This window comes from Nostoc sp. CmiVER01 (assembly GCF_034531135.2).
GTDB lineage: Bacteria > Cyanobacteriota > Cyanobacteriia > Cyanobacteriales > Nostocaceae > Nostoc.
Genome location: NZ_JAVRBU020000006.1, coordinates 115,344 through 173,014, shown reverse-complemented (window position 1 = coordinate 173,014; position 57,671 = coordinate 115,344). Strand labels below are relative to the sequence as shown.

General features: G+C 41.5%; 49 protein-coding genes (2 of these 49 cut by a window edge). 29 read left to right on the top strand and 20 right to left on the bottom strand.

The annotated features are described in order from the left end of the window. Both holA and RMZ43_RS11490 read left to right on the top strand, forming a co-directional pair. Window positions 1-407, top strand: partial view of a DNA polymerase III subunit delta gene (holA, locus tag RMZ43_RS11495; protein ID WP_322646583.1) — the final stretch only. 583 nt of this gene lie to the left of the window's left edge; 407 of the gene's 990 nt are visible here — the last part of the coding sequence; the start codon falls outside the window, past its left edge; its stop codon occupies window positions 405-407. Between the two features lie 109 nt (window positions 408-516). Continuing rightward, window positions 517-999 carry a DUF4168 domain-containing protein gene (locus RMZ43_RS11490; RefSeq protein ID WP_322646582.1) on the top strand — a complete coding sequence of 161 codons (483 nt, stop codon included), beginning with the start codon at window positions 517-519 and terminating at the stop codon, window positions 997-999. A 508-nt stretch (window positions 1,000-1,507) separates the two neighbouring features. Here the strand turns inward: RMZ43_RS11490 and RMZ43_RS11485 are convergent. From RMZ43_RS11485 to RMZ43_RS11450, 8 genes are all read right to left on the bottom strand, one after another. Beyond that, on the bottom strand, window positions 1,508-2,119 hold the full coding sequence (locus RMZ43_RS11485) for a helix-turn-helix transcriptional regulator (RefSeq protein WP_322646581.1): 612 nt from the start codon (window positions 2,117-2,119) through the stop codon (window positions 1,508-1,510). 588 nt (window positions 2,120-2,707) lie between these two features. Next, window positions 2,708-7,021 carry a PAS domain S-box protein gene (locus RMZ43_RS11480; RefSeq protein ID WP_322656213.1) on the bottom strand — a complete coding sequence of 1,438 codons (4,314 nt, stop codon included), beginning with the start codon at window positions 7,019-7,021 and terminating at the stop codon, window positions 2,708-2,710. Window positions 7,022-7,208: 187 nt separating this feature from the next. Then, entirely contained in the window at window positions 7,209-9,596 is a 2,388-nt protein-coding gene (locus RMZ43_RS11475; protein WP_322656212.1) for a glycoside hydrolase family 31 protein, read from the bottom strand. A 342-nt stretch (window positions 9,597-9,938) separates the two neighbouring features. Beyond that, window positions 9,939-10,694, bottom strand: a complete 756-nt coding sequence (locus tag RMZ43_RS11470; RefSeq protein WP_322656211.1) for an alpha/beta fold hydrolase — start codon at window positions 10,692-10,694, stop codon at window positions 9,939-9,941. Between the two features lie 247 nt (window positions 10,695-10,941). Beyond that, window positions 10,942-11,277, bottom strand: coding sequence for a hypothetical protein (locus tag RMZ43_RS11465; protein ID WP_322646577.1), 336 nt, complete (start codon window positions 11,275-11,277; stop codon window positions 10,942-10,944). Then, window positions 11,277-11,636, bottom strand: a complete 360-nt coding sequence (locus RMZ43_RS11460; protein WP_322656210.1) for a hypothetical protein — start codon at window positions 11,634-11,636, stop codon at window positions 11,277-11,279. The genes RMZ43_RS11465 and RMZ43_RS11460 overlap by 1 nt, the downstream gene beginning before the upstream one ends. Before the next feature lie 3 nt (window positions 11,637-11,639). Continuing rightward, on the bottom strand, window positions 11,640-12,854 hold the full coding sequence (locus RMZ43_RS11455) for an NRAMP family divalent metal transporter (protein WP_322656209.1): 1,215 nt from the start codon (window positions 12,852-12,854) through the stop codon (window positions 11,640-11,642). Beyond that, a complete protein-coding gene (locus tag RMZ43_RS11450; RefSeq protein WP_322656208.1) occupies window positions 12,851-13,300 on the bottom strand; it encodes a hypothetical protein in 450 nt (149 codons plus the stop codon). The genes RMZ43_RS11455 and RMZ43_RS11450 overlap by 4 nt, the downstream gene beginning before the upstream one ends. A gap of 484 nt (window positions 13,301-13,784) precedes the next feature. On the opposite strand from RMZ43_RS11450, the gene RMZ43_RS11445 reads away from it, so the two are divergent. From RMZ43_RS11445 to RMZ43_RS11430, 4 genes are all read left to right on the top strand, one after another. Beyond that, window positions 13,785-15,314 (top strand): FAD-dependent oxidoreductase, encoded by a 1,530-nt coding sequence (locus RMZ43_RS11445; protein WP_322656207.1) that lies wholly within the window; start codon window positions 13,785-13,787, stop codon window positions 15,312-15,314. An 882-nt stretch (window positions 15,315-16,196) separates the two neighbouring features. Then, window positions 16,197-17,027 (top strand): phytoene/squalene synthase family protein, encoded by an 831-nt coding sequence (locus RMZ43_RS11440; protein WP_322646572.1) that lies wholly within the window; start codon window positions 16,197-16,199, stop codon window positions 17,025-17,027. A 684-nt stretch (window positions 17,028-17,711) separates the two neighbouring features. Then, window positions 17,712-19,310, top strand: coding sequence for a serine/threonine-protein kinase (locus tag RMZ43_RS11435; RefSeq protein WP_322646571.1), 1,599 nt, complete (start codon window positions 17,712-17,714; stop codon window positions 19,308-19,310). Between the two features lie 883 nt (window positions 19,311-20,193). Next, entirely contained in the window at window positions 20,194-20,916 is a 723-nt protein-coding gene (locus tag RMZ43_RS11430) for an FHA domain-containing protein (RefSeq protein WP_322656206.1), read from the top strand. Window positions 20,917-21,181: 265 nt separating this feature from the next. On the opposite strand, the gene recA is transcribed toward RMZ43_RS11430, so the two are convergent. Next, the gene (gene recA / locus RMZ43_RS11425; RefSeq protein ID WP_322656205.1) at window positions 21,182-22,261 is read right to left on the bottom strand and encodes a recombinase RecA; all 1,080 of its coding nucleotides are present in this window, start codon (window positions 22,259-22,261) and stop codon (window positions 21,182-21,184) included. Window positions 22,262-22,765: 504 nt separating this feature from the next. Here recA and RMZ43_RS11420 point away from each other — a divergent pair. From RMZ43_RS11420 to RMZ43_RS11385, 8 genes are all read left to right on the top strand, one after another. After that, complete coding sequence (locus tag RMZ43_RS11420; RefSeq protein WP_322656204.1) at window positions 22,766-23,299, top strand: hypothetical protein; 534 nt, start codon at window positions 22,766-22,768, stop codon at window positions 23,297-23,299. Window positions 23,300-23,311: 12 nt separating this feature from the next. After that, a complete protein-coding gene (locus RMZ43_RS11415; protein WP_322656203.1) occupies window positions 23,312-23,752 on the top strand; it encodes a hypothetical protein in 441 nt (146 codons plus the stop codon). Between the two features lie 8 nt (window positions 23,753-23,760). Continuing rightward, complete coding sequence (locus RMZ43_RS11410; protein WP_322656202.1) at window positions 23,761-24,213, top strand: HNH endonuclease; 453 nt, start codon at window positions 23,761-23,763, stop codon at window positions 24,211-24,213. A gap of 124 nt (window positions 24,214-24,337) precedes the next feature. Further along, on the top strand, window positions 24,338-24,631 hold the full coding sequence (locus tag RMZ43_RS11405) for a type II toxin-antitoxin system Phd/YefM family antitoxin (protein ID WP_322656201.1): 294 nt from the start codon (window positions 24,338-24,340) through the stop codon (window positions 24,629-24,631). Further along, window positions 24,618-24,878, top strand: coding sequence for a type II toxin-antitoxin system RelE family toxin (locus tag RMZ43_RS11400; RefSeq protein WP_322646565.1), 261 nt, complete (start codon window positions 24,618-24,620; stop codon window positions 24,876-24,878). Before RMZ43_RS11405 ends, RMZ43_RS11400 begins: the two co-directional genes overlap by 14 nt. 218 nt (window positions 24,879-25,096) lie before the next feature. Beyond that, complete coding sequence (gene xseA / locus RMZ43_RS11395) at window positions 25,097-26,380, top strand: exodeoxyribonuclease VII large subunit (RefSeq protein ID WP_322656200.1); 1,284 nt, start codon at window positions 25,097-25,099, stop codon at window positions 26,378-26,380. Window positions 26,381-26,412: 32 nt separating this feature from the next. Next, window positions 26,413-26,640: an exodeoxyribonuclease VII small subunit gene (xseB, locus tag RMZ43_RS11390; protein ID WP_322646563.1), complete on the top strand. Its 228-nt coding sequence runs from the start codon at window positions 26,413-26,415 to the stop codon at window positions 26,638-26,640. A gap of 263 nt (window positions 26,641-26,903) precedes the next feature. Continuing rightward, window positions 26,904-27,125 (top strand): hypothetical protein, encoded by a 222-nt coding sequence (locus RMZ43_RS11385; RefSeq protein WP_322656199.1) that lies wholly within the window; start codon window positions 26,904-26,906, stop codon window positions 27,123-27,125. A gap of 234 nt (window positions 27,126-27,359) precedes the next feature. On the opposite strand, the gene RMZ43_RS11380 is transcribed toward RMZ43_RS11385, so the two are convergent. Further along, window positions 27,360-28,370: a chemotaxis protein CheB gene (locus RMZ43_RS11380; RefSeq protein ID WP_322646562.1), complete on the bottom strand. Its 1,011-nt coding sequence runs from the start codon at window positions 28,368-28,370 to the stop codon at window positions 27,360-27,362. A gap of 311 nt (window positions 28,371-28,681) precedes the next feature. Here RMZ43_RS11380 and RMZ43_RS11375 point away from each other — a divergent pair, with 311 nt between their 5' ends. From RMZ43_RS11375 to bioF, 4 genes are all read left to right on the top strand, one after another. Beyond that, complete coding sequence (locus tag RMZ43_RS11375) at window positions 28,682-32,809, top strand: PAS domain-containing protein (protein ID WP_322656198.1); 4,128 nt, start codon at window positions 28,682-28,684, stop codon at window positions 32,807-32,809. Window positions 32,810-33,701: 892 nt separating this feature from the next. After that, window positions 33,702-34,460, top strand: coding sequence for a sucrose-phosphate phosphatase (locus RMZ43_RS11370; RefSeq protein WP_322646560.1), 759 nt, complete (start codon window positions 33,702-33,704; stop codon window positions 34,458-34,460). Continuing rightward, the gene (gene ruvA / locus RMZ43_RS11365) at window positions 34,460-35,092 is read left to right on the top strand and encodes a Holliday junction branch migration protein RuvA (RefSeq protein ID WP_109007998.1); all 633 of its coding nucleotides are present in this window, start codon (window positions 34,460-34,462) and stop codon (window positions 35,090-35,092) included. Before RMZ43_RS11370 ends, ruvA begins: the two co-directional genes overlap by 1 nt. Window positions 35,093-35,142: 50 nt before the next feature. After that, complete coding sequence (gene bioF / locus RMZ43_RS11360; RefSeq protein ID WP_322656197.1) at window positions 35,143-36,312, top strand: 8-amino-7-oxononanoate synthase; 1,170 nt, start codon at window positions 35,143-35,145, stop codon at window positions 36,310-36,312. Window positions 36,313-36,391: 79 nt separating this feature from the next. Here the strand turns inward: bioF and RMZ43_RS11355 are convergent, their stop codons facing one another. Together RMZ43_RS11355 and RMZ43_RS11350 are read right to left on the bottom strand one after the other, a co-directional pair. After that, window positions 36,392-37,030, bottom strand: coding sequence for a histidine phosphatase family protein (locus tag RMZ43_RS11355; protein WP_322646557.1), 639 nt, complete (start codon window positions 37,028-37,030; stop codon window positions 36,392-36,394). Between the two features lie 380 nt (window positions 37,031-37,410). Then, complete coding sequence (locus tag RMZ43_RS11350; RefSeq protein WP_322646556.1) at window positions 37,411-37,929, bottom strand: hypothetical protein; 519 nt, start codon at window positions 37,927-37,929, stop codon at window positions 37,411-37,413. Between the two features lie 242 nt (window positions 37,930-38,171). Here RMZ43_RS11350 and nfi point away from each other — a divergent pair, with 242 nt between their 5' ends. The 3 genes from nfi to RMZ43_RS11335 all read left to right on the top strand — a co-directional run bounded on the left by nfi (window position 38,172) and on the right by RMZ43_RS11335 (window position 41,523). Beyond that, the gene (nfi, locus tag RMZ43_RS11345; protein ID WP_322656196.1) at window positions 38,172-38,837 is read left to right on the top strand and encodes a deoxyribonuclease V; all 666 of its coding nucleotides are present in this window, start codon (window positions 38,172-38,174) and stop codon (window positions 38,835-38,837) included. A gap of 107 nt (window positions 38,838-38,944) precedes the next feature. Further along, window positions 38,945-39,493: an FHA domain-containing protein gene (locus tag RMZ43_RS11340; RefSeq protein WP_322656195.1), complete on the top strand. Its 549-nt coding sequence runs from the start codon at window positions 38,945-38,947 to the stop codon at window positions 39,491-39,493. A 74-nt stretch (window positions 39,494-39,567) separates the two neighbouring features. Further along, on the top strand, window positions 39,568-41,523 hold the full coding sequence (locus RMZ43_RS11335; protein ID WP_322646553.1) for an FHA domain-containing protein: 1,956 nt from the start codon (window positions 39,568-39,570) through the stop codon (window positions 41,521-41,523). Between the two features lie 2 nt (window positions 41,524-41,525). Here the strand turns inward: RMZ43_RS11335 and RMZ43_RS11330 are convergent, their stop codons facing one another. Both RMZ43_RS11330 and RMZ43_RS11325 read right to left on the bottom strand, forming a co-directional pair. After that, window positions 41,526-41,783, bottom strand: coding sequence for a hypothetical protein (locus tag RMZ43_RS11330; protein ID WP_322656194.1), 258 nt, complete (start codon window positions 41,781-41,783; stop codon window positions 41,526-41,528). Between the two features lie 206 nt (window positions 41,784-41,989). Beyond that, window positions 41,990-42,250, bottom strand: a complete 261-nt coding sequence (locus RMZ43_RS11325) for a hypothetical protein (protein ID WP_322656193.1) — start codon at window positions 42,248-42,250, stop codon at window positions 41,990-41,992. A gap of 134 nt (window positions 42,251-42,384) precedes the next feature. On the opposite strand from RMZ43_RS11325, the gene RMZ43_RS11320 reads away from it, so the two are divergent. Then, window positions 42,385-44,775 carry a tetratricopeptide repeat protein gene (locus RMZ43_RS11320; RefSeq protein ID WP_322656192.1) on the top strand — a complete coding sequence of 797 codons (2,391 nt, stop codon included), beginning with the start codon at window positions 42,385-42,387 and terminating at the stop codon, window positions 44,773-44,775. A 241-nt stretch (window positions 44,776-45,016) separates the two neighbouring features. On the opposite strand, the gene RMZ43_RS11315 is transcribed toward RMZ43_RS11320, so the two are convergent. Beyond that, a complete protein-coding gene (locus RMZ43_RS11315) occupies window positions 45,017-45,961 on the bottom strand; it encodes a hypothetical protein (protein ID WP_322656191.1) in 945 nt (314 codons plus the stop codon). 573 nt (window positions 45,962-46,534) lie between these two features. On the opposite strand from RMZ43_RS11315, the gene RMZ43_RS11310 reads away from it, so the two are divergent. After that, on the top strand, window positions 46,535-48,322 hold the full coding sequence (locus RMZ43_RS11310) for an FAD-dependent oxidoreductase (protein WP_322656190.1): 1,788 nt from the start codon (window positions 46,535-46,537) through the stop codon (window positions 48,320-48,322). 143 nt (window positions 48,323-48,465) lie between these two features. Next, window positions 48,466-48,627 carry a heterocyst-inhibiting protein PatX gene (patX, locus tag RMZ43_RS11305; protein ID WP_428850720.1) on the top strand — a complete coding sequence of 54 codons (162 nt, stop codon included), beginning with the start codon at window positions 48,466-48,468 and terminating at the stop codon, window positions 48,625-48,627. Window positions 48,628-49,451: 824 nt separating this feature from the next. On the opposite strand, the gene RMZ43_RS11300 is transcribed toward patX, so the two are convergent. Continuing rightward, window positions 49,452-50,507, bottom strand: coding sequence for a class I SAM-dependent methyltransferase (locus tag RMZ43_RS11300; RefSeq protein WP_322646546.1), 1,056 nt, complete (start codon window positions 50,505-50,507; stop codon window positions 49,452-49,454). A gap of 284 nt (window positions 50,508-50,791) precedes the next feature. Here RMZ43_RS11300 and RMZ43_RS11295 point away from each other — a divergent pair, with 284 nt between their 5' ends. After that, window positions 50,792-50,992, top strand: coding sequence for a hypothetical protein (locus RMZ43_RS11295; protein ID WP_100899525.1), 201 nt, complete (start codon window positions 50,792-50,794; stop codon window positions 50,990-50,992). Between the two features lie 117 nt (window positions 50,993-51,109). Here the strand turns inward: RMZ43_RS11295 and glnA are convergent, their stop codons facing one another. Beyond that, complete coding sequence (gene glnA / locus RMZ43_RS11290; protein ID WP_322646545.1) at window positions 51,110-52,534, bottom strand: type I glutamate--ammonia ligase; 1,425 nt, start codon at window positions 52,532-52,534, stop codon at window positions 51,110-51,112. Window positions 52,535-52,891: 357 nt separating this feature from the next. On the opposite strand from glnA, the gene apcB reads away from it, so the two are divergent. Continuing rightward, a complete protein-coding gene (gene apcB, locus RMZ43_RS11285) occupies window positions 52,892-53,401 on the top strand; it encodes an allophycocyanin subunit beta (RefSeq protein ID WP_322646544.1) in 510 nt (169 codons plus the stop codon). A gap of 562 nt (window positions 53,402-53,963) precedes the next feature. Here the strand turns inward: apcB and RMZ43_RS11280 are convergent. The 3 genes from RMZ43_RS11280 to RMZ43_RS11270 all read right to left on the bottom strand — a co-directional run bounded on the left by RMZ43_RS11280 (window position 53,964) and on the right by RMZ43_RS11270 (window position 56,316). Beyond that, on the bottom strand, window positions 53,964-54,398 hold the full coding sequence (locus RMZ43_RS11280) for a putative quinol monooxygenase (RefSeq protein ID WP_322646543.1): 435 nt from the start codon (window positions 54,396-54,398) through the stop codon (window positions 53,964-53,966). 161 nt (window positions 54,399-54,559) lie between these two features. Further along, window positions 54,560-55,300: a carboxymuconolactone decarboxylase family protein gene (locus RMZ43_RS11275; protein WP_322656189.1), complete on the bottom strand. Its 741-nt coding sequence runs from the start codon at window positions 55,298-55,300 to the stop codon at window positions 54,560-54,562. A gap of 29 nt (window positions 55,301-55,329) precedes the next feature. After that, the gene (locus tag RMZ43_RS11270; protein WP_322656188.1) at window positions 55,330-56,316 is read right to left on the bottom strand and encodes an aldo/keto reductase; all 987 of its coding nucleotides are present in this window, start codon (window positions 56,314-56,316) and stop codon (window positions 55,330-55,332) included. A gap of 576 nt (window positions 56,317-56,892) precedes the next feature. On the opposite strand from RMZ43_RS11270, the gene RMZ43_RS11265 reads away from it, so the two are divergent. The 3 genes from RMZ43_RS11265 to RMZ43_RS11255 all read left to right on the top strand — a co-directional run. Continuing rightward, window positions 56,893-56,964, top strand: a complete 72-nt coding sequence (locus RMZ43_RS11265) for an element excision factor XisI family protein (RefSeq protein ID WP_416212041.1) — start codon at window positions 56,893-56,895, stop codon at window positions 56,962-56,964. A 140-nt stretch (window positions 56,965-57,104) separates the two neighbouring features. Beyond that, complete coding sequence (locus RMZ43_RS11260; protein ID WP_322656242.1) at window positions 57,105-57,539, top strand: DUF29 family protein; 435 nt, start codon at window positions 57,105-57,107, stop codon at window positions 57,537-57,539. Next, window positions 57,540-57,671, top strand: the beginning of a protein-coding gene (locus tag RMZ43_RS11255) for a TlyA family RNA methyltransferase (RefSeq protein ID WP_322656187.1). The gene runs 687 nt beyond the window's last position; only the first 132 of its 819 coding nucleotides appear in the window; the start codon lies at window positions 57,540-57,542; the stop codon falls past the right edge of the window. It begins immediately after the preceding gene.

Sequence of the window (57,671 nt, the reverse complement as noted above, 5' to 3'; positions counted from 1 at the left end):
AGTTAGTAAGAAATACTACTCAAAATAGCTTACAATTAGCAGCAGCAATCAGAACAGGAGATACACCTAAAGCTTTGACCACACTGGCAGATTTGAGTAATGCTTCCGAGCCGGGATTACGGATAGTAGCCACACTGATTGGACAATTTCGCACATGGCTGTGGGTGAAGATTATGATAGAAAGTGGGGAGCGCAATCAACAAGCGATCGCTCAAGCTGCTGATATCGGTAATCCCAAACGGATCTACTTCTTACAGCAAGAAATCAGGCTGCTTTCTGTGCAACAGTTAATTTCTTGCTTACCCCTACTATTGGAATTAGAAGTGAGTCTTAAGCAAGGAGCATCAGAAATAACAACACTCCAGACTAAAGTCATCGAACTTTGTCAAGTATGCCGAGGAAATTGACAATCAAATATAAAAGCTTGATATGTTGAGCAGTTGCTGGAACTTCCAACTCCGAAAATAATTCAACATTCTTATAATATCCCTGATGTAGTTTCGTGTCACACACTATATGAATAAAATTTCTGATTTATTTTCTCGATCTAGCCGAAAGCGAATCCTTTCCCAATCATTCTTTTTCGGCGCGATCGCTACTTTGGGTGTAATTTCCAATGCTTTTTCATTTAGTTCAAAAGCTTATGGCCAAACTCCAACACCAATAGTTAATAATACTCAAATCGATAGCTACGCTAAAGCTGTGCTAGCAATGGAGCCAGCACGTCAAAGTGCTTTTGAAGAAATTAAAAAACTTATTGGTAACGGAGAAATTCCCCAAATTGTTTGTAACGATTCTAATAGCATAAATGGTCTTCCAAAGAAGGCTCAAGATATTGCAGTGAATTACTGTAACTATGCTCAAAAAGTTGTCGAAGAGAAGGGTTTGAGATTTGAGCAGTTTAACAAAATAACTATAGAACTACAAAATAATGATGTCTTAAAACGGCAGGTTTACAATACCTTATTACGCCTGCAAAAAAGTCCTGATTCTCCATAGTTAGAAGTTTCATAAAAATTCAAAAAAGACACGTTAAAACTAACTAACCTTGCATAAAAGTGAAAGCTAATATGGTTTTAACACAAAAATCTATGAACATTAATTCATAAAACACTTGTTTGTGAATATTAATTTAATTGCTAATCATCTATTGCATTTTACAAATGAATTTTTATCAAAAAAGAATAAAACCATGAATTCTGAACAAAAAAACGTCTGAATTCAGGAATTTAATATCCCCACTAAACCTACATCTGTTTCAGTTAAGCAAGGCGCAACCTATTAAAATTTTTGGCGCTAATCCAAGCGTATTGTATCAGGACTTACGCAAAATAATGGAAAAACGAACCGCAAAGGCGCAAAGGACACAAAAAAATGAGAGTTTTAGAGAGTTATTGCGTAAGTCGTATGTATCTTTAGGGATCTTCAATTAGTAGCTTTTTTAAATTCTCCACTTATTGAAGAAGAATTCTTGCTTGCAAAATTCTTTTTCAATAAAGTGATACATTCAATCATAAGACATATTTGCTTGGCGTTTGGTGTAAATATTTTTCATGTGCTTCTTCACGGTATTTATAGTGATATAAAGCTTAGTAGCAATTTCTTTGTAGCTGTAGTTGCTTCTATAGAGAAGCCAAATTTCAGCTTCTCGCGGCGTCAAATCAAATTTTTTAACTTCAGTGAGTGCTACATTTTTTACAGATTCATATTGATTTTCTATAGTCACCAATAAACAAGGCACTTCAAACCCCTCTAAATCTAGCAGCCTCACCCTAATACGAAAAATATTCGACTTATCAAGTACAATTTCATCCGACAGAATTACAAGTTTATCAGAAAACAAATACCGACTATTGAATAATGATTCACAAAAATTCCAAATGACTGGTGGTACAAAATTTTGGTTGAAGTTACCTTGATTGAATTGACAGCAAAGGCGACGAGCCGATGCATTAGCATGAATTATTTCACCAGTTTGGCTTAAAATTAATATACCGTCTTCTAAGCCTTCAATTACTTCTTGCAAAAAATCAGCTCGCTTTGAGTCATATAAGTCAATTCTATCTAGCTTTTGTGTTTCAGTTACTGTTTTTACTAATGTTTTTGTTAGGGCGCTCATAGGAAAAATTATAATGTAGAAAATACTGCTAATTAGTAGTTATGGGTAGTTAAAACATGCACTCTCTATTTCTTGGATGATTCTCTGAATAAATTGGGTGAATCTTACAGACCAATCATGCTGATGGCAGCAACCCAAGTGTTGCAACTATTTTCTTGAAGTACTCAATTTGCAATTTATGTAGTTTATTTGTATTAAAGTATGTTACATACTTTACAATACAATTCTTAAATTGCCTATTTCGGAATTCGCTTCCAATAAGCTTTAAATAATCTTCCCCCGCTAGTGACCCCCTTGAGAATGGACTAAAGAAGAGCCAGTCTATTGAAGCCGCTTTTCCTAAATAGTTATCGTCCCAAAAGACAAAAATTTCTTAGACTGAAGTAAAAATATACATCTAATACCAATTCGCAATGGGCTTCGCCCCGCTACGCTAACGCAATCGCAATTCAACAACGCCAAATAATTTTTATATGCAGATATTGACCTTGGAATAAGATTGATATTTTGTATAAATTTTGATATTAGTAACAAAGAGAATGGGAGATGGGGTAAAATTTAGTCCCTATTCCCCATTCCTCATTTTCTCTAAGCTCGTCCCGCAAGTCTGGCAACTACTGTAGCTAACTCAGCTGCCTCAATAGGTTTAGGCAAATGTAGCTGATAACCTTCTTGTATAGCTCGCATCCGATCCTCTGCTCTGGTATAGGCTGTTAATGCTGCGGCGGGAATATTTCCCCCTAGTTCTGGTGATTGCGATCGCACTTTGCGGATCAAAGAATAACCATCCTCATCGGGCATACCAATGTCGCTAACTAAAACATCTGGTTTCCACTGTGTAATTACCTGCAATGCTTCTGCAACTGATGCTACAGCTTGAACTTCGGCTTGGTACTGTTCGAGGATTGTGGTGATGAAATCACGGCTATCGACTTGATCATCTACAACTAGCACGCGTACACCAAGGAGCGAGAGAGGGATAGAGAGAGGTAAAGGGGCAATGGGGTAGAGGGGCGGACTCTTCAGAAGTGGTAGTTTGACTGTAAACGTCGTCCCTTGTCCTTTGCCTGGACTATTTGCGTAAACAGTACCGCCATGTAATTCTACCAAATTACGCGTGATCGCTAATCCTAGTCCCAATCCACCATAGGTTCTAGTGCTAGAACTATCAGCTTGACGAAAGCGATCAAAAATGTAAGGAAGAAAATCAAGGCTGATACCAATACCTGTGTCAATTATCTGAATCTGAGCGTATTTATCTGTTGTGTCTTGTTTTTCTTGACTAGTAACTACAGACAATTGCACCTCTACCCGTCCTCCTGTGGGTGTGAATTTGATGGCATTGGACAGTAGATTCCAAATTATTTGCTGTAAGCGCTCAACATCACCGGATACTAAGAATTGAGAATTTTCGCCCAACATGGTTTGGGATTGTGATTCTCTTGATTTTAAATTTTCGTGATTGATTCCTAGTTCCAAATCTGAATTTTGCGTTTCTTTTGAAGGAATAAGGGAAAATCTTAAATTGATTTCTTTGGATTGGGCGGCGAGGCTAACAGTCTCTAGGCTCGACTCAATTATTGGAACCAAATTACAAGTACTGACATTGAGACGTAATTTGCCTCGCATCATCCGTGATATATCCAGTAGGTCTTCAATTAGCTGGGTTTGTGCCTTCGCATTGCGTTCAATTGTCTCCGTAGCCCTAGCTATCAGGGTTTCACTAAGCTTACTTCGTTGCAGTAGTTGCGCCCAGCCAAGAATGGCATTGAGAGGCGATCGCAATTCGTGGGATAATATTCCCAGAAACTCATCCTTCATCCGGTTAGCCTCTTGCAACTGTTCAGTTTGTTGTTGCAAAGAAGCAATTAAACTAGCTCGTTCCATTGCGATCGCTATCTGGTCACATACTGCTTGCATCATTCCCTTTTGATTTTCGGTGAAGCTTAACCGAGTACGGCTGCCAAAAGAAAGAGTACCCAACAGCCGTCCTTGGGCGATCAATGGGTATGCATAATAAGCAGTAATCCCTAAAGAGCGAATCAATGCGGTTTGCGCCTCAGTGGATTGCTGCACATTCTCTACAGCTAGGGAATTGCGTTCTTGCGCTACAGTACCGCAAACCCCTTGATCTAATGGCAAGTACTCAATTTCCTTTGCTATCTCTGGAGAAATACCACTGTAAGACCCCAACCGCATTACCTGAGAGTTATCCTCAACCAAATAGTTCAAATAAACTTCTATTCCAATTTGCTCTCTTAGTTTTTGGTAGACGCTATCGATTAGTAGTACTGGTTCCTGGCTTGAGAGTAAATCGTTGGCTGTGTCAAATAGTAGCTTTAGTCTTTTGTAACCTAACGAGAGGGCTTTTTCTGCCTGCTTGAGGTTGCTTATCTCTTGGAACACCAAGATACAGGTAGCCGGATGACCGTGCATTGCTGGCAAAGTATCAGCAAATACCAATAGAGAGCGCACACCACCAGGGGTGTGCCAGTCTACTTCCAACCCATTCAAGCGTTCGCCAAGGGCAACCCGCACTCCTGGCATTTGTTCATTGGGGATGCGATCGCCAGCCGCATCTGTATAGTGGTAGACTGTATGATACTCTGCGGCTGGTACACCTTTGGGAAATTCACCCCCAGCTAATTCGTTAGCAGAACGATTGGCAAAAGTTACCCGCGCTGTTCCTGGTTCAATAAACAACAACGGTCTTGGCATCAGATTTAAGACATCCTCTAGCCATTTTTGCTGATTTAGAAGTGCTTCCTCTGCCTGCTTGCGCTGCGTAATATCTAAAAATGCACCAACGCTTCCTCTGGTTTTACCCTCTTCGTCAAACAAAGGTGCAACGTACTCCAATAGATTGACGATTTTTCCATTTTCATGGACAACATCGAGTTCACAACCTAGAACTTCAATACCATGAGTTGCGGAGTATTGCATTGGGAGTTCCTCTGCTGACAGTTTCCTTCCCTGGCAGTAGACTTTAAAGCTTGTCAGTTTTTCGTTCAAGGGAGCGCTGAGGGAAGCATTTGTGTCTGACGATATTCCCAACTGATTGGCAAAAGCAGGGTTAACCTTGATATTTTGGCATTCTGGATCTTCGGCAATCCCAATTCCAATCGGAATTACATCTAACAGAGTTTGTAACTCAGTAATGCGGCGCTGTAAATCCTTGTTTAGTTGTAAGATTTTTTCCTTAGCTACTTTTTGTTCGCTGATGTTGCGAGTCACAGTTGCTAAGGCAATTGGCTGACCTGTCTTCTTGTCTGTAACAGTGAAGATATTGTAATCAACTGGTATGGCTTGACCTGTTTGGAGATGGCAAAAGCAGAATTCTCCTTGCCAGCGTCCTTCTAATAGCACAGTCGGCAATATATATTGTTGAAAATAGGCTTTGTCTTTGGGCATGAAGTAATCTAATATTGCCTTTTGCCTGACTTCATCAAAACTGGAAAGCCCTACCAGCTTTTGGCCTGCATCATTTATGTAGAGTAATTGACCATCAAGAGTGCCGATGCCGATAAAGTCAGAGCTATTTTCTACCAGCGATACTAATTTTTGTTGTTCTGCTTCTGCTTGCTTGCGATCGCTCAAGTCGAGGATAAACGCTACCGACTCGTCGCGGTTTTCTCCTAGCAGCACGTAACCAACTAAAACGGGAATACGGCTACCATCCTTGCGAATATATTCTTTCTCGTAAGGCGTACAAATAGCGTTGGTATTTCCCTTGGCTTCGGCGACACCTCGCTCATCCAAGTATAAATACTCTGGTGGTGTGATATTGCTCCAACTTAACCTACCTTCTAACAAATCCTCCCGCGTGTAACCAATCATCCTCAAGAATTCGTCGTTTGCCTGTTGGATACCCCCATACACATCGCCAAACAGAATACCGATGACGTTAGAATCTACAAAACTTCCCAGTTTAGCTTCATAAGTTCTAAGTGCTTTTTGGGCAAGATCACGCTGATTGCTAAGGCGTTCAATAACCCTAGCACTTTGCCAAATCAAAATAGTAAAAATCACAATCAGGACGATCGCAAATACCGATATTGCAAAAGCCGGATCGTATTGTCCTGCCCGTTGACCTTCAACAATTAGCCATCCCAATATAGAAGGTACTGCGATCGCAGCAATTAATAAACGACGTGCAAGTAAGCCGCCATAACTATCACTTGTAACTACCCTCATTAGCCCCTGGTCTGACCGCGCCCACAGAACGCCCATACTTAATAAGCTGAACAACACCGCCGTGTGTAAAGCCATTGATGTTGTATAAGGGGCAAGTCCGTAGAGAACTTTCACTTTGTAGGCATAGCCCATCAGCGCTTGAAAGGAAATTAAAGTAGCTATCAGAGCTATAATCTGAGCATACCAATAACTGCGGTGGGTTTTTGGATGAATCAAAATCTCTAGGGCAACGCTAACCAGCATAAAGTTCAGTGCTGTGTTCGCCCCCATTCGCCCTGGATACAATGTCGCTATGCTAGTTGACAAATCACGAAACAGTAGCTCGTCAATACCGAGATTCCAGCCAAATAGATATTCACAAAGTGTAAGCGCAGCTATTGTAGTGACAGCTATTGCACAGACTCTAGAAATTAAAAGGGAACTATGAAAGGAATTTTCAATTGTTTTTTCCTCTCTGCTCCCCTGATTTGTTGCTTTTAAAAATAGCCACAACGATACACCACACAGCACAAAACAAAGCGCTGTATTTACTTTCATTGTGGCAGGACTACCAGGGAAGCCACGCTTAAGAACTTCAATGCCAAGACACCAACCAACTACTACCAAGCTGCCAACAAAAACAGCGATCGCACTTGCGACTTTAGGGACAAGTGAATTTGTAGTGATTTTAGATATATCTTGCAGCCGCAAGCGGTTAATATTTAACATTGATTGTTCTCTAACCGCATCTATTTAGCGTAGTAAACTTATCTATTTCTTACGGTTTAACTTTTTCTACCCCTTGTATTGTATGTTTGTCCTTGACTTGCTTTTCATCTATCTCTATGCATATTTTTTATTGCACAATTTAGAGTAGGAAATAATGGTGGTTTTTTAAACCACCTTTGCGAGTATTTCAAAATTGCAGAGTATGTCGCTTACCATCATCTTGGAAACGTTGCTCTCCAACCCCAACAAATTCTACAATTACTTCGCGTGGTGGAGGTGTCCATTCTCCCATTCTCGCTCCAATTTCAACTACTGTTTGGTTTGTCTGTGTAAACACGCTTATATCTGTTAGCGAAAAATTCTTATCTAAATACTCTTTTGTCTGTCCATCATCTTCAAATAGCTGATATTCGTTATTACCAGGCCAAATCCGTAATCGGATCTCATCGAGTGGCGCTTGATCAACGTATTGCTTGACAGGTTGCATGGGAATTATCGCACCACCACGGACATACAGTGGCATTCTTTCTAGTGGGGCATGAGCAAGAATGTGAATCGGGCCTTCGTAGCGATCGCCACTCCACCAATCATACCAAGTGCCAGCAGGTAAGTAGACAGCTCGATGTTCAACTCCAGGGCGGTAAATTGGTGCAGCCATCAGCGATGCACCTAGTAATACTTGATCGTAGAGGCTATAGGTTTTCAGATCGTTAGGGAAGTGGTACAATAATGGTCTTAAAATCGGTGCGCCTGTTGTTGCCGCTTCCCAGAAAAGACTATAAATATAGGGAAGTAATTGGTAACGTAGATTAATGTATTCTCGACAGATATTTTCAACGCGATCGCCAAATACCCAAGGTTCATGACGAGCAGTAGACATTGCCGAGTGACCGCGCATCAATGGATAAAGCATTCCTACCTGCATCCACCGAGCGAATAATTCAGCTGTGGCGTTACCAGCAAACCCGCCAATATCGCAACCCACAAAACCCACACCCGAAAGTCCCATATTGCAAAGCATCGGCAGAGACATTTCTAAATGCTCCCACAACGATTGGTTATCCCCCATCCACACAGAAGACCAGCGTTGCACACCAGCATAACCCGATCGCGTTAACACAAACGATCGCTCCGAACCTCGATGCCGTTCCAACCCTTCATAGCAAGCTTTAGCCATCATCAACCCATACAAGTTATGCACTTCCGTATGAGTAACAGACACAGAGATATTCTCCTTGTCCCCTTGTCCCCTTGTCCCCTTGTCCCCTTGTCCCTCATCACCCCCCTGCGGTGCATCTAGGGGAAACCAAATCTTTTCACCATCATCGCCGAAAGGGCGATCGTTTATGGCAGGTTCATTCATATCATTCCAAATGCCCGCCACACCAACATCAGTTAAGCTTTTGTGTAAATCAGCCCACCAGTTAGACACATCAGGACGCAAAAAGTCAGGAAAAACAGCTTTCTCAGGCCAAACGTAGCCGTGGAACAATGCACCATCAGCTTTCCGCACAAAATAGTCATTTTCTAAGCCTTGGTCAAAAACATGATAATTACCTTCTGGTTCATACTTCACACCAGGATCAATAATTGTGACTGTTTTGAAACCATCCTCTGCTAAATCACTAATGAGTTTTGCTGGATTAGAAAAGCGTTGAGGACTCCAAGTAAATACCCGATAACCCCGCATATAGTCGATATCCAAGTGAATAACATCACAGGGAATGCGACGCTGACGGAATTCTTGCGCTAGTTCCCGCACAACGGTTTCTGATTCATAACTCCAACGACATTGATGATAACCCAGCGCCCATTTCGGTGGTAATGGCATTCTCCCGGTTAATTGAGTGTAAGTCTCCAAGATTTGGGCAGGTTCGGGGCCATAGATAATGTAATAATCTAATTCACCGCCACGAGTTTCCATCTTCCAAATACCTGGCTGTTCAGCACCGATATCGAATTGACTCCAAAAAGTAGTGTTGAAAAAGATTCCATAGCCTAACTCTGGACGCAAAGCCATAAAAAATGGAATTGCTTGGTACATTTCATCAGTCAGTGCATCATAATCTAAGGCATCCGTTGTCCAGTTGGTTTTGACTTCGCTGAGTTTATCCAGAAAGCCTGTGCGTTCACCAAAACCATAGAAATGTTCATCGGCTGCAATTTCCTTCCATCCTGCAACTGTACCCATCCGCCAACCTATACCTATCTCTGCATCTTGGGCAAAAGGGCGATTAGCTTTGTCGAAACAGACGATGCGACACTTTTCTCGCTGGACACACACACGAATCTGTGCTGTTTCAATTTCTACCGTTGCTTCATTTTCTTGCACTGTAAAAGGTGTTGTTGCCCATTCTGCATCATCTGGCGTTACTGCCCAAGAACGCCGAGGCATAAATTCCCCAGTTGGTGCGAAACGCACGCGGAGTAAATTGGGCGCAAGTACGCTGATAGTAAGGCGTGAGTCGCCACAGTCAAAATTAATAATATTATTGTCGGAAGTTACAGCTTTTACATTGCTAAGAGTTGTCCAAGGTTGGTTAGTAGTGGGTAGTTTTCCGAAATATTGCGGCATATCAGTTATTTAGCAGGTAAACACTTGTCCGCATTCATGATTACAGAGATATTCACCATCAAACTCTTTCTTTCGCTAGAGGTTGGGTGAAAAATTAGCAGATATTTTTAGCAGCAGGAGTTCATCAACAGCCTCTGTAAGTTATCACAACCTAGCTCCGGTAAGGCGTTGTGTCTATTTACTATCTAATACTGGTGGAAACTCCTGATTGCAGGCTGGTTGTAGTTAATATTGGCTGCAACACAATGATAGTTGCTCTCTAGTCCTAGTCTACAAATACCGCAAATAACAGGTTTTAGCAATTAGTATTGCTGGTAGCTACATTATTTGTATGGTGTTGAATTACGATAAAAAATTAGTAATAATTTTTGCAATTTCTGCAACATGGCTATAAAGTAACCCATGTCCAGCTTCTTTAATAATTTTAAGTTTTGAACCAGAAATTTTGTTATTCAAAATATTACTATTGATAGGAGGAATGATCAAATCGCTATCTCCAGTCATAATTAAGGTAGGTGCTTGAATGCCTTGCAATAAATTGCATGTATCGTGGGCATGATGCGCCTGTAATTGCCTTATATAAGCATCTGATTGGCTGTGATAGGGTGAGGTTTTTGTGAAAAAACTTTCTATTTTTTTCCGGTTATTAGAGATAGCTAAGTATGATGCCGGAAAAAGAAGATCCAAAAAATCTCCTTGAATATTTGGATTAAAATTGCTACAATCGCCACCAGCCATTGTGCAGGTCAATATCAATTTATTTAATTTGGTAGGATGTCTCAAGGCAAACTGTTGAGCAATCATGCCACCCATACTATATCCTAAAATATGAGCTTGTGCTATTCCTAAAGCATTAAGCAATCCTGCTACATCATTTGCCATATCAGCAGTCGTGTAATTGTATGTTGACTGGCTTTTTGTTCTTCCAGAATCGCGGTTGTCAAACAGAATGACTTGGTAATGTTTTGCCAGCTCATCAGTGAACATATCTCCCCAGTCTAAAAGGCTGAAGCTGAAGCCCATAATCATGAGTAGCGGATAACCATTGCCTTTCATCTCGTAGTAGATGCTAATATCTCCAACTTGAATTTCTGGCATTTGAAGATTAAAAAAGATAAAGAATAGGAAAATATAATAATTAGCTTTTCAAATATTTTTGAAAGCTATTACATAGAAGATTTTAGTCAAATTAACCTCATGCTGAGTGGCAATTTTTTATTAATATAAAAAACTTAATATTACTAAATTTAATTAAAAGAGAGTGCAGGCAACCACAAATATTTAACACTTACAGCGTTTTACAATTCGTGTGACATCATATTTCCGCCTTATTCAAACCAAGTTACTATATATCCTGCGGCTTCTCGTCTAATGACTTTAATTCATCTAGGCTGCAACGCAAACGTGGGTTGTCAGGGTCAGTCAAATCTAACTTATCCCAAGGTACTGTATAACCACTGTAGATTTTATGCGCCCCTAGTAGACGCAAAATTCCTAACCCAATTGTCCAAGCAGATAACCGTTCTAACACCGCAGCATAACCGACAAGATATTCCTTAACAATCCATTCTTCACCTTGTTGTTCGGCGCGTACTTCCTCAATGCGTCCAACGGCTTTACCAGTTGAGTCTAATACTGGTTTACCCAGCAGCAATTCTAGATGAATTTCACGAGTTGCCATTATCCCCCTCCTGGAATTCGTGCGATGATGCGATCGCGCAGCCATTTTTCATACCCTAAAGCTGGTGTTGCTTCAGCTTCAACATCCACTTCAACATCAATACCAACATCCCGCACTTTTGACCACGGAATCCGAAATGGTTCACTTTGTTTAGCGCCCCATTTACTTGCAATTGCTGCTACCAAACGTGCCAAACGGGGATTTAGCCGTTTACTAAGAGTTGTCACACCTACTTCAATATAAGCAAGTCGTGGTGGTTCGCTATCGCGTAACTCCATCACAATGCCATCGACTTTACCCATCTTGCGTTGATTACGGTCAACTAATTGGTTATCAAGAACATCTCTGATAATATCCATTTTCTACCCTCCAATAATTTCTAATGGAATAGCAACGATCGCTAAAACAAATGTCAGCGCGATCGTAAAAATGACAACACTGTTACTAATCCATCCATTACGATACTTACCAACGTATAATTCATCATTCATCAAAACCAAAAAAGGTATGATTACAGGCGGCAAAATCACTGCTGTAATCGCCATTGAAAACAAAGTTAATTGCAACGGATCGATACCAAATACCATCAGTAATGAGGCGAGAAAGACAAACACGGAGTAAACTAAACTAAAACGTGCAGCATCTTTTGGTTTAAGATTTTCGCCCCAATTCCAACCAAAAGCTTGAGCTACAATATACGCTGTGTCGAGGCTTACCTCCAGTGCTGCACCAAAGCAAGCAATTCCTAAAGATGCAGCGAATAGCACAAAGCCCCAGTAACCAAAAGTTTCTGTCAACATTAGCGCCGCCTGTTCATAGCTATCAACCTGGATACCTTTGGGATTGAGTACCAGTGCTGCCACAATCAACACTCCCAGTGATACGATACTACCAAAGCCCATCCCCAAACTAGCGACGGCGCGATTCACACCGATATATCCTTCATCCCACTTATCTTCTACTGCACCAGATGAGTAGAAATAAAATAAGTACGGGCTAATCAATGCACCCAGGATGCCAACAGCAAGGTATAAATAATGTGCGGTGTCTTGTTGCGGCACGGTTGGTAACAAACCAGAACCAATTTTTGTTAAAGATGGATGCAACTTAAAAGTAGCAACAACAAAGACTAGTGTGATTAATCCAAAAAAAGAAATCCCGTTTTCAATTAATCCAAATGTCCCTTTCCAAAGTAGCAACCAAATTGCAAAGGCTACGGGTAAAGCAAACCACTGAAAACTAATGCCTGTTACTAATTGCAGGGCGATACAAACACCACCAATTTCGGCTGCTAAAACTAAAAAATCAACGACAATTTCTGCAACTAGTGGAATAATATAAAAGTTGAATCCAAATCGTTCTCGCACCGCCGCAGCTAATGTATGTTTGCTAACGGCTGCTAAACGTCCAGACATTTCCACCAGAAAAATTACACAAATTGTCCCTAAGACAATCGCCCAGATTAGTTGAAAGCTATAGGTAGATCCAGCTTCCGCAGCAGTAGCGATCGCACCTACATCTAGAAACCCACCAATACTGGTAACAATCCCAAGCGCGATTTCCAAAATTTTATTCATTGGTTTGCCCTGCTACTTTTCTTTAGCTTGTTTAGCGATCGTTCTTCTATTGCTAGTTCTCCAAGCTTTTGCTGTACCTCTAAACGATTTTTTTGTCCTACAGCCCTAGACATTGCTTCTGTTTTATTTGTTAACTGTATAACTTCACCTAATAGTACTGATTTATCATCCTGTGTTACATCTTTAGATAATTTTATTTTGTCTATTTTATCTTTTTCTTTTTGCAGTTCTTCTGTAGCTTTTTTCAATGTTTGTTCAGCATAATTATTTGGTATAACATTGCGTATCCAGGCATCACCAACCATATTTACTGTTGCTACCCAAGAAGATATATTTTGTGCTTCTTTGTCCATATCTTGTACGGAAGTTTTACCACTGCAAGAAGCTAACAATGTCAGTATTAATAAACAATTAATTACAGATTCTAATTTACCAGCCTCTGGCATTTATAGACTCTCCATAGCTAATACAAATACATTTTTTCTCGCCACCTCGGCAATAGTGTACATCTATCTAAAGAAATATTTTGTAAAATATTATTTCAAAATTTATTGTATTAACGGAAATCCACTTCAAAAAGGAGGATGTTACTTGCATCTATAGTAAATTATGACTGTTCTAAGGTCAAAGGTTTTATAAAATACTCTAAATCTTTTTGAGATATACAAATATTTAGCAATTCCATCCCCTACAAAGCATATGTTGATGTATATCATGATGCAGATACATTATTTACAATTAATAGTCTAGGCTTATACAATAAGAAGCTGGAATACACATCTTAGCTTGGTTGTAGGAAGGTTGAAAGACATACAAAGGCACAATCATAGAAGGAGAAATATTTTGATATTTCCCTTCTAGTTTCCCATTTTTCTTACCTTCATAACCTTCTTTCCAGCAGAATTAAGTTAGGCTTAAAACTCTAAAAATATGCAAAATGACTCTGGTAAAACTATTTCTATTTGGATGACAACGGCAGAAGTACCAGAGCAACCAGTGCTTACCGAAAATACTCATGCAGATGTGTGCGTTGTCGGTGCAGGGATAGCAGGGATGTCAACTGCCTATATGTTAACCCGCGCAGGTAAATCAGTAGTTGTGCTGGATGATGGCCCCATTGGTGGCGGTCAAACAGCAAGAACAACAGCACACGTATCGAATGTGCTAAGTTATCATTACTACGAACTGGAGCAAATGCACGGTAAAGAGGGTGCAAAACTGGTTGCTCAAAGTCATACAACAGCAATTAATACTATAGAGGCGATCGCTACCCAAGAAAATATTAACTGTGACTTTGAGCGACTTGACGGCTATCTTTTTCCGCCAGACTTGAAATCAATAGACGAGATTCAGCACGAGTTAGAAGCAACACACCGAGTTGGACTAACTAATGTTGAAATGGTGAAGAAAGCTCCGTTAACTGGCTTTGATACAGGAGTGTGTCTACGCTTTCCCCAACAAGGGCAATTTGATCCATTAAAATATCTAGCTGGACTTGCAGAAGCCATAGAACGGCGTGGGGGTAGAATTTATACGGGGACACACGTAGAAAAAATTCAAGGTGGTTTACCCGCTCATGTTGAGACAAGTAGTGGTAAAGTTGTCACAGCCGATGCTGTGGTAGTAGCAACTAACTCACCCATCAGTAGCTTAGCTACTATGCACTTCAAGCAGGCTCCATACATCACTTTTGTCATCGGTGCAAAAGTGCCTCGTGGTTCTGTTGCCAAAGCGCTTTATTGGGATACCCTTGACCCCTACCACTACGTAAGATTACAAAATATCGACGAAGAATATGATGTATTAATTGTTGGTGGCGAAGACCATAAAACCGGACAAGCTGACGATGCCGATGCTCGCTATGCCAGACTCCAAACGTGGACGCGAGAACGTTTCCCAATGGCACAGGAGATTTTATTTCGCTGGTCGGGACAGGTAATGAATTCTGATGATGGTATTGCCTACATTGGTAAAAACTCTTTTGATGAGGAAAACGTTTACATCGTTACTGGTGATACAGGCATAGGAATGACCCACGGTGCGATCGCGGGGATACTGTTAACTGACTTGATTTTAGGGCGAAATAATAGCTGGGCACAACTTTATGACCCATCGCGTGTGAGACTTGGTGGAGTCGGTGATTTTATCTCTGAGAATCTTAACGTTGCTGCCCAGTATTTAAAGTGGGTCACACCAGGCGATGTTGATTCCGTTGAAAAACTTGCTCCCGGTACAGGTGCAGTGGTACTACGTGGTTTGACAAAAGTCGCAGCTTACCGAGATGAAGATGGTACACTGCACGAACATTCGGCAATCTGTACTCACCTCAACTGTATCGTCGCTTGGAATTCCTCAGAAAAGACCTGGGATTGCCCATGTCACGGTTCGCGGTTTGATACGCAGGGAAAAGTAATCAACGGTCCAGCAATTAATGGGCTGACACCACTGGAAAACAAGTAAAAAGTGGAGAGTAAAGCTTTAATCTCACTCAAAAAAACGGCATTGCTGAATCATGGGATGATTTAGCCCAATTTTGAACGAATTTTCGTGTTTGCATAAATAATTTGCTTAACCAGAGTTACTACACTCTACCCCCCAATCTTCCTCCTCGCTTGCGGGGAAGGGGTTCTTCACGTTTAAAAAGTAATCAAGCGGACATGATACGAGAGGTCAAATATTCATAAATATTTTATTGAGTGGGCAAACAGCCCACTTTTTTATTGTCAATCTCGTAAATATACGGGAACTTCTTTTTCTTGGTTATGGTCACTTGATACCACCTTAAACAGCAAGCAGGTTCTCACTGTAATCCATCAAGCTTAGACGTAGCCCAACCCAGGTATCGCAAGTCCTTTATATCTAATGTAACTTACCCTGACTCTTCGACATACCATAGTTCGCATCTAAAGGTGCTTACATTTACTGCTATCTATTACCAGCTTCTCTTAAATTGTCTTTATATATACAATAATTATAATTTCTTAGTCAATTTAACGCAGACTTAAAATACTTTCAAATCTCGACATGGATGTTTCCTCATAGAAAAATTTTGCATTAATCAACCAAATATTAGCATAATTCTTTATATATCCACTAAAACTTTATGATAGCTATATCAAACGGCACATTAAAGATTTTTGCGACCAAAACCCTATATACTAAATTAGACTTTGATAAATTTGAGAGTTTTGTTAATTGCAACACCAAAAACTATTAATTTTTAGATGAAATACTAGCGTATCTTATAGTCTATAGTTTTTAAGGTTTAGTCAAAACTATATCCAGTATCATCAAAAAACTGCAAACTTCATGTGGTGCAAAAATCAATCGGGGAGTGAAAACATGAATTTACGTAGAGATGCATTGCAAATCCTCAAAGAAACTAGCCGAACTTTTTATATTCCAATTAGTGTTTTACCGCCAGGATTACAAGAAGCAGTAGCATCAGCATATTTGTGTATGCGTGCCATTGATGAAATAGAAGATCATCCCGAATTAGATAACGCTACTAAAGTAAAGCTGTTAAGAACGATTAGCTTGACATTACAGGCAGGGGTTGATGGCTTTGCGATAGATGCTTTCTTGGCAGGATTTAGTGGGTATGAGAATACCTTAGAAGAAGTCACAGTGAGGATTAGAGAATGGTCGATACTAGCACCAGAGACCATTGCGCCTCGAATTTGGGATGCCACTGCTGCAATGGCAGACCGGATGGCTTACTGGGCTGAAAGAAACTGGAAAATTTATACAGAATCTGATTTGGATCGTTATACCTTTGGGGTTGCAGGTGCAGTCGGATTGTTACTATCAGACTTATGGACTTGGTACGATGGAACACAAACTAACCGTACCCAGGCGATCGGGTTTGGTCGGGGTTTACAAGCAGTTAATATCCTGCGTAACCACACTGAAGATTTAGGGCGTGGGGTAGACTTTTTCCCAGAAGGTTGGAGTGCAGAAAATATGCAAGAGTATGCCCGGCGCAATCTAGTCTTGGCAGAAGCTTATACCAAAAACCTTCCTACTGGCCCAGCCTTAGATTTTTGCCAAATTCCCTTAACGCTGGCTAATGGCACTCTTGACGCCCTTGCTAGTGGTAAAGAGAAACTCAGTCGCAGTGATGTTTTTGCACTTCTCGAACAACTGATTAGTGTAAATATGAAAGCCAGCTAATAGTCTTTTAACGATTAATGGAGATGATTCTAAATTGCCTCCAAACTTGGGCATCCAAAATTCTACAGCGATTTTCTGTAAAGGAGTTAGTGTGGTCTTATATCAGGTTCGGTTAAACACTTATAATATCTGTAGGTTAACGAGCCACTGCCCCCTTGCGATTTCTCGACAACCAAAAAAACAGCGTTTTAAAAACATAGACCCGAACGCGAACAGCGTCTAGTAAAGAAGGGTTTTACGCAGGAGAGTAACCCAACATTTTATCCTTGTTGATGTTGGGTTTGACTACCCTATTCTTACGGGGATCTTGCTAAAACCCAACTAACCTACATTGATAAATTTTTTTATTATAAGTTATCACCCGAACTTGATATTTATCATCTCTTGGTGCTAGCCTCTCCCCTACCCGTTGTAGATATAGGTCAATAGCGCAGCATTAGCTCTGCGCTATTAGCCCAAGTCGCTACTTCGACTTCGCTCCAAAAATAATTTAGATACTATTTAACATTCTAAGTATAATAATTTTTTTAATTTGCAACTAATTTACGTAAAATTAGCTAAACTTTAAATAATCTTCAAAGCATTTCCAGCAAAAATTACCTGGCAAGAGTTGATTAATATCTAAATAATTGAAAGAGAGTATAACAACTCACCGTGATTCTTCGTGCAGCGAGTTGACAGTGCATGAGCTACTGCTTAAATCCTATCTGTCCCAATCCAGAAAATTTGGTATATAGCCAAAGGTGCCAGTCTTGTGGCTCGCAACTACTGTTGCGCGAGCGCTATCAGGTGATCAAACCATTAGGTCAAGGTGGCTTTGGAGCTACCTTCTTAGCCAACGATCAAGGCTTACCAGGAGAACCGAGTTGCGTAATCAAACAATTACGCCCATCAGGAAGCGCCCCACACGTTTTACAGATGGCTAGAGAACTCTTTGAACGAGAAGCCAAAACTTTAGGGAAGATTGGCAATCACCCACAAGTACCAAGACTGTTAGACTATTTTGAAAATCATGAACAATTCTATTTAGTTCAAGAATACATCAGTGGTAATACCTTACAGGAAGAGATCAAACTTAACGGCATCTTAAGCGAAACTGGAGTCAAGCAATTTTTGAGCGAAATTTTGCCACTATTGCAATACATCCACGATCAAAAGGTAATCCACCGTGATATTAAGCCAGCCAACTTAATTCGCCGTACTCAAGATGCCAGAATGGTACTCATCGACTTTGGTGCCGTCAAAAACCAAATCAGCCAAGGTGCAGTAAATCAATCAGGACAAACAGCATTAACTGCCTATGCCATTGGTACTCCTGGTTTTGCACCTCCAGAGCAAATGGCTATGCGTCCAGTCTACGCCAGTGATATCTATGCACTGGGGGTGACATGCATTTATCTACTGACTAACAAAACTCCTAAAGATTTAGATTACAATCCCAACACTGGCGAGATAATGTGGGAGCAACTTGTGCAAGTGAGTGACCACTTGGGCAATGTATTGCGAAAAATGTTGGAGGTGTCTGTACGTAATCGCTATCAATCAGCGACAGAAGTTCTCAGAGCATTGGAAATAGAACCATATTTAGAAAGTTTAGCAAAAGGTTTATTAATTAAATCAGATACTGGGTCTAAAGAGCGAACACACAACCATCTGGAAAATTCTGCTGTTTTATGTAACAACTCTTCTGCTGCTACTAGTACAGGAGTGGCACAGGTAGCGGCAGCAATTCGCGCTAGACGAGCCAAGGCAGAAGCAGCTGGAGCGCACCAAGGTTCTGGGATGGCCAAATCAACGACTTTTGTTAACAGCAACAGTAATAGTTTACAAGCTAAAACTTCTAAAGTTGAGCGTAAATTAAATACCCAAAGTTTATTAACTGCCTATCAGAAAGGAAGACGGGATTTTGCTCTACACAATTTAAATTTGCTGGATCTGCAAGGTGCTGACTTATCCCAAACAAATTTCCATTCCACTCAATTGCAAAAAACCAATCTCCAGGGAGCTAATCTTCACAATAGTGACTTTGGCAGAGCCAGTCTCACTCGAGCAAATCTCAAGGATGCTAATCTGAGCAAAGCATACCTTAACCATGCTGATTTAGAAGGGGCAGACCTGCGAGGCGCAGACCTCAGCAATGCTTGCCTTAGTAATGCCAACCTCCGAGGAGCTAATCTGTGTGGTGCTAATCTCACCAGTGCCAAAATTTCTGATGAGCAGCTTGCACTAGCAAAAACAAACTGGATGACCATCCGCCCCAATGGGAAACGAGGCTTGTTGTAAATTGAAAGTTTAAATTTGAGAGTTACTTGCTTACCCTGCCTCTCAGACTAGTACCGCAAGGCGGAAATAAACTTACTATTTTATTACAGCCAGAAACCCCAAAATTAAAATGTATGTGACTTTTGGCTTTTGGCTTTTGACTTCCACCTTGCGGTACTAGTTCCCTCTTTTTTAAGGGTGCTTAGGACAAGTCCTAAACTCAACTGTATTAGACATCTCCGAAAATGAATTGTTTTGATGTTGCCATGCAACGTCTCTACAAGGGTTTCAGGTAACGCATAATTTATTTCTGGAGTATCTATTGTTTTACAAAGCTGACAAGCCTTCTATTTTCTTATGAGCTTAGATAAATTAGCCCTTATTCTGATCAAGAAAACTCAGATTTATTCAGAACTGACCAAATAGATATGATATAACAATCCTATTTAACTTGGAAAAATTGCAACCCAACCCGCAGATCCCCGACATCGTAAAAGTTATCGGGGATCTTGTTGATCGCAAATAATTCAGGCTTATTATAGCTGGGTTGAACGATAGTCTAGTCATCGCTTTTGCAAATGTCAATAAATATCCTATTTTTCAGTAAGAATACGTAGATATTTGGCAATTTTTAATCAAATCTTTATAATTATTATCTATTACAAATAACAAATGATTATTTACAATAAATAATAAAGCATCATAATACTTTTTTTTAGATGTTTCCATGCTTTTCATGGCTAGAAACAACAGGGAATCTCGTTTTTAAAAATTGTAAAATCTAACGTTCTTAAGCCATTCAAGTTTTCAGATGGTAGCGGAAAGTTAAAAATTAATTATCCCTGGTCGTAGGCTGAAGCAGAATATTCACAACCGGAATCAGGTAATACAAGGTTTACGTATAATGACTGACTTTGCACAAACAGAAATAGAACGGAGATTAAGTTTATATCAGGTATTTCTTAAGTTGTATGAACACCATAGCGACCTTTTAGATGAAATTCTTCAGCTAGAAAACCTATCTCAACCGTCGTTGACAAGAGGGAAGGCATCTTACATACATGGTGTAGTGGATACTTCTGCTGTTTATTTGATGACTAATTTGTGTGACAATCAGACCCAAAGTTTACGGCAGCCACAGCAAATCTGGACAATAGGTCGTAATCGCAGCAGTGGTATTTGTATTGTTGATAGTTATATGTCTCGTCGCCACGCTGCTATTCAATATATTGATGATCAAGGCTTCTACTTTATAGACTTCAACAGTACTAATGGCTCATTTGTGAATGGCGATCGCGCTTTTGGGCGGATCAAGCTTAAAGATGGCGATCGCATCCGTCTAGGTAGTATGACTTTTGATTTTTTCATGAGTTCTACCTGCCGCGTGTTGCCAACTGTAGCAATGGAGTTATTGATGCAACTTATACATCGAAAAAGCAATAATCAAGTAGAAATACTCACTTATCTCTGTAACAGACCAAAACTTTTGACTGAAAAACCAGATGATAATTCAGGGATTTTCAGAAATCCTGGATTAGTTGAAAAGCTTGAAGATTCTTATGACAACTTTAGTTCAGAACAGAAATCAGAAATTTTAGACCGCTTTTTTAGCAGACAAATACCATAGAATCCCAGCTAAAAAATTGGAAATTATCGCAATTTTCAATTGAGTGAACTATACACAATTCGCAGGGGCACAATATAAAATTTTTGTGCCTCTTCTTTTAACTGATTCCAAGGACAAACGTTATAAAAATAAAATGATTGCTCATCATATAGTGGCAATCATTTTCTAAGGCTTGCTATAACTCATCAATACTTTAAAAAACGTGGGTTAGCTATCTATGTAACCCACTACATATTAAAGTTGCAGATAAATAAATCTGCATTCCTTATTCTTCTGGCTCTAAATCGACTTCATCGTCTTCATCGTCTTCACTAGCTTTAGCCACGGAGTTAGCAGAAACAACAGCGCCTTTATCTAGTTTTTCGCGCACCAGTTTTTTCATTTCGTCAGCAAATTCAGGCTTTTCTTCTAGATACTTAATGGCGTTGTCTCTTCCTTGGGAGATATTATCGCCATTGTAACTATACCAAGCTCCTTTGCGAACAATAATGCCAGTTTCTTCGGCTAGGTCAACAAGACAACCCAAGGTAGAAATACCTTTACCAAAAATAATGTCGAATTCAGCGATTCTGAAAGGCGGCGCTACTTTATTTTTAGCGACTTTGACTTTAACGCGATTACCAAATTCATCAGTACCTTTTTTCAAGGTTTGAATTCGGCGAATATCCAAGCGCACCGAAGCGTAAAATTTCAATGCGTTACCGCCTGTAGTCGTTTCTGGGCTACCGTAGGTAACACCGATTTTTTGCCGTAACTGGTTGATGAAAATTACTGTACAACCAGATTTACCGATATTGCCCGTAATTTTACGTAGGGCTTGGCTCATTAATCGCGCTTGCAGACCAACGTGCGCGTCACCCATATCGCCTTCAATTTCAGCACGGGGAACCAGTGCTGCTACTGAGTCAATGACTACAATATCAACCGCAGCAGAACGAACAAGCTGATCGACAATTTCCAAAGCTGATTCGCCTGTGTCAGGTTGGGAAATCAGCAAATTGTCAATATCTACACCCAATGCCGCAGCATAAGTAGGATCAAGGGCGTGTTCTGCATCAACAAAGGCAGCAATACCGCCATTTCTTTGCACTTCGGCGAGCGCATGTAGCGCTACTGTAGTCTTACCAGAACTTTCCGGGCCATAAATTTCAATTACCCGTCCCTTGGGTAAACCACCACCCAATGCTAAATCTAGAGTGAGCGCCCCACTGGAAATTGTCTCCACCCGCATCCGGGTAGCATCGCCCAGGCGCATGATTGCTCCTTTACCAAAGCTGCGCTCAATCTGGTTAAGCACCATAGTTAGCGCTTTTTGCTTGCCTGAAGTATCGGTGTTGATAGCCATTCCTGCGTCTAATGCCTCTTAATATATGGTTTTAAGGAGTGTTGCTCTGGGAGTTTGAGTAGAACAGATATACTATTTTAACCAGAAAATCCTGGAATAGGACTTCTCAAATCAAAAAAAGGGTGTAATAAGATCGTAACTCGATCGCTACCAGATTAGGGTAGTCTTGCACAATGATACCAACTTGCATTCAGAGATAGCTTTTTTTGACTGGGTAAGCAAGGGGTTTTCAACAAAAAATTATCTAAACAACTGAGCCTTATGCACTGTAAATAATGAGACTGCTTTGTTTTGGAGAGAGAAAACCTCTATCGTGGTGCGTAGGCGTAGCCCGTCGTAAACATCGCTCGTCAAATCCCAATCTAGCCACAACAAAAAACTAAGTAGTTTCCAGCATCGATAAATCTATTAAAGTTACTGCTATCCTTGAATCCAGCTTGTTGGCATGGAGATAATGTATTGATATCATAGTAACATAAATCACATAAACTATCTTCAGCAAACGTGAATAAATCACAGTCTATTAAGCTACTTGAAAGTGAGGGATGGACAAAAGCAGATGCTATGCGTGCTTTGGAAGTAATTGATTTTAGTACCAATCCTGATGAAATTACTATTCGCAGAGCTATTTCGCCTTTTGCTGGTTCTGAATTAATTAAGCGTCAGCGTCTTCAAGCTGCCCAAAAAGGTCTGGTAACGAAGAAAACTAAAGAGATTGAATTGAAAGAGCAGGAATATGCTGTCAAAATTGACCAAGTTAAAAAGTACCCAAAACAGGAAAGAGAAAAATACGAAGCTGAAATTAAAAGCTTGTCTCAGAAAAATAATATTTTAGAAGTTGAACTCAAAACAATATCTTCTCAAAATAAAATTTTAACTGAAGTTAATGAGCAACTAAAAAAAGACAATAAATCTCTAAAAAATTTAGTGGATCAAATTAGACTTAAACTAGCTGTAAATACTAAAGAAATTCTCAAATATGAAGATAGTGAAATTCGGAAAGCAGTAATTACTTTTTTCAAATGGACTTTAGGATAAAGCACTGAATATATGACTGAGCAAAAAGGTAAAAAAAATAATTTTAGAGGAATGATTTATCGGGTTGTTCAACTCGTTAACTCAAAGAACCGGAGCAAGCTTCATAAAAAAGACCAAACTTGGCTAAAACAAAATTTTTATAAAAATGTTGGTTGGGATAATGTTATTAAGCTTTATCAAAAAATAGAAGAGTTTATAGGTAACTATTATCTTGAGGAATTGACGCTTGAAGAATTATTTATAGAAGCTGATAGAATTGGCAATAAATATCTCACAAATCAAGAAATAAACGACTATAGCCAAAGCTTATATAAAGAAGTTAACGGAGTAGCAGAAGAAATAGATAAGCAGTTTCCTGAGACAGAAGTAGAATTTATTGATTTTAATAAAAATATTAATACTAAATATAAAAATAAGCCTAATCAAAAGACATATAAAACAGTAAAGATTTAACGAAAAATATGGTTAATATTGAAAATAAAGAACTTAAAAAGTTATTTGAACTTGCAGATATAATTGGCAACAAGCGATATCATCGGTTAACTCATGAAGATTTTGAAACTTATAGAAAATTCGATTATTGGCGCTATATTAATGGTGATTATGAGTGCGGTACAACTCAAGATAGTAAAGATTGGGTAAGAGAAAATTCCAATTGGTACTGTCCAATTTGTGGATCTCACTACTCTGATAAAGGTGGTAAGACGATAGATCACAAGCTACCTCGGTCACAGTATCCTTGGTTATCAATGGAATTCACGAATTTATGGGTTATTTGCCAGATTTGTAATAAAGAAAAGGGTGAAATGCATTGGTACAAATATGAACACTATATATTTGTTCACTATCCCAATGTTTATCTTGCTGTGAAAATGGCACGTCCTAGTCAGTTACTCCAGTCTTTGAAAGATTAAACCAAATAATGTAATCACTTAATTGCTTTAAGACGCACTGAAAAATCTAACATTCAATAATGACAGTGCATTATCTTAAGCCAAAATTGAGATGAGAAGAGTTATCTGCTAAAATATAGTCAAAATGTCTAAAATAGTCACAATTACTATGCAGACCTACACTCTAACTGATGCTCGCAACAAACACGGTGAGGTTTTTGACAAGGCTGCTACTGAGCCAGTTCTACTAACCAAGCAATCACGGCCTAGCCATGTGATTATTTCAGCAGAGAGCTACCAAAAATTAATTAATCGGTTGGAAGAATTAGAGGATATGGTTTTCGGTCAAGCTGCTGAAGTTGCTCTAAGTCAGTCCAAAATGATTGGTACAGAGGCATTTACATCTGCACTAGAGCATTTAGCTAATGGCGAAGCTTGATGGTCTAGCAACTGTTCTTGATTTTCTCAACGGTTTACAGCCTAAAATAGCAGCACAGATTGCAAAAAAGGTTTTGGCTTTGAATGTTGAGCCATTACCCACTGATAGTAAGCAGCTATCGGGTTATCAGGATTTATATCGAATTGATAGTGGTGAATATCGAATTATTTACAGGCGTTTTCCTGAGCAAGATTTAGTAGAAGTGATTTTAGCTAGAGTGGTAAAACTTGCTAGAGTAGATTTTTAACGATTGAAATAGGCGTAAATAGGTAAACCAAAATTTTCAATAATAACGAATTTACTACGTTTAAGTTTTTGCTCTAGCTAGCTTTGCCACTCTAGGATTTTAGTCGGTAAGCGCAATGATGATGATGTTTACAAAAGATTGAACCGTTTACTAGGTTAACCTTTGGTTTTTATTAAAATGCTAGAATCGCTCCAGATAAATGCTTTCAGGCATCTTTGATGACTTTCGACCTTCCCGACTCTCTGATTCTCGATACTGCACTTTCAGTTTCTGGATTAACTGACTATATCCGCTTGCTGTTAGAGCAAGATGAACAATTACGGCAAGTTTGGGTAACTGGCGAAGTTTCCAGTGCTAACCACCATCGCAGTGGTTTATTTTTTACGCTGCAAGATACCGATCGCACCGCCGGAATTAAATGTGTAGTATGGAATAGCCAATTGCCAAAACTCGCCCAGATACCCGTTCCTGGCGAACAGATAATCATTTTGGGTAGTATTCGCCTATATCCGCAACGGGGAGAGTATCAGTTATCAGTTTGGCAGACTCTACCTGCTGGTGTTGGTTTACAGGCGTTGCGCTATCAACAGCTAAAAAATCGCTTGCTGGCTGAAGGGTTGTTCGACGCGCAAAGAAAGCGATCGCTTCCAACTCATCCCCAAACGATCGCTGTTGTCACTTCACCAACGGCTGCTGCTTGGGGTGATATTCAAAAAACTCTTAGACAAAGGTATCCAGGTTTACAGGTTTTATTTTCTCCCGCAACAGTACAAGGTGAGCAAGCGCCGGAATCTATCGTTAAAGCTATTGAACGGGTAGAAAAAGATGGTCGCGCCGAAGTGCTAATTTTATCGCGTGGTGGTGGCGCTGTTGAAGAGTTGGCTTGTTTTAATGATGAACGAGTGGTGCGATCGCTAGCTACTTGTTCCATTCCTGTAATTACTGGTATTGGCCATCAACGAGATGAATCTTTAGCAGATTTAGTTGCAGATGCTTGTGTGCATACACCGACTGCGGCGGCAGAAAGAGTTGTGCCAGCACTTTCAGAGTTGTATACTCAGCATCGGGGGCGAGTTGTGGCTTTACATGATGCAGTGCATGACTTTGGGGAAAATGCTGAGAATAAACTGCAAGTATTACGAAATCGTTTGCGACGTTTGCGTTTAGATCGGCAAGTGCAGCTGGAGGTAGACAAGTTAGGTTGGAAGCGTCAGCATTTGGTGCAAATTACGATGGGGCGATCGCAGCAAGCAACGCAGCATTTAGAGTTGTTGCGGCAAAAGTTAGCTAGTCTTGACCCGAAAGCAGTGTTGCAGCGTGGTTATGCGGTGGTGAGGCAAGAAGATGGGGCGATCGCTCGTTCTGCGGCGGAGTTGACTGTGGGAGAAGATTTGTTGATTCAGTTGGGGCAAGGTGGGGTTAAAGTGAAGGTTATGGAAGTAAACGAACCGCCTTCCGGGTTCACCAGTCGCGTACGGCGGGAAACCCGCCTACAGCGCTGATTCACTAAGACGCCAAGGACGCCAAGAGTTGAATGGTTAAACGCAAGAGTGCTTCTAGTTCTGAGGAAGTTTGGAATTATGAAGCAAAGGTTGCTGAAATAGAGGGAATTATCGCTCGTATTGAATCAGGTGAGTTGGAATTGGAAGCTGTATTTGAGCAATTTGCAAGTGCTGTTGAGTATTTGCGTCAGTGCGAAAGTTTTTTGCAGCAGCGACAGCAACAGGTAGAGTTGTTGATTGAAACCTTAAGTGATGAGTAGGAGCGAGAGTTTGCTCGTAGGCTTCTTTGGGTTTAATATTATGTCCGCTTGATTACTTATTAAACCCGAAGAACCTCACCCCGCCAAAGCTGTGCTTTGTCTCCCCTCCCCGCAGGTCTACGGTGTACACACAAGTCAAATGACCCCCCTTAATCCACTCTTATAAAGGGGGGAAACAGCGATCTAGTTCCCTTTCCTTGACAAGGCTACTGTGTACACACAAGTCTTTTAAAGTTACTGCCTAACATAGGGTAGGTTAATTTTTGCAGGTCGATGCAACAAAGGTACAAGTCAATGCAACAAAGGTACAAGTCGATGCAACAAAGGTACAAGTCGATGCAACAAAGGTGCAGGTCAATGCAACAAAGGTGCAGGTCAATGCAACAAAGGTGCAGGTCAATGCAACAAAGGTGCAGGTCAATGCAACAAAGGTGCAAGTCGATGCAACAAAGGTGCAGGTCAAGAAACTTGTGTGTACACCGTAGCTTGACAAGGGGAGGGTTAGAGTGGGATAAAATCCAGATTTATCAGCTACTTCCGACTTGTGTGTACACTGTAGCCTCGCAAGCGGGGAGGGGATGGGGTGTAATGATCGTAGTTAGCATAACTATCTATGTGGACATAGTATCATAATGTATCTGTAAATGCTTTTTAGCGGCTAGTTGTAGACATCGCCTTTCAGATATCCAAGCTAATACAATCCACGCAGATACACACCTTCAATCAATATCTGTGTTGGCATCATTTTTTAATAGCGCTTCTCGAATAATGGCGGAGCGCTCATGAGCAGAGTGCGCCTCTTCTTTTAATCTTTGTGCTGCCAATGGTAGGTTGCGAGCTTCCATCCTTGAAGCCAGACGATGTGATAAAGAAGCTTTCTCTTCCAATGCCCTCAAAGCGATCCATAGCGCATCCTCTATGGCATCAGATTGCGTGGCTAGCAAACTTTTTGCTGAATAAGCATGACCTGTGCGGCATCGGAAGCGCAACAAATTTCCTTCTTCAACTTCCCAAAGGATACCGCCGCAGTCAGGACAAGCGAAGGTTGATGGTTTACCAGGCCGAGCGCTTTCATTTTCTACTACTTCTAAATTCAATTGCGCTATTTCAGTTTCAAACTCTATCTCGCTAGGTATGGGGTTTTCTGATTCTATTTCCATTGGTATATTGACTAAAGTTACCAAAATAGAAGAAATGTTTGAAAGTGGCACAATATGGTCAATATCGTCTACATTATTGATAGCATTACGTGGCATATCAGAAAACAAAGCATCGTCGGGATCTTGGACAATTGCCACACCGCCCCGCATTTTTACAGCCATTAGTCCGGCCGTGCCGTCGTCAAGTAGACCTGTTAGTAGCACAGCAATCACTCGCTGCCCATAGGTTCGCGCTGCACTACGAAATAATGGATCAATGGCGGGACGACTACGGTTTTCTTTTGCTCCTCGCGTCAAACGCAAATATCCTTGTTCTACCAGTAAGTGGTAATCAGGGGGAGCAACATAAATCCAACCATGAACAATAGCTTCGCCGTCCTGAGCATGAGATACTGGCAACTTGCCAGCACGACTTAATATCTGTGGCAGAACACTTTTACTGTGACTGGATACATGAAGAACTATAATCACAGCAGCATTGAGATTGGGCGGCAAATTTTTGACTAGATAAGTCAACGCCTCAACTCCACCAGCTGATGTTCCAACGACGATAATATTGTGTTCAAGCATTAATATAACGATTTCACTACCATAGCAGCGTGGGCGACAAAAGTACATGTACTGCGATATTGATAATAACGCAGCCAAAAAATTTGTTCACCTAACTTTGAGAGGATTTATTCTTTATTTTTTACTCCTGAATTCTGTATTCTGCTGTATGAGTCAGAGAGTACGAATCACACATTTCTCAGAGTTATAAAACAAGGCTATGGCAAAATCTTTATATAAATGAGGATTTTAGCACTATTTTAAAATTAGTGATTTCTCTATGATAATCTGCGGAATGTGAGCTTTAACTCTATCCGTTCAATTAATTTACGATGTCTCAGCAACAGCGCACCCTTCTAATTGTCGATGATTCCCCAGAAGATCGAGAACTCTATCGGCAATATTTACTGCGCGATCGCGAATATTCCTATACTATCCTGGAAGCAACGTTAGGGGTGCAAGGACTAGAACTGTGGGAGCGACATCAGCCAGATGCCATTTTACTTGATTATCAACTACCCGACCTGGATGGACTAGAATTTCTGGCTCAATTGCAACCCTTGACCCCACAGCCTTGCTTACCTGTGATTGTCGTTACTGCACAAGGCAATGAAGCGATCGCAGTTCAAGCAATCAAAGCGGGCGCACAAGATTATATTGTCAAAGAGCAAATTACCCCAGAACGGCTGCAAATAACAGTCAATGGGGCAATTAAAACAATGCGGCTACACACCCAACTACAACAGCGTATTGAACGAGAGCGTGTAGTCTTAAATATTACCCAGAAAATTCACCAATCGCTGAATCTGGATGAAATTCTTCATATCGCCGTCACCGAAGTCAGAGAATTTCTTCACACCGATCGAGTCTTGGTTTTTCAGTTAAAACCTGAGGGCGATGGTACAGTCGTAGCAGAATCGGTTGGTGCAGAGTGGCGATCGCTGCTTTCGTCTACTATGTATGATCCCCGTCTAAATGAAAGCTCCATCGCCTCAAATCAACCGCAATTTGTCAGGTATAATCCTACCTTTATCAAGAATTATATTGAACGTTATTATCAGGGGCAAGTAACGGCAGTATCAGATATTCATGATAGCAATATTGAGCCATGTCACGGTGAATTGTTAGCACAGTTTCAAGTCAGAGCTAATCTGGTTGTACCAATTCTGCAAGATAATCAGTTTTGGGGATTGCTAATTGCTCATCATTGTACCTCCCCTCGATTTTGGCAGCCCTTAGAAATAGACTTGCTTAAAGAGTTGGCAACTCAGATGAGTATCGCCTTGCGACAGGCAGAACTGTATCAGCAGGCACAGCGTGAACTAAAGGAACGCCAACAAGTAGAAGTGGAACTACGGCAGAGCCAAGAACAGCTGCGATTGGCACTACTAGCCTCTCGGATGGGAACCTGGAACTGGAACATCAAGACGGGAAAAATTTCTTGGTCAGATAACCTAGAAGCCTTATTTGGAATGCAACCAGGAGAGTTTGACGGCTCATTTGAAATGTTTGTGGCGCGGTTACACCTTGATGATCGCGATCGCGTTTTAGCAGCTATAGATCGTGCTATCGCCACCAAAGAAGACTATAACATTGAATTTCGGGTGGTATATCCCGACGGCACAATTAGGTGGGCATTGAGCCAAGGTAAGGTGTTCTACGACCAACAGGGACAACCGATGCAGATGGCTGGTAATGATATAGATATCACTGAACGCAAAAGGTCAGCCGAAGCTCTGCAAGAAAGCGAAGAACGCTTCCGCACATCGGTTGAAAATATGCTCGATTGTTTTGGCGTATACTGTGCTGTGCGGAATGAGCAGGGACAGATTGTCGATTTTGTGACTGAATATGTCAATAATGCGGCTTGTCTCAACAATCAAATGACTTATGAGGAGCAGATTGGGCGGGGATTGTGTGAATTACTACCAACCCATCGTGACAGTGGACTATTTGATGAGTACTGTCAGGTAGTAGAAACAGGACAGGCGCTCATTAAAGACAGCTTAGTTTATGAGGATAATTACGGAAAACAACGCTTAGTTAGAGCCTTTGATATCCGCGTGGCTAAATTTGGAGATGGATTTGTGGCCACCTGGCGAGATATCACCACTCGCCAACAAACTGAAGAAGCCCTGCGCCAGAGTGAAGAATTTAAAAACCGCATTTTAGACAGTAGTTCTGACTGCATTAAGGTATTAAGCCTCAATGGGCGGCTCCTGTACATGAATACAGGTGGAATGTGTTTGATGGAAATTGACGACTTAGATTCCTATCTCAATACTGAATGGCTCTGTTTCTGGGAAGGGAGCCATCGACAACAGGCAGAGCAGGCACTCGCTGCCGCTAAAATAGGCGAAGTCAGCATTCTTCGCGGATATTGCCCAACGGTAAAAGGCACTCCCAAATGGTGGGAAGTAGTTGTTAGCCCGATTCTGGATGCCTCCGGGCAGATGGAACGAGTTTTGTTGATTTCCCGAGACATTACCGAGCGCCAAAAGACAGAACTCCTCTTGCAAGAGAACGAAGCACGATTGAAACTAGCATACAAAGCTACGCGATCGGGATTATGGGACTGGGACATTATCCGTAACAGCGCTCATGTATCTGAAGAGTACTGTAATCTGTTAGGGTTTGACCCAACCATACAAGAAGTCAGCTTTGAACAGTGGTTAATTCGCTTGCACCCAGACGATCGCACCTTAGCCAATGAAGTGGTGAATCGCACCATCCAAGAACAGCAAGAGTACTATCAAACTGATTACCGCATTTTACATCCCGATGGCATTCGCTGGTTAGCGGCTAGAGGTCAGGTTTTCTACGATGCGGCAGGCAATGCAGTACGGATGCTGGGCAACATCCAGGATATCACCGATCGCAAACAAGTAGAGGAAGCATTACGCCAAAGCGAGGAACGCTATCGGTGCTTGGCAGAATTAATTCCACAATTAGTCTGGACAGCCAATACAGAAGGAGGGTTACTCGATGTCAATCAACGTTGGTTGGAATTCACAGGATTAACACCAGAACAAGTCCACACCATCGGCTGGAAAGAGGTTGTCCATCCTGAAGATATAACTATTCTGGCTCAAAAGTGGAGCGAGGCAGTAGAACAGGGTACTTCTTATCAAGCTGAGGGTCGTATGCGGCGCTCAGATGGTGTCTATCGCTGGCATTTACACCAAGCAATTGGGCAAAAGGATAAGCAAGGTCAAATTGTCAAGTGGTTTGGCAGTGCAACTGATATCGAAGCCCAAAAACAACTCGAAGCTGAACGCGATCGCCTATTCCAGCTAGAGCAAGCCGCGCGAGCTGAAGCAGAACGTGCCAATCGCATCAAAGATGAGTTTCTTGCCATTCTCTCCCACGAATTGCGATCGCCTCTCAACCCCATTCTCGGCTGGACAAAATTGCTGCAAAGTCGCAAATTTAATGAAACTAAAACAGCTGAAGCCTTAGCCACCATCGAACGTAATGTTAAACTGCAAACTCAACTGGTTGATGATTTGCTAGATGTCGCCAAGATTCTGCGCGGCAAACTCACCATCGATGCTATTCCTGTGAATCTGGCATCTGTGATTGAATCTGCGATCGACACGGTAAGTACAGCAGCTGTTGCTAAATCAATACTATTGCATCCAGTACTGCCGAATATTGGGCAGGTTTGTGGAGATTCCAACCGTCTGCAACAGATCGTTTGGAATTTACTTTCTAATGCTATCAAGTTTACTCCCAAAGGCGGACGGGTAGAAATCCAACTAAAGCAAGTCGATGATCAAGCACAGATTATTGTTAGCGACACTGGCAAAGGTATTAGCCCTGACTTTCTCCCGTATATTTTTGAATCATTTCGTCAGGAAGATGTCTCAATTACTCGCAAGTATGGCGGGTTAGGATTAGGGTTAGCGATCGTCCGTCAGTTAGTTGAGGCTCATGGCGGCACGATCGCGGCTGATAGTCCTGGTGAAGGCTTGGGAGCCACCTTTACAGTCCAGTTGCCACTGCTGAATGTTGAATCGGAAATCAAGCAGACAGATGAGTTGTCACAAAAAACACTCGAACTTACAGGGATTCGAGTCCTCACAGTTGATGATGATCCTGATGCCCGTGAGCTATTAACAGTATTGCTTTCTGAATATGGAGCTACAGTCTTGACTGTTTCCTCTGCGGCAGAAGTGTTAGCAAATCTGGAGTCCTTTCAACCCGATGTCTTAGTCAGTGATATTGGGATGCCCGAAGTCGATGGCTATTGCTTAATTCAAAAAATCCGAACTTTAACCCCAGAAAAAGGGGGACATATTCTGGCGATCGCTTTGACTGCCTATGCCAGAGTTGATGATTATCAGCAAGCGATAACTAGTGGCTATCAACGGCATCTTACCAAGCCCCTTAATCCAGAAGAGTTAGTTCAAGCTGTGCTGGCACTTGCACACTGTAAACCATCCCCTTTCTTTACTTAGCAAGGCAGAAGGCACAGGAAAACTGAGTAAATCGCAAAGCTTTTTTTAAAGGCGATCACACTGGAGAATAGTCATTTTTGGGTAGTGAGGTTGTGCCAGTACAAAACTCTATTTACCCACATTTCACCATAAGCGATTGCCATTCCGTTAAAAGTCGTTGATCACTTCTAAATAGCGGTTTCAACTCTTTTACCCGCATTTTTGTCAGAGTTAAACTGTCACACTTACCCACATCCCGCCCAGAACTAAAGTTCAGCTATTAGACTCAGAATTTATTCCGAAGCGGGATAAAAACGCAGTGCGAGATTTATTAATTCGGTTGGTGGATGTTATGAAAACATGTTACGCGATCGCAAGCAGTAGACAAGTTTAAATAGATTGTATTTTTGTAGAGACGGCGATTCATCGCGTCTCCTGCCTTAACCAAAAAGCATTACCACCTCTCTACATTGTTTTTCAGTCCAACGTCTCTGTAAACATCCCTCAAATTTAAACATTAGTTGTCAAAGTTTGAACGTTTGCAACAAATACTCTTCTATGTATAAGAAAGGCTTAAGCATTTGCAGCAAATGTATAATTAGTTGTTGCAAACACTTAATACTTTGCAACAAATACTCTTCCATGTATAAGAAACGTTTAAGCATTTGTAACAATAATTGTAATGAGCTTATAAATCTATTTATTACGTGAAATTTAAAGAAGGCAGGAGGCAGTTTTCTCTTCTGCCTTTTGCCTCCTGCCCTCTGACTTTCCAAATAACAGCAGAGGCAGTTTTTGGAGGAGTATTTCTCCTGTATATCTTTTGGCTGATTTTTTTATTAAAGCAGACTACATCTATGCTTTCTTTAAGTAAGTGCAAATTTGATGTTAAAGCAAAGCATAAGAGATGATTATGGCTAAATTTCTTTTTGTAACAGATTTGGATGACACCCTTGTGTATCGCACTGTGGGGGATGACAGCGCCTTAGCAGAACTAAATCAACTGTTGAGTCAACATCGCCAAGAATACGGTACAAAAATCGTTTATTCTACCGGGCGATCGCCTGTACTTTATAAAGAACTCCAAGCTCAAAAAAATCTTTTGCAACCCGATGCCCTCGTCCTAGCAGTGGGTACAGAAATTTACCTGGATGGTACTGATACTCCAGACTCAGGTTGGTCAGAAATCCTCTCTCCGGGGTGGGAACGGGAAACTATATTATCTATTACTAAAAAATACCGCGAGTTAGTTCGGCAACCAGATTCAGAACAGCGCCCCTTTAAAGTGAGTTTTTTCCTAGAACAAGATGCATCTGCAAATCTTTTACCACAACTTGAAGCTGAGTTGCTGAAATATAAATTAAATGTAAAGTTAATCTACAGTAGCGATATTGACCTTGACATTGTACCCCATAGCAGCGATAAAGGTCAGGCAATGCAGTTTTTACAACGGAAGTGGAAATTTGCAGCAGAACAAACAGTTGTCTGTGGTGATTCAGGTAATGATATTGCTTTATTTGCTGTAGGCAACGCACAGGGAATCATTGTGGGAAATGCCCGAAAAGAGTTACTCCAATGGCACAATGAGCATCCCTCTGAACACCGCTACCTGGCTTCACGTTTTTGTGCAGGTGGAATTATTGAAGGCTTAAATTATTTTGGTTTTTTGTAATGATTAGTTATCTAAAAGGTATAGTCGCTGGTATCCAAACAATTGGTGCTAATCGCGTGATTCTGACTCTGGAAGTCAATGGCTTGGGGTATGATTTGCAAGTTCCTCAACGGCTAGCAAACCAGTTACCAGAGTCAGGAGGAGTGGCACAAATTTTTACCCATTTACAAATTCGTGAAGAAGTGCCTTTCCTATATGGCTTTGCTTCGCCAGCCGAACGCGATTTATTTCGCCACTTGCTGACTGTTACTGGTATTGGTGCAGCCTTAGCGATCGCACTCTTAGACACTCTGGAACTACCAGATTTAGTCCAAGCAATTATCGCTGGTAATACACAAATCTTAATTCAGGCTCCCGGTGTCGGTAAAAAAATCGCTGAACGCATTTGTTTGGAACTGAAAAGCAAATTAGTCGAGTGGCGCAAATCAGCCGGGTTCTTCGTCGCCACAGGTGGCCCAGCACCAGGAATTCTCGAAGAGGTACAAATGACCCTCTTCGCCTTGGGATATACTGCCCATGAGGTCAGTCACGCCCTGCATGTAGTAAGTGAAGACATCGGACTACCTAAAGATGCCTATGTCGAAGACTGGATTAAACAAGCGATCGCTCATCTCAGCAGCGAACAAGTTTAATTGTCATAAGTCATTTGTCATTTGTCATTAGTTATTCTCCCCCTGCCCCAATGACCGACCCTTATGCTTGGCTAGAACATTCCTTAGCAACAATTCATCGGGCTGACTGGTATCGTTCAGTACAAACAATCCACGGTCGTCCGGGTGCAACGGTGGTTTTAGCTGGGCAAGAGGTAATTAATTTTGCCAGTAATGACTATTTGGGCTTGACTGGGGATGACCGATTGATGGCAGCCGCAACTGCTGCGATCGCAGAATTTGGAACTGGTAGTACTGGTTCTAGATTACTCAGTGGGCACCGGGAATTACACAGGGAATTAGAGGCAGCGATCGCATCTACCAAACAAACAGAAGATGCCTTGGTATTTAGTTCAGGGTATCTAGCCAATTTGGGTACAATTACCGCCCTTGTAGGCAAGCGTGATTTAGTTTTATCTGACCAGTACAATCATTCCAGCCTAAAAAATGGAGCGATTCTCAGTGGTGCAGTATTTATAGAATACCCACACTGTGATATTGCAGTTTTAAAAACTCAGTTGAGTCAACAGCGACAAAACTACCGACGCTGTTTGATTCTTACTGATAGCGTCTTTAGTATGGATGGCGATTTATGCCCTTTGCCAGCACTGTTGGATCTCGCTAATGAATTTAACTGTATGCTGCTAGTTGATGAAGCTCATGCCACTGGGGTACTAGGAAAAACTGGTGCTGGGTGTGTCGAACATTTTGGATATACAGGAAAGCAGTTAATTCAAGTTGGCACTTTGAGTAAAGCTTTGGGTAGTCTAGGCGGGTATGTAGCAGGAAGTAGCACTTTAATTGACTTTTTGCAGAACCGCGCACCCACTTGGATTTATACAACTGGACTTTCACCTGCTGATACGGCGGCGGCCTTAGCAGCAATCAAGATAGTCCAACAAGAACCGCAACGCCGTGCCCAATTGTGGCAAAATGTACATTACTTGAAAAATTTGCTGCAAGAATTACCTAATCTAAAATTATTACCTTCGGAATCACCTATACTATGTTTTCAATTGTCCAGTGCAACAGATGCCCTTAAAGCTGGAAAACAGCTAAGAGATGCTGGCATTTTTGCCCCAGCAATTCGTCCTCCTACAGTCCCCACAAGTCGGATTAGAATATCTTTAATGGCAACTCATGAAGCAGCACATATTGAAAAATTGGTAACAGTGCTGAAAAATGTCATTGCCACAGGCTAGGCAAACGAGATGTAAGGAGAGTTTGTAAGGCAGCAATTTCTAATCTGAGGGCAATTCGCCAAAACGGGATGCTCCCCTATTATGTTCCTGGACGAGAGCGAATATGATCGGGTATATGATAGCGATCGCCTAATATTTCTAACAAAGGGCCATGAACGTCAAATTTAACCATACTTACCGACGCGACCAAAATATTCACTCGATAGCGATAGCGTCCCAAATCAATTCCCAGTAAACTGCAAAGCATAATCCGAATTGTGGCTTTGTGGGAAACTACTAAAACATTACCTTGGGGATGTTTTTCTTGAATTTCAGCAATTACAGGCATAGAACGGTTAGCAATATCTACCGCAGTTTCTCCACCAATGGGTGCATTCCAAGCGGGTTCTGTCAACCATTTTACATAGTTTTCTGCGTAGTTCTGTTGGGCAAAGGATTTACTTTTCCTTTCCCATTCGCCGTAACTACCTTCTCTAAGTCCATCACGCAACTGCATATCCATACCGATAGCATCACAAAATGGCTTGGCAGTTGCAATTGTGCGCTTCATTGGGCTAACATAAACCGCCTCCCACTTCAATTTTTGATAAACATCGGCAAAACCGGATGCCATCTGCATCCCCTCTGTTGTCAACTCCGCATCGGTTTCACCGCAGAAATTACCACTTTGACTAAAAGTAGTTTCTCCATGTCGCAGTAAATATAAATTGAGTGTCATAGCTTATGTCGCAATTGGGATAAAAGAGTGCAAAAATAAAATACCATCAATCTCGCAATCGAGTATGTGACAGAAGGACAAAGTAATAAACTAAAAAAGTCGATCAACCACAAATTTTTGAAATCGAAGGCAAAAGTAGCGGTTTCAGCTATTTATTTTGATATTTTATATAAACTTAGGTCACTGCATTTCTTACAATTGAGTATTTATCAGCAGCAAACCAATATTCTAGATATAGGACTAATATTTGATTTCTAAAAAAGCTCGGTACAGATCGAAAAACCTAATTTTTTATTCCCTATTCCCTACTCCCCACTCCCCACTCCCCATCCACATAGATAATTTTAAAAATAAAAGACGCCTATATATTAAGATAAGCATTAGCGTTCCTTTGTAATTACAGAACTACCATTAGTAATACTTACTTTTTGAATAAAAACCTCAGAACAAGATGATAAAATATCAGTGCTGATTTGATTAGCAATAAATTCAAAATCTTGGTTTGTTAATCCTTGGGCAGTATCGCCGCTTAAGTTAATACAAATAGTTAGACTTTGAGGATTACTAGAAGATTGTTCATCATCTACTGCTTCTACAGCTTCTGCTATGCCTAAATTGATCTCTTTACTCCAAGCTGGAAACTCTTGACCAGTTTGTTGCCCGTAAACTTTCACTATTTCAATAGATGAAGCCCCTAAAGCGGTTAACCCTTTGCGGATAAATGCAACTAAAATATGCTGATTTAACATTTGGGCAGATTCTAGTATTATCTCCAAGCAAGTATCTTGGAAGGCAACTTGTGCGTTGATCCCTTTGGGATGTAGATGGCGGTTCATCAGAGATGCGATCGCCTGCGTGTCTCCCTGTCTTGCAAGTTCCAGAATATTTGGCTGTGTCATAACCAGTAAAAGAAAAAGTCTTGGAAAATCAACTTATATTCTCAGGGTTCCCTCTTGACAGCCTTAAGTAACATTATGATGCAAGATATCAGCCAACCTTGGCTAAAATGTCTAGGATAAAGATAGTCATTCACAGACTTTTACAAAAAATATATTTTCCCTGTCTCAACATCCAAAAGTCTTGTTGTTATGCTTGCAAATTAACAGGATTAATATTAATCAGTTTAATTCCAATTTTAAATATGAAGTTTTCTCGAGATCATGCTTGGCCCTCGACGCTGGAAGAAGCCATAGTTATCCAAGAAAAGCTGCGCGATCGAGTAATTACTGAGGATCAACTCCAAGAACCTATCCAGTTCGTTGCTGGAGTGGATATGGGTTTTGAAGCTGATGGAACCATTAGCCGTGCAGCTGTCGCAGTACTGAGTTTTCCTGATTTGCAAGTAGTTGAAACAAGCCTAGCACACCGTCCTACAACCTTTCCTTATGTTCCTGGGTTCCTCTCATTTCGGGAAATTCCAGCTGTTCTCGATGCCTTGGAGAAGATTCAAACAACCCCAGATATCATCTTGTGTGATGGTCAAGGAATTGCCCATCCCCGTGGATTAGGTATAGCTAGCCATTTAGGGTTGCTTATAGATATGCCTACAATTGGTGTAGCCAAATCTAGGTTAGTAGGTAAGTATGAGGAATTACCTGAAACAAAAGGCAGCAGCCAACCACTTATATATAAAGGTGAAACGGTTGGGGCAGTTTTGCGATCGCGCACAGGAGTAAAACCTCTCTACATCTCCAGTGGCCATCGAATTAGTTTACCTACGGCAATTAACTATGTATTACGCTGCACGCCTAAATATCGCCTACCAGAAACTACGCGCATCGCTGATAAATTAGCATCGGCTAAATAAATCTTGTTGAAGTTTTTTCTAAATACTTGCTTGCACCGACTCAATCGTGTTAGGAATCGCACAGAAAGAAGTTGAAGTAGCTAAATACGATTTACGAAGTTAGAACAATGAACGCACTAACTTTACAGTGGCACGATGCAGGCCAAGATAAAACTCAGAACATTTACGAACAACAGCCAAGTAAAAATCTTGGCACTGTTCGCATTGGTCGTGATCCATTCCGGTGCGATATTGTTCTGAGTCACCCTACTGTCTCTGGTTTACACGTTGAAATATTTTTTCATCACCAGCAACAACGTTTTTATATTAGGAACTTGCGATCGCAAAATCCCCCCCTTATCGATGGACGGCAATTAATCCAAGGTGAAATGCCTTTAACTCAGGGCAGTAATATCACTTTGGGACAAATAAAACTCAACGTTACTAGCGTTTCTACGGCTAGCATTCCAGCAACAATTTTGCTGCCACCACATCCACCAGTACATATTGGACATCACCAGTATTCACCAACACCCCCTGCATCACCGCCAGGAGTTTATGGCTTAGAATGCCCCAAATGTCATAAAGTTTCCCCAGGAGAAAATTTACAAATTGGCTGTCATTGGTGTGGGACATCTTTAGCTGCGGCTGTGAGTGTGTTGGTAGCAGGGAATTAGAGACGCGATTCATCGCGTCTGTACAAGATTTTTTTCCCAATGCCCAATGACAAATGACAAATGACTAATGACTAATGACTAATGAACAAATCCAATTGAGTTGGGACGATCCAGCAACGGGTGAACGGCGAGAACCAAGGTTGAGTATGCCGATCGCTTTTGGTCGAGAATTCGCTCGTTTACCTGCTGAACTCAGAGGAGTACGGGTTTCTCGGATGCTGCTTAACAGTAACGAAGTTTCTCGCTACCATGCCCTAATTGACTGGGAACAAGACCATCTAGTAGTGATTGACCAAGGCAGCGTTAACGGTGTATATGTCAATGGTCAACCACAAACGCGCAGTGTTCTAGCTAATGGCGATACGTTGCAAATTGGCCCCTATTTAATAACAGTAACCTTTGCTGCCAACGTACCCGCACCAGATACCAGCCCTCCTTCAACAATTCATTTCAACGCAAATACCAATCTTCCAGACCCCAGCTTGCCTGTAGCCCAGCCGCTAACGCCCTTAACGAGTAATTTCCCGCCGCTAGCGTTTCAGGCACAGAAAGTCGCTGTGCAAACACTTCATGCTACAGGATTACCAGTAGATGAATCTGATTATCTAGCGATCGGGGCAGGATTGGGTAGCTTCGTTTGGGCTGATTTGCTGCGAATTAGTGGTGTTCGTGCTGACAAAATTGTGGCTTTGGGATTAGAGGCACAACCTTATGCTCGTTACAAGCGCCTTTGTTTGAATTCGCAAATTCCCTTATATGAAAGACTGCGCTCTAATTCTGACTCTTGTCCTGATAATATTTGGGGCTGGCCTAGTTATGCCTTGCGTGAAGCTTGGGGAGACTTAGCTAAGGGACAAATAAATTCAGCATTTAAATATTTGTGGCAAGTGTTTGCTGAACCAACATTTGCAGAAACTTATACTCCCCGTGCGGGTAACGTCTTTGATTCCATAGATAGAGAGGCGAAGCGCATTGGCTGGAATCAAATTTATCGCTATGGACGAGTTAGGGGAATTCGCAAAACTGATGATGGCAGGTATTGCATAGCCTATTCTCGTGCCCCAGGAAATTATGCTTTTTTAGTTAGTCGTTATTTACATTTAGCTACTGGTTATCCAGCAATTCAGTTTCTCCCAGATTTGCAAGCTTATAGAGAAAAATATCAAGACTTTAAATCTGTAGTCAATGCTTATGAAGCTCACGATCATGTTTATGAGCAACTAGAGCAACAAGGTGGTACGGTATTGATTCGTGGGCGGGGAATTGTTGCTTCGCGGATTATACAGCGCATTTATGAAGCCAGAAAAAGAAATCGGAATATTGCAGTTTTGCATTTAATGCGATCGCCTAAACCTCAAGGCAACAAATTTCAAAATACCCAGCGCCTAGTCAAAAATCATTACGAATTTCAACCCTTTAACTGGCCTAAAGCCTGTTGGGGCGGCGAACTCCGGGCAATGTTAGAAAAAGCCACCCCCGATGAACGCAAGCGTTTACTAGCAGACTGGGGTGGAACTACCACCGCCGACCGCCACGACTGGCAGCAAATTACTGCCCAAGGGTTAAGCGAAGGCTGGTATCAAATTACCTTCGGTGAGGTTCTGGATGTAGAACGAGATGCCCAAAACCGGACTATTACCCGTATCCGAGAACAAAGCTTTGGGGAAATGAAATTGCTAGCTGATTTTATTGTTGATGCTACTGGGTTGGATGCCAAAGTAGATGCTAATCCCCTGATAGCAGATTTGGTAAAACATTACAATTTGCCAGTGAATCATTTGGGGCGATTGACTGTAGCGAACAATTTTGAATTAGTAGAAATGCGTAGTGATAGAGGTCAAATGTATGCTGCTGGGGCTATTACTTTAGGTGGCCCTTATGCAGCAGTTGATAGTTTCTTGGGCTTGCAATATGCCGCATTAGTCGCCGTTGATGGACTCGCCGCCACCCGTGCGCCCGGAGTTCAAAGATTGAATACTATGAGTTCTTTTAGGCAGTGGTTAAAGTGGGTGTTAAATCAGTCACCTTAGTATTAGGAGGTAGGAGGGATATAGTATTTATCTAGCTGTTTTGAGTAGCAAATCTCAACTTCGAGGATAAAAAGTGCAACTTCGAGGATAAAAGGTGCAACGTTGAGGTTAAAAGGCTCAACTTCGAGGATAAAAGGTGCAACGTTGAGGATAAAAGGTGCAACTTCGAGGATAAAAGGTGCAACGTTGAGGTTAAAAGGCTCAACGTTGAGGTTAAAAGGCTCAACGTCGAGGATAAAAGGTGCAACGTTGAGGTTCAAAGGCTCAAGTGGCGATGTCTAGGACGCGCTACGCCTACGCAGAACTCTTGTTCTCTGATATCGTGAATTAAATCGGCGGTTAGAAACCACGCCTACACAGGCAAAACCCACCTCCGTGGGTTTCAAACCTTCAATTTTTTCTTAGTCCGCGCAGGCGGACTTTGTTTGTGTAGCCGCGAATTCTATTCGCCCTGGCTCTAAATTGACTACTTCTTATTTTCCCTTGTCGGCTGCACCATCACAGGCACTAAAGTTTTAATTAAACCCGTAATGGCCACAATCACAGAGGCAATTCCCCCAATCGACAATGAAGTTAAAATTGCCGCCGCCAGAATAATTTCAGTAGGGCTGTATCCATCTCGCATCCAGGTAGATGGATTCTCTATCGATGTTGGCGAGGTAGGGATTAATTGCGAAGTTTGGGTGGTTTGACTAGCGTTGACTGGAGTTGCTAGGGCAGTTTTCATGGCTGAACCTCTTCTAAATGTTTCTATGCAAATCGTATTTCTGCCAGAAGAAGAGGAGATTCCTTAGAAATGGAGACAAAGTAGAAAGAAGGTAGAAATTAAGTAGAATCGAGAATAAATCTCACAAGCTGTCTATGCAATGGGCTGATTTTCTAGCCAACGAAGCTGCTACTAATAGCTTATCCCCAGAGCAAACGGCAGCTTTTGTGGAGCGTTTGAGGACTGAAAACTCAGGAAAGAATGAGGCAAAACTTGCCAGCGAGTTGAACATCGGCGCTGCTGCTTTCAAAAAGCGGATGACTGAGGTTTATGATAAATTCGCCCAGAGTTATCCTGAGTTAGCCAATTCTGAAAGCCGGGGTAAGTTAGAAAAGTTACGGGCTTACCTCACAACGAAATATAATGGCGGGCAAGATGCCCAACCCACAACTAAAGAAATTCATCAAAATATTCCCCCTGCTGTTCCATTTGAAAAATTTGTGGGGCGTGAGGCGGAACTACAAAACCTGCACCAACAATTACAGACATCTCGGCAAGTTGCGATTGTAGCTGTGGCGGGTATGGGTGGAGTCGGGAAAACTGAACTCGCTACCCAATACGCCAAACAGCATTTGCAGAAATATCAAGGTGGGGTTTGCTGGTTATCAGCACAGGGAATAGATGTCGAAATTCAGATTTTCAGATTTGTTGAATTAAAATTCAACAAAATTGCACCAGATGATTGGGAATTAGCGGATAGGCTGAGATACTGCTGGCAGAATTGGCAACAAGGTGAAGTGCTGTTGGTGTTTGATGATGTCACCGACTACAAAAAACAGGTTCAGCCTTATCTACCACCAGAATCACCCCGATTTAAAGTATTGCTGACAACCCGCCTGGGATTTGATAGAACTTTGCCGCAATTACCTTTGGGTGTTCTCAAACCATTGGCGGCGATGAAATTATTAAAATCGCTGGTTGACAGAGAACGACTTAAAAATGAAGCTTGGGTTGCGAGAAAAATTTGTAAATTCTTGGGATATTTGCCTTTGGCGTTAGAGTTGGTGGGGCGATATCTGGATACAATGCCAGATTTGTCTTTGGAAAAACTGCTGAAGCGGCTAGAGAAAAAGCGACTGGAACACGAAGCAATAGCCAAGGCTAACCCATTGATGCGTTATGAATATGGTGTGGCTGAAGCTATTGCATTGAGTTGGGAACAGTTAGATGAGAAAGCACAAGAATTCGGCTGTTGGCTGAGTTTATTTGCTTTGGCTGATATTCCATTATTTGTTGAGCGGATAGAAGATGATGATGAACAAGAACTCTACGAGAAAGCTATAGCTGATTTGTGGAAACTTCATTTAATACAATCGCAAAGTAAAGGAATTTATCGTCTACATCCACTGATTCGGCAATTTTTCCAAATGAAATTGGATGAGTCAAGTAATGCAGACGAGGTGAAAACTGCTTTTGCAGCGCAGATGGTAGAGGTGGCAAAGCAAATTCCTCAACAACCTAACCGTGAAGATATTTTCAACTTCACTCTCTTTATCTCCCACCTTGCAGAAGTTGCAACCCACCTATTCCAATATCTCAGCGACGAGGATTTAATTCGACCTTTCAAAGGCTTAGGCTGGTTTTATCAAGGTCAAGGACTTTATCAGCAAGCAGAACCTTGGTTGCAGCAGTGTGTAAAAATTGCTGAAAATCGCCTGGGTTTGGAACATCCCGATATTGCCACTAGCTTGAACAATCTCGCCGCAATTTATAAATCTACAGGACGCTACAGCGAAGCCGAACCCCTCTATCAGCAGGCTTTAGAACTGACAAAACGCCTGCTGGGAGACAACCATCCTATTGTCGCCACTAGCTTGAACAATCTGGCAGAACTCTACCGTTATACAGGACGCTACAGCGAAGCCGAACCCCTGTATCTGCAAGCTTTAAGACTGAGACAACGCCTGCTGGGAGACAAACATCCCGATGTCGCCAATAGCTTGAACAATTTAGCATTACTTTATAGTTCTACAAGACGCTACAGCGAAGCCGAACCTTTGTTTCAGCAAGCTTTAGAACTAAAAAAACACCTACTAGGAGACAACCATCCCGATATTGCCATTAACCTGAATAATCTAGCAGCACTGTATAAATCTACAGGACGCTACAGCGAAGCCGAACCTTTGTTTCAGCAAGCTTTGGCACTGAGAAAATGCTTATTGGGAGATAACCATCCCGATGTCGCCGCTAGCCTGAATAATCTAGCAACACTCTATCAGTCTATAGGACGCTACAGTGAAGCCGAACCCCTGCATCTGCAAACTTTAGAACTTTGGAAACGTCTGCTGGGAGACAACCATCCTGATGTTGCCACTAGCTTGAACAATCTAGCAGGACTCTACTGTTCTACAGGACGCTTCAGTGAAGGCAAAGCTTTATTTGAGCAAGCTTTAGCAATTTGTGAACGTACTTTAGGTGTAGGTCATCCCGATACAATGATGGTTCGAGGAAATTATGCAAAATTTTTAAGAGAAGCATATCGCTAACGATCGCACCCTTTCACAAAACCACACCAAAGTTGTAGTTCAAATTTTAGCAGCGATCACCCACCAATATCTAACTTCAAAAGGCGATCGCTCTCTCTTACTTAAATTCAATCAACTTAAGAAAACAACGTTTCATCCCAGAAATATTGAATACATCTAATCAAGGTAAAAGCAAATAGTAGAAGATACATCTATAGATGTACTTCCCCACTCTTGTACAGACACGATTAATCGCGTCTCTTTACCTCTCTTCCCTCCCCTCAAGTAATTTAATTGGTTCTCCAGTCGAACCATATAGCTCAACATATCTTTTAAATAGCAATGCAGCCTTGTGATTTGAAGTACTATTTAAATTCAATAAACGCCCTATATTTTTATCAGCTAAAGCTCTTAAATACGGCAAATCTTCAAATAGTGTCAAACAAGAAGCAAAATGCAATATTATTTGTAATAATGGCTTTGGCCACTCTAAATCACTATAAATATCTATAAAAAAGTGATGCTCTAAGTCATTTAACGGAAAAGCATGAAATATAACAATTATCCTTTTGTTATTGTAGACTGGAATACTCAGCTCAACAGTATAGGGAGTATGTAATATTAAATCCACCTCTACAATCGGTTGACGCCAAATTCTCAGAGCATTACTTGGCGAATCTAATATTGTTTGGAATTTGATTATTCCACCTGTGCTTGTGGGCTGAAAGTGGCTAATTTGAAAAATTTTCAGGTTACTAAGGCTAAAGCTATGAACTGTTTCTAAATGCCTTAAATTCAATAAATGATAAATTTGGCAAATATAAGGGAAGGGTAAAATATACTCCTGGCTAATCATGTGGAGCTTTTTTACTTGAAGCTTATTAGCTTGAGTACGGGCGAGATATTCTTGATATTCGTTAGGCTCTAAATCATTGCTGTTAAAGCTTTCATCAGGCTTGAGATATAGCCAACTCAGAAAAAAGAAAGAGGCTGTAAGTAATTGAAATATTTCTATAGGAGATAAATAACCATCAGTAAATGCAGCTATGCTTCTATCGGTTATGCCAAAAAGCCAAGATGGAATACCAACTAACCAGATATTACTTTTGATTTGATCTATAAAAAGTGCTATTTCAACATTTGATATATTTCTATCCTTATTTATACTTGAATTTTCATTATTATTTTTAAAGCAATTAGTAAACATAGTCTTTTAATTATTATTTAATACTAATGTACTATTTGTATTAAGTTTAAATACAAAATATAGTAACAACCTCTATCTTTAGCTGTATATCTAAGATAGATTTTTCATAACTGTTTAATATCAAGCTTTTGTTAGATGTAATACCAAATTTTATGTCTATCTAATCAAAATAAAATTATTTATAAGTCTTGCCAGTAAAGAATTTTATATTGACTTCTGTGATGCATAAATTAAAACTAACAAACTTGTTAAAATCTTTCTGCTAGCTGAGTACAAAACTTGAAATTATCTCATTTTTTTAAATTGGTATATCTAGCTAGCTAAAAAAGTTGATTTTTCCCGACAACAAAAGATGCCGTAGTCTCGGTGGTAATATAACGCCAGTTAACTCAAATAGGGAAACCCGCCCACACAACTGGCTGCCCTACCTGTCTTTTCACGCAATCAAATAGGAGTCTTATATAGAACTAATATTTATTTGGGGATTTTTGCCTAAGTCCTGATAATTTATCTTGTTTGATGCCAAGCTATCTGGGGAGAATATGTCAAAACTCCAGTGAGGTATAAGCAGCAATGGTTAATCAGACATACACAGCTGATGTTTTAGTTGTTGGTGGGGGAACTGGAGGCACTGCGGCTGCTATCCAAGCGGCGCGACGGGGAGCCGAAACCATTCTGGTAAGTGAATTTCTTTGGTTGGGAGGAATGCTAACTTCGGCTGGAGTATCCGCACCCGATGGCAACGAATTAGAAGCTTTTCAAACTGGGTTATGGGGTGCGTTTTTGCAGGAATTGCGGCAACGACAGCCGGGAGGATTAGATAACAGTTGGGTAAGCTTTTTTAGTTACGATCCTCGGATTGGAGCAAAGATTTTTGCAGATTGGGTGCAGGAATTGCCAAATCTGCACTGGATTTCTGGACAAGTGCCAATAGAAGTGTTTCGCCAGGGTGATTCTATTACTGGTGTGCGCTTTGCTGATTTTGCTGTCACAGCCAAGATTATTCTCGACGGCACAGAATTAGGAGATTTATTGGCTTTAGCTGAGATACCCTTTCGCTGGGGCTGGGAATTGCAATCTGAGTGGGGAGAACCTAGCGCCCCAGTAGCTTTTAATTCTTTAACTGAAAAATATCCAGTGCAAGCGCCTACTTATGTAGTGATTATGCAAGACTTTGGTGAACCGATGTCTACGACGGGCGTAGCTACGGCACCAGAAATTCCGCCTGCGCCTAACTATAATCCATTGCATTTTACAGGCGCTTGGGATGGCTATGGCGCAGAGACATTTTTGAATTATGGACGTTTGCCTGGTGGCCTGTTTATGATGAATTGGCCAATCTGTGGCAATGACTACGGCGAAGGATTAGAGCGATTGATAGAGTCAGATGTATCCAGAGATGAATTTATCCAAGAATCTCGCTGGCACAGCCAAAATTTTGCCCACTTTATTCAAAATCAGCTTGGTCGTCGCTATGGTTTAGCAGAAAAACTATTTCCTCACATTCCCACAGCTTTTGCACTGCATCCCTATTACCGGGAAAGCCGCCGCCTAGTGGGGTTAACTACTGTCCGAGAACAGGATATTTTGCCGATCGCTGGAGGTAGAGTTGCATCTATATATGAAGCGATCGCAATTGGTAATTACGCCAATGACCATCATTATCCTGGTGTTCAATTCCCACTGCAACCTAAATCTATCCGTTGGGGGGGACGCTGGACGGGAACTCCTTTTACAATTCCCTACAGTTCACTCATTCCAGCCACAATAGATGGTTTCTTGGTTTGTGAAAAAAATATTTCTGTCTCCCACATTGCCAATGGGGCTACCAGATTACAACCTGTGGTTATGGGCATTGGTCAAGCAGCAGGGATGGCAGCAGCTATGTGTGTTGAGTTAAACTGCCAGCCGAGGGATTTACCTGTTAGGGCGCTGCAAACGGCTTTATTGGAAGATAATCGCTCAAAAGCAGCAATTATTCCTTTATTTAATCTTCCACCCAATCATTCGGATTGGCTGCACTGGCAACTGTATTACTTAAATAACCCACAAGCCTATCCAGCTAGTGGTGATTGTCCTTGCCCATTGTCGAGTGAGTACCCTGACTCTACTTTTGGCAAGGGATTAATTTGGGAAAGTAACTGTTTCCAAGGCATTTTTTACCGCTTGGAGCAGCAGGAGTACAGATTCACTGTCACAGCACCAGCCGCATATCAAGGGCAAAATTGGCAGCTTGTGACTTTGCGATCGCATATCGATGAGCAATTACGCACTTATCCTCACGAACAATTAGTTACATTGTGGGGTCATCAAAACCACTCTGGTAATTGGTTACTAGTCGAGCATTTGAACGGAGGATAAGAAGAGTTTATTTTCAGTAAAACAGAATACTTTTTGATGAATTGTCCGGATATTAGTCAAAAAGCTAAGTATCAGTGAAGTGGAGAGTTCCAAAATAGACATCTGCTATGCGTGCTGCCATTTCTCTTTTAGTCTCGAGTCTGATGTTCGGCCCCTTAGCTTCTAACTGCCAAACAATGGTCAATCACTTATCCTATGGGCTGCCTTCCACGCCTACTTCGGAACAGTGGCGCTCGGCGGCATCTGAACAAGCTTCAGATGATGCGCCACGTCATCGCGGTAGTGGGCGTAGAGAAGTAACGTAAAAATCCGAAAATATCTATGTTGTGGTTTAAATACTGTAGGGTAATGCCTTTTTTTTCAACAGAAACAAAGTGTCAGAAAACACAGTGTTGTACTAACATCATTTATACAGCTTTTCTGACAGATATATATACAGTTGACACACGAAAATCTTCAGCGATCGCTTAGTATTTCAACTGCAAACTTTGTATATATAGTTAGCGTAAATCCTGACGAGCAAAACGCAAATTAAGTTAAGTGCCTCGATTAACAGCATCACCAACTTCTCAAAAGTTATACAACTGTTGCTTATATTCGGTGGGAAACTTTGCGTTTCAATCCTCAACTGTTCTAGAACATAGATGTTACTTAGACTATCAGTTAATCTAAAACACATCTAAATTCAGACATTTTACTTGTTGAGGAAACTAGTCTTAGGCAAATCCACTTTATTCCCAAATAAGTTTTCTCATATATTGAGTAGCTGGCTATCTACATCAGGAAATAATTGATCTTCTCCTTGGCGTGCTTTGCCCAAGCATAAAATCTTTTGCGCTGCATCTGAGCTTATCTAGAGTATAGATTCGCACAAGTAGTATAGGTTTATTGCACTTGGCAGCGAATCTTACTATTTTTAACTTTTGACTTTTTACTTCCCCAAAGGGGCTGACCTACACTTGCTTCAGGTTCCTTCTTCTCACAGATGGCTCTCGAAGAAATAAATATTAAGAAGGATCTGCTAATTCCTCTCAGTCCACTTAATTATTCTACACCCAAGGGCAGATGCAAAATTTTGCATTTGCCCTTTTTAGATAAAGTTTACTTAAAGAAAATGTTTGAGAAGGTTTTATGCTGGCTTATGAGCAATAAAATACTTACTCATAAAATGGACTTGCGTCTCAATATTCTCAAAGCCTACTCTCTGTAGACGTTCTAGCAAGTTATCAGTGGTGTAATGCCTGTAATAGGGTTCATGGAATGTTTCGTGGAAAGAATCCATTATATGTTCCAACTCAGGTGAATCACTCAACTGAATTGAGTCACAAATAATAAAGACTCCTCCTGGTTTTGTTACCCGGAAGCATTGCTCAATCACTGTCTGACGTGCAGTTGCTGGTAACTCATGGAAAAGAAAAACAGAAGTTACAGCATGAAAATAGTTATCTAGATAAGGTAACTCTTCGGCATTTGCTTGTAAAAGTTGTGGCAATTCTCCCGGAATTTGGGATAGTAGTTCATTTGCTTTACGCAAATAAGCTGGTGACAAATCCGTACCAAACAGGGATGCTTGCGGCAATGCTGCCCGAATCAACTTCAAAGTCCGCCCGGTTCCACAAGCTACATCCAAAATACGGGCTTGCCGTGGTGCAACTGGCTCAACTTTCAGCCCTTGCTTGAGAGGAGCGAGAATCCGCCGCCGCATTGGATCAGCTGCCCCACCAAAAAGAATTTCTACTTGTAAGTCATATAAATTAGCTGACAACTCACTCAAGTAGCCATTGCTTTGGTGATGGAAGTTTTGCACGTAGTAGCTGGGATAACCATCTGTGTCAATTTCGGGCGAAAAATCTTGGTAATTCTGTTGTTGAACCCGCTCCCACATTTGAGGGGAATCTAGCCATAGCAACGGATAGTAGCGGACAAAATCATCCCAAGGGTTGTCAAACAGCAAACTTTCTGGGTATATACCTTTTTGGGCATCTTGCCAGTCTGTTTCCAGCAACTGATTCAATCTCTGTTGAAGTTTGAGTAAAAGCTCATTCGGGATGGGTTTGGTCTTTTGTCCAAGTGTCGGATATACCAGGTTCATCAACCGTGAATTTAATATTTTGTGAGCCAGACCAAAGTAATTTTTGCCCTGCTGAAAGGTTTGATAAGTCAATTTAGTTAAACTCTCAGGCATAAAAATAGCTCAAGTTTTGATACGTTTATGTAAATAATTGTAACGAAAAATTACCTACTGTTGGAAAGGTAAAGGCTCCAAGGTGAGACAAATCTGAAGCTAGATGATTTTAGCTATCAAAGGTAGATTAGGAAAGATTTTTCGAACTTTCGGGAAAAATACCTAATATTGTCAGCAAAGGCAAACATAAACTTTTATAAAAAGTAGCTTATGTTACAGAATTTTTGCTATATTAGTTTACGAGGCAACCAAAAAATATATAACAAATAGAGAGGACTATGGTTATGTCTATCGCAGATAAATCTCGTGCGTTGATGGTGCGTGAACATCAGCAAGTTAAAAATCGCCAACAATCAATGCTGATGCGGGCTGCACAAGAACTTGGTCTTCCTGAAGAAGCATCCCACTACTGGAACCCGATTCAAGGGAAGGTAGACGCTAATACTCGGATGATTTATGGGCCAAGTCATGCTTCTATGAGCTAAGTTTCAGGAGTTTTAAGGTTGATTTGAGTGAAAGTCTCAACTGACAACTCTGGAAAAAAAGCCACCCTTTACTCTAGGGTGGCTAAACTTATATATTTAGATAGCTACGATACTTAATTAAGCATCGTAATAGAGGTAAAACTCGTAGGGATGAGGACGCAGCTGTAACTGCTTGACTTCGTTACCTAGCTTGTAGTCAATCCAATTTTCGATAAAGTCTTCCGTGAATACGCCTGATTCGGTCAAGAAGGCGTGATCTTTTTCTAGTGCTTGCAACGCCAGTTCTAAAGAACCTGGAGTTGAAGGAACTTTTGCTAGTTCTTCTGGAGAGAGTTCATAGATATTCTTATCTAAGGGTTCACCAGGATGGATTTTGTTCTTGATGCCATCAAGACCAGCACAAAGCATTGCAGCAAATGCTAAGTATGGGTTAGAAGTAGCATCTGGACAACGGAATTCTAAACGTTTGGCTTTAGGGTTAGTGCCAGATAAAGGAATACGGATAGAAGCAGAACGGTTCCCTTGGGAGTAGGCTAAGTTTACTGGTGCTTCATAACCAGGTACTAGGCGCTTGTATGAGTTGGTGCTAGGGTTGGTAATTGCCAACAGCGCTGGTGCGTGTTTGAGAAGACCACCAATGTAGTGCAATGCCATATCGCTCAAACCAGCATACTTATCACCTGCGAACAGAGGTTGTCCGTCTTTCCAAATGGATTGGTGACAGTGCATTCCCGAACCGTTGTCGCCAAAAATTGGTTTTGGCATGAAGGTGACGGTTTTGCCGTGTTTTTTGGCAACGTTCTTGATGACATATTTGTAAATCATCAACCAGTCAGCCGCTTCGATCAACTTGCCAAAGCGGAAACCTAGTTCGCACTGACCACCAGTAGCTACTTCGTGGTGATGCTTTTCAATAGGTACACCTAATTGTGCCATCGTCAACAGCATCTCTGTACGGATATCTTGAAAAGAATCCGTCGGTGAAACTGGGAAGTAACCTTCTTTGAAGCGTGGTTTGTAACCTAAGTTGGGTTTGTTCTCTGTACCAGCTTTACCGGAATTCCAAGCACCTTCTTCAGAGTCTAAGAAGTAGTAGCCTTCGTTGGCGGTTTGGGCAAACCTAGCATTGTCAAAGATAAAGAACTCAGCTTCAGGGCCAAAGAAAGCTGTGTCACCAACACCAGTGGAAACCAGGTAATCTATTGCTTTTTGGGCAATAACGCGTGGGCAACGATTGTACCATTCACCCGTGCGGGGTTCCTTAATACTACAAACTATACTTAGTGTTGGCACTTCCATGAATGGGTCGATCCAAGCAGTGTTGGGGTCGAGTACCATCGTCATATCCGATTCATTGATCGCTTTCCAACCCCGAATGCTGGAACCGTCAAAAGGTACGCCATCAGTGAATGCAGTCTCATCGATTTGGTTTTGATACAGTGTGAGGTGTTGCCAAGTCCCTACTGTATCGATGAATTTGAGATCAATCAGTTCAATTTTTTCATCTTGAATTTTTTTCAAGACTTCTTGGGGTGTTGTCATTGTTACTCCTTCTCTACCAATTTCCTAAAGTAAACCAGAATCTTACATTGCATCCTAACCCTGCTGATCTCAATCAGGCCGTGACACACCAGAAATATCTTAAATACTAGACATTAGCTGATTTTGTAGTTTGTGTTACAGATATCTAGATTATCAGGTTATATTAACCTTTCAGGGATCATCTGTACAAAACTGGAAAGTTCATCATATAGGGGTCAACTTTGGCATAGAATCCATAGATAGTGGATAAATTGTTTTTGTGCCGAATCTATTTTTAATAGCACAAAAATTTACTGGTGCATAAGTGCAGCCAAATAAATATCAAACCATAAATAGTAATGATTGGGAGAAGAAGGAATGCGCGATGCGGTAACAAGTTTAATTAAGAATTATGACTTAGCTGGTCGGTATTTTGACCGGAATGCGATCGATAGCCTAAAGTCTTACTTTGACAGTGGTACAGCACGAGTACAAGCGGCGGCGGCAATAAATACTAATGCGGCTGCACTTGTCAAGCAAGCTGGTTTAAAGTTATTTGAAGAACTGCCAGAATTGATTCGCCCTGGTGGAAATGCTTATACAACTCGTCGTTATGCAGCTTGTCTGCGGGATATGGACTACTATCTGCGCTATGCTACCTATGCGTTGGTTGCTGGAAACACCAATGTATTAGATGAGCGTGTGCTACAAGGGCTGCGGGAAACTTACAATTCTTTAGGAGTACCTATTGGACCTACAGTTCGTGGTATCCAAATTCTCAAGGATCTGATTAAGGAACAAGTGGCAGCAGCAGGTGTAGTTAATACTACTTTTGTGGATGAACCATTCGATCACATTACACGTGAGTTGAGCGAGATAGATATTTAGATTTTAGGTGGGCAAGGTGTCTACCCCGACATAAACATAAATAGCGATCGCACTTTGGTTCAATGGAGCGATCGCTTTTTTGTGAACTCTAGACGTTGAGAAGGGCTTTATTCAAGATTTTGCCCTTTGCGGGCAAAATCATAACTCTCTAAAATTAATGGCACTAATAAAAGCCCTAAGCTATGGAGAATAAGGGTTATAGCTTTTAATACCATTGATCATTAATTAGATACGTTAGGCGATCGCAGTTGGCTTTTGTTTCGGGTTCTAGGAAAAGGAGTATCAACAAGGAGTATTAAATTAGATGCGTCAGGCATCGCGGTTTGGTGGCTTGCAGATGCAGTGAAAAAATAGTTCAACTTTACTATCAAAGGTGCCCAATTGAATTAGATTTGAGGCATTTAAAAACTACTTTGGGTATGGATGTTTGACGATGTAAAACATCCATACCCAAGTCGGTGTGCCATAGGTCACGCCGTCGTCCCTAAATAGCGAAATATGCAGGTCATCAGCTTCATTTATCGCTTTAAATCTTCTGCCGTGAATTATTTATTTTCTGAACTCATTTTCCACCTTTTTCTATCTTTTTGAATATTTTAGTCATCGTCTTTGCGTCTATCGTTTCCATATCAACTAGCTTCAGCGATTTGACCATTTTCTGCGTCGTGGTTTTATAGTGTTGGAAATGCGGGGTTTTGAGATGTGACTCGTATTCTTCGCGGCTGGCGTAGATTTCTAGAATCCTAACCTCAGTCGGATTTTCTTTTTGATACATCGGGAAAATCGAAATAACACCCGGTTCCAATCTGACTGATGCTTCAGATTCTTCTTTCAGAATGGCTTTATATTCATTGAGATAATTGGAATCTATTTCAATTTCCGAGATACGCACCATTATCTCTTTTTGCTGGGTGGAAGCCGCGCTGCAACTGACAAGCATAATTATCAGAATTAAAGAAATAACTATTTTTTGAAAACAGACGATAACTTTATCCATGTTCTTTGGTTCACGACAATAAAGTTTAAAAATAACAGCAAGCTTTTAACAAAATAGATTACTTGTTGTGCGCTGCCGATCGCTGATGAAGCCTGCCGTGATTTTTCTTACATTCTCTCAGATATTAAAATACTTTCGGCAAACAGTTCGCCGAATGAGTGCTACTGCTTTTTTTGTCTGGCAGCAATAACTTTCGCCAAAGATTTTCTGGCTGTTTCAGCCTGCTGTCGGCTGATGTTTTTTTCGATCAAACCAAAAGCCTCTCTTAACCCGCTTTCCGTCAGCCCGGTATTCATTCCCATTGACAAATGAGATTCTAATTGCGATTCGATACCCGGCATTGCGGCGAGTGCTGAAATAGTGGCTAGTTCGCGCTGCTGATAGTTCAAAATATCGCTGTCGAAAATATCGGCGAACAAATGCTCTTTCAAAAAGCGGTCAATCGTCGGACTAAATTCACCGAAACCTTTGGCAGGCTTGGATTGGGGCTGTCCAGTGAGCGTTTCCAATGTCTTTCTGCCTCGCTCGTATTTGTCGCCGGTATCATTAATCGGCGTTGCCGTTTTTCCCTGTGTATCAGCAATGCCCTTATTTTTTCTTTCTTTCAACGCTGTCATAAATGTGTTGATACCGTTTAAGCTGCGCGGAAAACCGCAGTAGGCATACATTTGAACCAAAACTTCTTTGACTTCATTAACGGTCAGCCCGTCATCAAGTCCGCCATTTAAGGCTTTTCGCAGATTTTCCAAATCGCCGTTGGCGGTGAAGGCGGAGATCGTGACAATACTTTGTTGTCGTGCGTTTAAGGTTTGATCGTTGTTCATTGTTTGTGCCTCCGACACAAATAAAAGGCTAAATATCACAACAGACACCAGTGCTAAGAATACGATGAGCTTTTTCATTGGAACTGCCTCCTTAATGGCGCTGCGTTCTACCAGGCGTAGGCTTTGGGTGCCTCGCCGCCGGGACCGGGCCAAATCTCGTCGAGCCGCCGGAGCGTCTCGTCCGAGAGAGATATTTCCAAAGCCCGCAAGCTCTCGGTTAGTTGTTCCACAGTGCGGGGTCCGACGATCGGAGCCGTGACGGCAGGATTGTGCAACAGCCAGGCCAATGCGACATCAGCGGGTCGCTCACCGAGCTTTTCACAGAGCGCCTCGTAGTCCTCGATCTGCGATCGATGCCGATCGATCTGCTGCTGCATCTTCGGCTCAGCTCGGCGACCTTCGCTCACCTTCTGCAGGACACCTCCCAGTAGCCCTTTGCCGCGCGGACTCCACGGAACCAGACCAATGCCATAGTACTGAAGCGCTGGGATGACCTCTAGTTCAACGGTGCGGGCGGTGAGGTTATAAAGGCTTTGCTCCGACACTAACCCCAGGAAATTGCGCGACGCGGCAATATTCTGCGCGGTGGCGATGTCCCACCCGGCGAAGTTGCTGCTGCCGATGTAGATCACCTTGCCTTGCTGTACCAGGAGTTCCATTGCCTGCCAAATCTCCTCCCAGGGCGTGCGCCGATCAACGTGGTGCATCTGGTAAAGGTCGATGCGATCAGTCTGCAACCGACGCAGGCTGTCTTCGCAGGCCTTTCGGATGTGGTAGGCCGAAAGGTGGCGATCGTTCGGCCCGTTACCCATCGGCTGGTACACTTTAGTCACCAGGACGATCTGATCGCGCCGTCCGCCCTGAGACAGCCACCGCCCGATGATCTCCTCGGAGATGCCGTAGCCCTTCTCCATGTCCGGGGACTGGGGACCCCCGTACACATCTGCGGTGTCCATATAGTTGATGCCGACCTCCAGAGCCTCATCCATGATCTTGAAGCTGGTGGTCTCGTCCGTCAGCTCCCCGAAGTTCATAGTGCCCAGACCGAGCCTGCTAACCTGTAGTCCGGTGCGGCCGAGATGCTTGTAATGCATTCTGGTTCTCCTCTTCTCCTAATTTTGTTACTAACAGGCAAGTCTCGTATTTGGAGTGCCAAAGCGTGATGACGCAATCTAGCGGCTTCAGCTTTACTTATCAATCTGGTTTTCAGTGAATTCATCGGCTAGATGTACCTGCAACCTGATCTGCAAAACGGCGACATTTATTTGCCTGTCTACTTTTAGATAGGGATGGAAATTGTTTAAGCAATAAGGTTCGCCTAAGAGCTGATTCGTAAAGAAAATCTTAAGGATACCCAAATCGTTACCATATCTGAGTTTCAGCGAATAAGTGCTTGATTGGCTCAAATTCCTGAAACCCTTACAAGACAAGTACTTTACTTGAGTTTACAAATTAGCTGTAAAGGTCAATTTGGTTATCAATTGGCAAATCCCTTGCCTAATCAAATCTGAGTTGTCTGTTTAATAAAATTCTAGACCTGACGAGAAGCCGAAATCGTTTTTCATTGCTTTAACTTCATTATAGGAATCCTGAAAGGCAAGCAATAAAACAATTGTCTAAGATTATTGTACAATCCTACAAACTTACACCCATTTTGATTCAAGCCAATTTTGCGCGAAGATATTGTCTTGGGTTTCCATCCTGCTGAACTACGGCAATACACGGATTTTGCTGTATCTTAATTATCTGAACATTGTGTATTTGCAAAGAATAATACATTTAAATAGCGATCGCTCAATAGATTAAATGTATTAGCTTATGTTCTTTGAACTAAAACCACCATAAGCCACAATAGAAGTTGCCTATGTTTGAGGCGCTGATTATGGAAGAATTATTAACCCTAAAAGACTTGCTTATTAAGGGCGATGTTCAAGGAGCATTAATTATAGTTGAAGAATTAACGGAGATGAGCCGAAATGACATTATTAAGACGATTCGTAGCTATGCAGTGATTCTATTATTGCATTTGATTAAACAACAAGCTGAAAACTGCACGACTCGCTCTTGGGAAGTCTCTATTCGGAATTCAGTTCGGGAAACTCAACGGGAAAATAAGGGGCGCAAAGCTGGAGGCTATTATCTCACGCCAGAAGAATTATTAGAAACCTTAGCAGAAGCCTATTTAAATGCCATTGATGAAGCAACGCTAGAAGTAGAGGAAGGTCGTTATGAGTCAGAAGAGTTAGAAGAGCTGGTTAACCAAGAAGAAATTATCAATCGTGCTTTGGCTTTAATCTTATCAGGAGAGTCTAGTTAATTGGCTAAACAGCGACTCGATACATTATTAGTAGAGTTAAATTTATGTTCTTCTCGCGCCCTAGCGCAACGACTAATTCAGGCCGGGGAAGTTACTGTTAATCAGCAGTTAGTCGATAAACCTGGTACAGAA

What these genes read in the sequence shown, in the direction of transcription:
- RMZ43_RS11450 (WP_322656208.1), bottom strand. Translation starts at nt 13,300, where the DNA reads ATGCCAGAGGCTGGTAAATTAGAATCTGTAATTAATTGTTTATTAATA.
- RMZ43_RS11465 (WP_322646577.1), bottom strand. Translation starts at nt 11,277, where the DNA reads ATGGCAACTCGTGAAATTCATCTAGAATTGCTGCTGGGTAAACCAGTA.
- bioF (WP_322656197.1), top strand. Translation starts at nt 35,143, where the DNA reads ATGACCGACCCTTATGCTTGGCTAGAACATTCCTTAGCAACAATTCAT.
- RMZ43_RS11295 (WP_100899525.1), top strand. Translation starts at nt 50,792, where the DNA reads ATGTCTATCGCAGATAAATCTCGTGCGTTGATGGTGCGTGAACATCAG.
- RMZ43_RS11370 (WP_322646560.1), top strand. Translation starts at nt 33,702, where the DNA reads ATGGCTAAATTTCTTTTTGTAACAGATTTGGATGACACCCTTGTGTAT.
- RMZ43_RS11440 (WP_322646572.1), top strand. Translation starts at nt 16,197, where the DNA reads ATGAATTTACGTAGAGATGCATTGCAAATCCTCAAAGAAACTAGCCGA.
- RMZ43_RS11270 (WP_322656188.1), bottom strand. Translation starts at nt 56,316, where the DNA reads ATGCATTACAAGCATCTCGGCCGCACCGGACTACAGGTTAGCAGGCTC.
- RMZ43_RS11310 (WP_322656190.1), top strand. Translation starts at nt 46,535, where the DNA reads ATGGTTAATCAGACATACACAGCTGATGTTTTAGTTGTTGGTGGGGGA.
- patX (WP_428850720.1), top strand. Translation starts at nt 48,466, where the DNA reads ATGTTCGGCCCCTTAGCTTCTAACTGCCAAACAATGGTCAATCACTTA.
- RMZ43_RS11475 (WP_322656212.1), bottom strand. Translation starts at nt 9,596, where the DNA reads ATGCCGCAATATTTCGGAAAACTACCCACTACTAACCAACCTTGGACA.
- RMZ43_RS11260 (WP_322656242.1), top strand. Translation starts at nt 57,105, where the DNA reads ATGGAAGAATTATTAACCCTAAAAGACTTGCTTATTAAGGGCGATGTT.
- RMZ43_RS11340 (WP_322656195.1), top strand. Translation starts at nt 38,945, where the DNA reads ATGAACGCACTAACTTTACAGTGGCACGATGCAGGCCAAGATAAAACT.
- RMZ43_RS11470 (WP_322656211.1), bottom strand. Translation starts at nt 10,694, where the DNA reads ATGCCAGAAATTCAAGTTGGAGATATTAGCATCTACTACGAGATGAAA.
- RMZ43_RS11410 (WP_322656202.1), top strand. Translation starts at nt 23,761, where the DNA reads ATGGTTAATATTGAAAATAAAGAACTTAAAAAGTTATTTGAACTTGCA.
- apcB (WP_322646544.1), top strand. Translation starts at nt 52,892, where the DNA reads ATGCGCGATGCGGTAACAAGTTTAATTAAGAATTATGACTTAGCTGGT.
- xseB (WP_322646563.1), top strand. Translation starts at nt 26,413, where the DNA reads ATGGTTAAACGCAAGAGTGCTTCTAGTTCTGAGGAAGTTTGGAATTAT.
- RMZ43_RS11445 (WP_322656207.1), top strand. Translation starts at nt 13,785, where the DNA reads ATGCAAAATGACTCTGGTAAAACTATTTCTATTTGGATGACAACGGCA.
- RMZ43_RS11380 (WP_322646562.1), bottom strand. Translation starts at nt 28,370, where the DNA reads ATGCTTGAACACAATATTATCGTCGTTGGAACATCAGCTGGTGGAGTT.
- RMZ43_RS11485 (WP_322646581.1), bottom strand. Translation starts at nt 2,119, where the DNA reads ATGAGCGCCCTAACAAAAACATTAGTAAAAACAGTAACTGAAACACAA.
- RMZ43_RS11415 (WP_322656203.1), top strand. Translation starts at nt 23,312, where the DNA reads ATGACTGAGCAAAAAGGTAAAAAAAATAATTTTAGAGGAATGATTTAT.
- RMZ43_RS11300 (WP_322646546.1), bottom strand. Translation starts at nt 50,507, where the DNA reads ATGCCTGAGAGTTTAACTAAATTGACTTATCAAACCTTTCAGCAGGGC.
- ruvA (WP_109007998.1), top strand. Translation starts at nt 34,460, where the DNA reads ATGATTAGTTATCTAAAAGGTATAGTCGCTGGTATCCAAACAATTGGT.
- RMZ43_RS11355 (WP_322646557.1), bottom strand. Translation starts at nt 37,030, where the DNA reads ATGACACTCAATTTATATTTACTGCGACATGGAGAAACTACTTTTAGT.
- RMZ43_RS11490 (WP_322646582.1), top strand. Translation starts at nt 517, where the DNA reads ATGAATAAAATTTCTGATTTATTTTCTCGATCTAGCCGAAAGCGAATC.
- RMZ43_RS11325 (WP_322656193.1), bottom strand. Translation starts at nt 42,250, where the DNA reads ATGAAAACTGCCCTAGCAACTCCAGTCAACGCTAGTCAAACCACCCAA.
- glnA (WP_322646545.1), bottom strand. Translation starts at nt 52,534, where the DNA reads ATGACAACACCCCAAGAAGTCTTGAAAAAAATTCAAGATGAAAAAATT.
- RMZ43_RS11430 (WP_322656206.1), top strand. Translation starts at nt 20,194, where the DNA reads ATGACTGACTTTGCACAAACAGAAATAGAACGGAGATTAAGTTTATAT.
- RMZ43_RS11480 (WP_322656213.1), bottom strand. Translation starts at nt 7,021, where the DNA reads ATGTTAAATATTAACCGCTTGCGGCTGCAAGATATATCTAAAATCACT.
- RMZ43_RS11405 (WP_322656201.1), top strand. Translation starts at nt 24,338, where the DNA reads ATGTCTAAAATAGTCACAATTACTATGCAGACCTACACTCTAACTGAT.
- RMZ43_RS11460 (WP_322656210.1), bottom strand. Translation starts at nt 11,636, where the DNA reads ATGGATATTATCAGAGATGTTCTTGATAACCAATTAGTTGACCGTAAT.
- RMZ43_RS11320 (WP_322656192.1), top strand. Translation starts at nt 42,385, where the DNA reads ATGCAATGGGCTGATTTTCTAGCCAACGAAGCTGCTACTAATAGCTTA.
- RMZ43_RS11280 (WP_322646543.1), bottom strand. Translation starts at nt 54,398, where the DNA reads ATGGATAAAGTTATCGTCTGTTTTCAAAAAATAGTTATTTCTTTAATT.
- recA (WP_322656205.1), bottom strand. Translation starts at nt 22,261, where the DNA reads ATGGCTATCAACACCGATACTTCAGGCAAGCAAAAAGCGCTAACTATG.
- RMZ43_RS11375 (WP_322656198.1), top strand. Translation starts at nt 28,682, where the DNA reads ATGTCTCAGCAACAGCGCACCCTTCTAATTGTCGATGATTCCCCAGAA.
- RMZ43_RS11455 (WP_322656209.1), bottom strand. Translation starts at nt 12,854, where the DNA reads ATGAATAAAATTTTGGAAATCGCGCTTGGGATTGTTACCAGTATTGGT.
- RMZ43_RS11275 (WP_322656189.1), bottom strand. Translation starts at nt 55,300, where the DNA reads ATGAAAAAGCTCATCGTATTCTTAGCACTGGTGTCTGTTGTGATATTT.
- RMZ43_RS11400 (WP_322646565.1), top strand. Translation starts at nt 24,618, where the DNA reads ATGGCGAAGCTTGATGGTCTAGCAACTGTTCTTGATTTTCTCAACGGT.
- RMZ43_RS11335 (WP_322646553.1), top strand. Translation starts at nt 39,568, where the DNA reads ATGACTAATGAACAAATCCAATTGAGTTGGGACGATCCAGCAACGGGT.
- RMZ43_RS11350 (WP_322646556.1), bottom strand. Translation starts at nt 37,929, where the DNA reads ATGACACAGCCAAATATTCTGGAACTTGCAAGACAGGGAGACACGCAG.
- RMZ43_RS11315 (WP_322656191.1), bottom strand. Translation starts at nt 45,961, where the DNA reads ATGTTTACTAATTGCTTTAAAAATAATAATGAAAATTCAAGTATAAAT.
- RMZ43_RS11435 (WP_322646571.1), top strand. Translation starts at nt 17,712, where the DNA reads ATGAGCTACTGCTTAAATCCTATCTGTCCCAATCCAGAAAATTTGGTA.
- nfi (WP_322656196.1), top strand. Translation starts at nt 38,172, where the DNA reads ATGAAGTTTTCTCGAGATCATGCTTGGCCCTCGACGCTGGAAGAAGCC.
- xseA (WP_322656200.1), top strand. Translation starts at nt 25,097, where the DNA reads ATGACTTTCGACCTTCCCGACTCTCTGATTCTCGATACTGCACTTTCA.